Origin of the sequence: Aeromonas sp. 600276, assembly GCF_049175815.1 — a bacterium.
GTDB classification, from domain to species: Bacteria; Pseudomonadota; Gammaproteobacteria; order Enterobacterales; family Aeromonadaceae; genus Aeromonas; species Aeromonas dhakensis.
Map to the genome: position 1 here is coordinate 230,687 of NZ_JAAKVU010000003.1, position 57,671 is coordinate 288,357.

48 protein-coding genes and 1 tRNA gene (2 of these 49 running past the window's edge) are annotated in these 57,671 nt (G+C 62.4%); 24 read left to right on the top strand and 25 right to left on the bottom strand.

The window, feature by feature from the left end; genetic code table 11:
* On the bottom strand, positions 1-848 hold the 5' portion of the coding sequence (locus G5134_RS04610; protein WP_017778815.1) for a methyl-accepting chemotaxis protein. It extends 1,126 nt beyond the left edge of the window; only the first 848 of its 1,974 coding nucleotides appear in the window; it begins with the start codon at positions 846-848; its stop codon lies off the left edge, out of view.
* 148 nt (positions 849-996) lie between these two features.
* On the opposite strand from G5134_RS04610, the gene rnt reads away from it, so the two are divergent.
* Together rnt and G5134_RS04620 are read left to right on the top strand one after the other, a co-directional pair.
* On the top strand, positions 997-1,656 hold the full coding sequence (rnt, locus tag G5134_RS04615) for a ribonuclease T (protein WP_017764203.1): 660 nt from the start codon (positions 997-999) through the stop codon (positions 1,654-1,656).
* A gap of 270 nt (positions 1,657-1,926) precedes the next feature.
* Positions 1,927-3,249: a Na+/H+ antiporter family protein gene (locus G5134_RS04620; protein ID WP_279461634.1), complete on the top strand. Its 1,323-nt coding sequence runs from the start codon at positions 1,927-1,929 to the stop codon at positions 3,247-3,249.
* Positions 3,250-3,628: 379 nt separating this feature from the next.
* On the opposite strand, the gene G5134_RS04625 is transcribed toward G5134_RS04620, so the two are convergent.
* The 4 genes from G5134_RS04625 to G5134_RS04640 form a co-directional block, all read right to left on the bottom strand.
* Positions 3,629-5,524: a DEAD/DEAH box helicase gene (locus G5134_RS04625; RefSeq protein WP_005302298.1), complete on the bottom strand. Its 1,896-nt coding sequence runs from the start codon at positions 5,522-5,524 to the stop codon at positions 3,629-3,631.
* Between the two features lie 180 nt (positions 5,525-5,704).
* Entirely contained in the window at positions 5,705-6,166 is a 462-nt protein-coding gene (locus G5134_RS04630; protein WP_017784872.1) for a hotdog fold thioesterase, read from the bottom strand.
* A gap of 126 nt (positions 6,167-6,292) precedes the next feature.
* Positions 6,293-6,781 (bottom strand): hypothetical protein, encoded by a 489-nt coding sequence (locus tag G5134_RS04635; RefSeq protein ID WP_421231907.1) that lies wholly within the window; start codon positions 6,779-6,781, stop codon positions 6,293-6,295.
* On the bottom strand, positions 6,781-9,837 hold the full coding sequence (locus tag G5134_RS04640) for an FAD-binding and (Fe-S)-binding domain-containing protein (RefSeq protein ID WP_421231908.1): 3,057 nt from the start codon (positions 9,835-9,837) through the stop codon (positions 6,781-6,783). The genes G5134_RS04635 and G5134_RS04640 overlap by 1 nt, the downstream gene beginning before the upstream one ends.
* Before the next feature lie 169 nt (positions 9,838-10,006).
* Here G5134_RS04640 and G5134_RS04645 point away from each other — a divergent pair, with 169 nt between their 5' ends.
* The 3 genes from G5134_RS04645 (at position 10,007) to G5134_RS04655 (ending at position 14,073) form a co-directional block, all read left to right on the top strand.
* Complete coding sequence (locus tag G5134_RS04645) at positions 10,007-10,933, top strand: cation diffusion facilitator family transporter (protein WP_010633622.1); 927 nt, start codon at positions 10,007-10,009, stop codon at positions 10,931-10,933.
* A gap of 297 nt (positions 10,934-11,230) precedes the next feature.
* Complete coding sequence (locus G5134_RS04650; protein WP_042050694.1) at positions 11,231-12,766, top strand: TerC family protein; 1,536 nt, start codon at positions 11,231-11,233, stop codon at positions 12,764-12,766.
* 185 nt (positions 12,767-12,951) lie between these two features.
* Positions 12,952-14,073 (top strand): alkene reductase, encoded by a 1,122-nt coding sequence (locus G5134_RS04655; RefSeq protein ID WP_065017972.1) that lies wholly within the window; start codon positions 12,952-12,954, stop codon positions 14,071-14,073.
* Between the two features lie 81 nt (positions 14,074-14,154).
* Here the strand turns inward: G5134_RS04655 and G5134_RS04660 are convergent, their stop codons facing one another.
* Positions 14,155-15,174, bottom strand: coding sequence for an adenosine deaminase (locus G5134_RS04660; RefSeq protein WP_065017971.1), 1,020 nt, complete (start codon positions 15,172-15,174; stop codon positions 14,155-14,157).
* A gap of 212 nt (positions 15,175-15,386) precedes the next feature.
* On the opposite strand from G5134_RS04660, the gene G5134_RS04665 reads away from it, so the two are divergent.
* The 5 genes from G5134_RS04665 to G5134_RS04685 all read left to right on the top strand — a co-directional run bounded on the left by G5134_RS04665 (position 15,387) and on the right by G5134_RS04685 (position 20,809).
* Positions 15,387-16,136, top strand: coding sequence for an HAD-IIA family hydrolase (locus G5134_RS04665; RefSeq protein WP_005302324.1), 750 nt, complete (start codon positions 15,387-15,389; stop codon positions 16,134-16,136).
* A gap of 56 nt (positions 16,137-16,192) precedes the next feature.
* The gene (locus tag G5134_RS04670) at positions 16,193-17,767 is read left to right on the top strand and encodes a cation:proton antiporter family protein (RefSeq protein ID WP_065017970.1); all 1,575 of its coding nucleotides are present in this window, start codon (positions 16,193-16,195) and stop codon (positions 17,765-17,767) included.
* A 126-nt stretch (positions 17,768-17,893) separates the two neighbouring features.
* Positions 17,894-18,259, top strand: a complete 366-nt coding sequence (locus G5134_RS04675) for a cupin domain-containing protein (protein WP_065017969.1) — start codon at positions 17,894-17,896, stop codon at positions 18,257-18,259.
* A 205-nt stretch (positions 18,260-18,464) separates the two neighbouring features.
* Entirely contained in the window at positions 18,465-20,129 is a 1,665-nt protein-coding gene (asnB, locus tag G5134_RS04680; protein ID WP_017786745.1) for an asparagine synthase B, read from the top strand.
* Between the two features lie 179 nt (positions 20,130-20,308).
* Positions 20,309-20,809 carry a TlpA family protein disulfide reductase gene (locus tag G5134_RS04685; protein WP_065017968.1) on the top strand — a complete coding sequence of 167 codons (501 nt, stop codon included), beginning with the start codon at positions 20,309-20,311 and terminating at the stop codon, positions 20,807-20,809.
* An 81-nt stretch (positions 20,810-20,890) separates the two neighbouring features.
* Here G5134_RS04685 and maiA read toward each other — a convergent pair whose 3' ends face one another.
* From maiA to G5134_RS04715, 6 genes are all read right to left on the bottom strand, one after another.
* The gene (gene maiA / locus G5134_RS04690) at positions 20,891-21,529 is read right to left on the bottom strand and encodes a maleylacetoacetate isomerase (protein ID WP_065017967.1); all 639 of its coding nucleotides are present in this window, start codon (positions 21,527-21,529) and stop codon (positions 20,891-20,893) included.
* A 73-nt stretch (positions 21,530-21,602) separates the two neighbouring features.
* Complete coding sequence (locus G5134_RS04695) at positions 21,603-22,601, bottom strand: fumarylacetoacetate hydrolase family protein (protein WP_065017966.1); 999 nt, start codon at positions 22,599-22,601, stop codon at positions 21,603-21,605.
* An 11-nt stretch (positions 22,602-22,612) separates the two neighbouring features.
* Positions 22,613-23,773: a homogentisate 1,2-dioxygenase gene (locus G5134_RS04700; RefSeq protein WP_065017965.1), complete on the bottom strand. Its 1,161-nt coding sequence runs from the start codon at positions 23,771-23,773 to the stop codon at positions 22,613-22,615.
* Between the two features lie 47 nt (positions 23,774-23,820).
* Positions 23,821-24,918, bottom strand: coding sequence for a 4-hydroxyphenylpyruvate dioxygenase (gene hppD / locus G5134_RS04705; RefSeq protein WP_005302356.1), 1,098 nt, complete (start codon positions 24,916-24,918; stop codon positions 23,821-23,823).
* Positions 24,919-25,155: 237 nt separating this feature from the next.
* Positions 25,156-25,809, bottom strand: a complete 654-nt coding sequence (locus tag G5134_RS04710) for an HAD family hydrolase (RefSeq protein WP_371440832.1) — start codon at positions 25,807-25,809, stop codon at positions 25,156-25,158.
* An 11-nt stretch (positions 25,810-25,820) separates the two neighbouring features.
* Positions 25,821-26,480 carry a TIGR01621 family pseudouridine synthase gene (locus tag G5134_RS04715; RefSeq protein WP_024941094.1) on the bottom strand — a complete coding sequence of 220 codons (660 nt, stop codon included), beginning with the start codon at positions 26,478-26,480 and terminating at the stop codon, positions 25,821-25,823.
* A gap of 86 nt (positions 26,481-26,566) precedes the next feature.
* Here G5134_RS04715 and G5134_RS04720 point away from each other — a divergent pair, with 86 nt between their 5' ends.
* On the top strand, positions 26,567-28,150 hold the full coding sequence (locus G5134_RS04720) for an ABC transporter substrate-binding protein (protein ID WP_411595467.1): 1,584 nt from the start codon (positions 26,567-26,569) through the stop codon (positions 28,148-28,150).
* Positions 28,151-28,217: 67 nt separating this feature from the next.
* Here G5134_RS04720 and G5134_RS04725 read toward each other — a convergent pair whose 3' ends face one another.
* From G5134_RS04725 to G5134_RS04740, 4 genes are all read right to left on the bottom strand, one after another.
* Positions 28,218-29,771 carry a methyl-accepting chemotaxis protein gene (locus tag G5134_RS04725; RefSeq protein WP_065017962.1) on the bottom strand — a complete coding sequence of 518 codons (1,554 nt, stop codon included), beginning with the start codon at positions 29,769-29,771 and terminating at the stop codon, positions 28,218-28,220.
* A 156-nt stretch (positions 29,772-29,927) separates the two neighbouring features.
* Positions 29,928-30,614, bottom strand: a complete 687-nt coding sequence (locus G5134_RS04730) for an AcvB/VirJ family lysyl-phosphatidylglycerol hydrolase (RefSeq protein ID WP_017784889.1) — start codon at positions 30,612-30,614, stop codon at positions 29,928-29,930.
* 9 nt (positions 30,615-30,623) lie between these two features.
* Positions 30,624-33,173 (bottom strand): bifunctional lysylphosphatidylglycerol flippase/synthetase MprF, encoded by a 2,550-nt coding sequence (gene mprF / locus G5134_RS04735; protein ID WP_065017961.1) that lies wholly within the window; start codon positions 33,171-33,173, stop codon positions 30,624-30,626.
* A gap of 454 nt (positions 33,174-33,627) precedes the next feature.
* The gene (locus G5134_RS04740; RefSeq protein WP_065017960.1) at positions 33,628-35,253 is read right to left on the bottom strand and encodes an MCR-3-related phosphoethanolamine--lipid A transferase; all 1,626 of its coding nucleotides are present in this window, start codon (positions 35,251-35,253) and stop codon (positions 33,628-33,630) included.
* Positions 35,254-35,641: 388 nt separating this feature from the next.
* Here G5134_RS04740 and G5134_RS04745 point away from each other — a divergent pair, with 388 nt between their 5' ends.
* Entirely contained in the window at positions 35,642-36,421 is a 780-nt protein-coding gene (locus tag G5134_RS04745; RefSeq protein ID WP_421231909.1) for a hypothetical protein, read from the top strand.
* Positions 36,422-36,542: 121 nt separating this feature from the next.
* Positions 36,543-37,757, top strand: a complete 1,215-nt coding sequence (locus G5134_RS04750) for an MFS transporter (RefSeq protein WP_408773152.1) — start codon at positions 36,543-36,545, stop codon at positions 37,755-37,757.
* A 69-nt stretch (positions 37,758-37,826) separates the two neighbouring features.
* Here the strand turns inward: G5134_RS04750 and G5134_RS04755 are convergent.
* A tRNA-Ser gene (locus G5134_RS04755) sits at positions 37,827-37,914 on the bottom strand.
* A 184-nt stretch (positions 37,915-38,098) separates the two neighbouring features.
* Here G5134_RS04755 and G5134_RS04760 point away from each other — a divergent pair.
* From G5134_RS04760 to G5134_RS04770, 3 genes are all read left to right on the top strand, one after another.
* On the top strand, positions 38,099-38,755 hold the full coding sequence (locus G5134_RS04760; protein WP_010633601.1) for a Bax inhibitor-1/YccA family protein: 657 nt from the start codon (positions 38,099-38,101) through the stop codon (positions 38,753-38,755).
* 163 nt (positions 38,756-38,918) lie between these two features.
* On the top strand, positions 38,919-41,072 hold the full coding sequence (gene yccS / locus G5134_RS04765; protein WP_043169865.1) for a YccS family putative transporter: 2,154 nt from the start codon (positions 38,919-38,921) through the stop codon (positions 41,070-41,072).
* Between the two features lie 20 nt (positions 41,073-41,092).
* Positions 41,093-41,437, top strand: coding sequence for a TusE/DsrC/DsvC family sulfur relay protein (locus G5134_RS04770; protein ID WP_011706490.1), 345 nt, complete (start codon positions 41,093-41,095; stop codon positions 41,435-41,437).
* A gap of 57 nt (positions 41,438-41,494) precedes the next feature.
* Here the strand turns inward: G5134_RS04770 and dedD are convergent, their stop codons facing one another.
* The 7 genes from dedD to G5134_RS04805 form a co-directional block, all read right to left on the bottom strand.
* Positions 41,495-42,295: a cell division protein DedD gene (gene dedD / locus G5134_RS04775; protein WP_065017957.1), complete on the bottom strand. Its 801-nt coding sequence runs from the start codon at positions 42,293-42,295 to the stop codon at positions 41,495-41,497.
* Positions 42,296-42,369: 74 nt separating this feature from the next.
* Positions 42,370-43,629, bottom strand: a complete 1,260-nt coding sequence (gene folC, locus G5134_RS04780; protein ID WP_065017956.1) for a bifunctional tetrahydrofolate synthase/dihydrofolate synthase — start codon at positions 43,627-43,629, stop codon at positions 42,370-42,372.
* Positions 43,630-43,631: 2 nt separating this feature from the next.
* Positions 43,632-44,495 carry an acetyl-CoA carboxylase, carboxyltransferase subunit beta gene (gene accD, locus G5134_RS04785; RefSeq protein ID WP_005302503.1) on the bottom strand — a complete coding sequence of 288 codons (864 nt, stop codon included), beginning with the start codon at positions 44,493-44,495 and terminating at the stop codon, positions 43,632-43,634.
* Positions 44,496-44,614: 119 nt separating this feature from the next.
* Positions 44,615-45,424 carry a tRNA pseudouridine(38-40) synthase TruA gene (truA, locus tag G5134_RS04790; RefSeq protein WP_029305766.1) on the bottom strand — a complete coding sequence of 270 codons (810 nt, stop codon included), beginning with the start codon at positions 45,422-45,424 and terminating at the stop codon, positions 44,615-44,617.
* Between the two features lie 166 nt (positions 45,425-45,590).
* Complete coding sequence (locus G5134_RS04795) at positions 45,591-47,786, bottom strand: FimV/HubP family polar landmark protein (RefSeq protein ID WP_065017955.1); 2,196 nt, start codon at positions 47,784-47,786, stop codon at positions 45,591-45,593.
* 274 nt (positions 47,787-48,060) lie between these two features.
* Positions 48,061-49,077 carry an aspartate-semialdehyde dehydrogenase gene (locus tag G5134_RS04800; protein ID WP_065017954.1) on the bottom strand — a complete coding sequence of 339 codons (1,017 nt, stop codon included), beginning with the start codon at positions 49,075-49,077 and terminating at the stop codon, positions 48,061-48,063.
* A 140-nt stretch (positions 49,078-49,217) separates the two neighbouring features.
* Positions 49,218-50,348: a 4-phosphoerythronate dehydrogenase gene (locus tag G5134_RS04805; RefSeq protein ID WP_065017953.1), complete on the bottom strand. Its 1,131-nt coding sequence runs from the start codon at positions 50,346-50,348 to the stop codon at positions 49,218-49,220.
* A 314-nt stretch (positions 50,349-50,662) separates the two neighbouring features.
* On the opposite strand from G5134_RS04805, the gene G5134_RS04810 reads away from it, so the two are divergent.
* Positions 50,663-51,409 (top strand): phosphatase PAP2 family protein, encoded by a 747-nt coding sequence (locus G5134_RS04810; protein ID WP_081852213.1) that lies wholly within the window; start codon positions 50,663-50,665, stop codon positions 51,407-51,409.
* Between the two features lie 84 nt (positions 51,410-51,493).
* Here the strand turns inward: G5134_RS04810 and G5134_RS04815 are convergent, their stop codons facing one another.
* Complete coding sequence (locus tag G5134_RS04815; protein WP_065017952.1) at positions 51,494-52,324, bottom strand: MetQ/NlpA family ABC transporter substrate-binding protein; 831 nt, start codon at positions 52,322-52,324, stop codon at positions 51,494-51,496.
* A gap of 444 nt (positions 52,325-52,768) precedes the next feature.
* On the opposite strand from G5134_RS04815, the gene G5134_RS04820 reads away from it, so the two are divergent.
* From G5134_RS04820 to G5134_RS04850, 7 genes are all read left to right on the top strand, one after another.
* Complete coding sequence (locus G5134_RS04820; protein WP_065017951.1) at positions 52,769-53,131, top strand: VOC family protein; 363 nt, start codon at positions 52,769-52,771, stop codon at positions 53,129-53,131.
* 75 nt (positions 53,132-53,206) lie between these two features.
* Positions 53,207-53,800: a HEPN domain-containing protein gene (locus tag G5134_RS04825; RefSeq protein WP_065017950.1), complete on the top strand. Its 594-nt coding sequence runs from the start codon at positions 53,207-53,209 to the stop codon at positions 53,798-53,800.
* 11 nt (positions 53,801-53,811) lie between these two features.
* Positions 53,812-54,018, top strand: a complete 207-nt coding sequence (locus G5134_RS04830; RefSeq protein ID WP_156559863.1) for a hypothetical protein — start codon at positions 53,812-53,814, stop codon at positions 54,016-54,018.
* Positions 54,019-54,266: 248 nt separating this feature from the next.
* Positions 54,267-54,641, top strand: coding sequence for a hypothetical protein (locus G5134_RS04835; protein WP_017783045.1), 375 nt, complete (start codon positions 54,267-54,269; stop codon positions 54,639-54,641).
* A gap of 15 nt (positions 54,642-54,656) precedes the next feature.
* Positions 54,657-55,196 carry an isochorismatase family protein gene (locus G5134_RS04840; RefSeq protein WP_065017949.1) on the top strand — a complete coding sequence of 180 codons (540 nt, stop codon included), beginning with the start codon at positions 54,657-54,659 and terminating at the stop codon, positions 55,194-55,196.
* 466 nt (positions 55,197-55,662) lie between these two features.
* The gene (locus tag G5134_RS04845) at positions 55,663-57,537 is read left to right on the top strand and encodes a S8 family serine peptidase (RefSeq protein WP_065017948.1); all 1,875 of its coding nucleotides are present in this window, start codon (positions 55,663-55,665) and stop codon (positions 57,535-57,537) included.
* A 17-nt stretch (positions 57,538-57,554) separates the two neighbouring features.
* A protein-coding gene (locus G5134_RS04850; RefSeq protein WP_017764168.1) for a serine protease chaperone crosses the window boundary here: on the top strand, positions 57,555-57,671 show its 5' end (the start). Its footprint extends 342 nt past the window's final position; only the first 117 of its 459 coding nucleotides appear in the window; the start codon lies at positions 57,555-57,557; the stop codon falls past the right edge of the window.

Consider the following 57,671-nt stretch of genomic DNA (forward strand, 5'->3'; position numbering starts at 1 on the left):
GACAGCTGCTGATAGAGGCGATCCTCGCTCTGTTTGAGCAGGCCTATCTTGTCGGTACTCAAGGCAAACCAGGCTTCGGCATCCACCCCGAAACCACCGCTGGCCGCCTTGTCGAGCGCCAGTTTCTCCATGGCGGCCACCTTGGCTACCACGGGCGAGGCCAGGCTGTCGGCCAGCAGCTGGCGCTGGGAGGGGCTCGCCACCGCCTGGAAGCGTTCAAGATAGGTATTCTGGGCCGCCAGCAGCGAGATGAACTGCTGCAGCAGCGCTGGCGTGAAGCTGTCTCGGCCGAACACGTTGCTCAAGGTCGCCCGCTCCAGCCCCATCCGCTCCTTGCTCTGCAAGAAGGCGGCATAGGCGTTGGTCTGCAGCGCTATGGTGGCATCCCGGCTGTGGATGCTGATCTGATCCACCACCGCCAGCAAGCGGGAGATGATCCGGCTGTAGACGCCGACCTGCTCCGCCACCTCCACCCCCAACGCACTGACCCGCTCGCGCATGGCCGTCAGCCCGGCCAGCTCCTGCTGTACCTCGCTGAGCGCCAGCAGGGCCGGATCCTGTGCAAAACGCTGCAGCAGGCCGTCCACCACCTTGCGCTGGGCCGGCAGGGCATCGCGGAACTTGTTGCCGCCGGAGCCGAGGAAACCGGCCGACATGCCGCGCTCTTTTTGCAGCTCGTGGGCCAGTTGCGCCGCTTCCCGAACCACATCCAGCGCGGCCTGGGCCTGGCTCATCTCCTGTTCGACCCGATAGCGTTCATACACGTACCGGCCGGAGAAAAACAGTAGGGCCAGCAGTGGCAGGCAGACAACCAGCAACATCTTGTGCGCCAATCCCAGCTTCTTCATCCTTGCTCTCCATTCCATTGATTGAGTGGTCAATTATAAGCTCGCGTGTCGATAATAGAATCGGCTAGCGCCTGCGGGGCGGCGGAGATGGGACAAGGGCCCGCTTTTTTGCCATAATGCCGCCTCATTTCACGCCGACCGAGATACCATGACCGACGCAGTTCACACCCTCAAGGGCCGTTTTCGTGGCTTTTACCCCGTCGTCATCGATGTTGAAACCGCCGGGTTCAATGCCAGAACCGACGCTTTGCTGGAGATCGCTGCCCATACCCTCAAGATGGACGAGCAGGGCTGGCTCGTGCCCGATCAGATCTTCCATTTTCATGTCGAACCGTTCGAGGGCGCCAACCTGGAAAAGGCGGCGCTCGACTTCACCGGCATCGACCCCTTCAATCCCCTGCGTGGCGCCGTCAGCGAGAAAGAGGCGCTGACCGAGATCTTCAAGGGCATTCGCAAGGGGATGAAGGAGCAGGATTGCGGCCGCGCCATCATAGTGGCCCACAACGCCACCTTCGATCACGGCTTCGTGATGGCCGCCGCCGAGCGGGCCGGCCTCAAGCGCAATCCGTTCCATCCGTTTGCCACGTTCGATACCGCGGCACTCTCCGGCCTGGCCCTGGGTCAGACGGTGCTGGCCAAGGCGTGCCAGAGCGCCCGCATCCCGTTCGACAACAAAGAGGCACACTCCGCCCTCTATGACACCGAACGCACCACAGAGCTGTTCTGTCACATCGTCAACCGCTGGAAGAGCCTGGGTGGCTGGCCACCCGCTCACCCGGACAACGAGAGTGACGATGCGGGCGAATAAACCCCGATCTCAAGCAGGCTGCCACGGCAGCCGCTTTTCTTTGCACGGTTTGCCTCTGCTGGTTTATTCCTGATCTGGTTTGACCAGAATGGATAATAAAGTGCCATCCAGCGCCTTTTTTCACGCCTCCGACCCGGTTGTCGGCAGCAGAGCGCCGTGAATGCTGCAGATAGGCCATCAGCCTGATTTTTTACTCGACATTTGTCACATTTTTCGCAAACTAACTGCCTTTCACACGACAGACAGCAACACAAACTATAAGGAAATCAAATGAATCCTGTTGTTATCGCAGTGGCGCTGATGCTGGTGCTCAGCCTGCTGCGGATCAATGTGGTGGTCTCCCTCGCCATCGGCGCCATCGCGGGCGGCCTGATCGGGGGGCTCACCCTTGAGCAGACGCTCTCCACCTTCACCGGTGGCCTGGGTGGCGGCGCCGAGATCGCCCTCTCCTACGCCATGCTAGGTGCCTTCGCCGTCGCCATCTCCCGCTCCGGCATCACCGATCTGCTGGCCCGCAAGGTGATCAGCCAGCTCGGCAAGGATGCCAGCAGCACCCGCATTCTCTGGGTCAAGAGCCTGCTGCTCACCTCCGTGCTCGCGGTCTCCATCTCTTCCCAGAACCTGATCCCGGTCCATATCGCCTTCATTCCCATCCTGATCCCGCCGCTGCTGCACGTCATGGCCCAGATGCAGATCGACCGTCGTCAGGTGGCCTGCGTCATCACCTTCGGCCTGACCGCGACCTACATGCTGCTGCCGGTAGGCTTTGGCGGCATCTTCCTCAACAACATCCTGGCCAAGAACCTGATCGACAACGGCGTGCCGGTCGAGCTCAGCCAACTGCCGATGGCGATGGCTATCCCGGTGCTTGGCATGTTCTGCGGCCTGCTCATCGCCGTCTTCTTCAGCTACCGCAAGCCGCGCCAGTACGACCTGGAGAAGATCCTGGCCGCCGAGCCGGAGACGGTCGAACTCAACCTCAGTCACATCTGGGTGGCCCTGCTGGCCATCGCCGTGGCGCTGGGGCTGCAGCTGATGACCAACAGCATAGTGCTGGGGGCTCTGGCGGGTTTCGTCATCTTCACCTGTGGCGGTGTCATCAAGTTTCGCGAGAGTCAGGATGCCTTCACCCAGGGCGTGCGCATGATGTCCCTCATCGGCTTCATCATGATCTCCGCCGCCGGCTTTGCCGCCGTGATGAAGGAGACCCACGGGGTCGACAGCCTGGTGCAGTCCGTCGCCGGCATGATGACCGGCCACAAGGGGCTGGCCGCCCTCCTGATGCTGCTGGTGGGCCTGCTCATCACCATGGGGATCGGCTCCTCCTTCTCCACCGTGCCCATCATCGCCACCATCTATGTGCCGCTGTGCATCCAGCTCGGCTTCTCGCCCATGGCCACCATCGCCCTGGTGGGGGCAGCCGGCGCGCTGGGGGACGCGGGTTCGCCCGCCTCGGATTCGACCCTGGGCCCCACCTCGGGCCTCAACGCCGACGGCCAGCACGACCATATCTGGGACAGCGTGGTGCCGACCTTCATCCACTACAACATCCCGCTCATCCTCTTCGGCTGGATTGCCGCCATGGTGCTCTAAGCCGGGCAGCGAGACACACCAAAACAAAAAGGCGACCTACGGGTCGCCTTTTTGCTGCCTTCATCGTGCCATGTATACGCCGGAATATACGAGCGGACAGGCGAGGCACTTTTCCTTCCTGGCTGCGCTGTCGGCCCTATCTTTCACCTTAGCCCTCCCCCTTCGCGCAGGTTCTGCTCGCAACGGCACAAGGCGGCTCATGGGCTGGCTACCTTAGTTACCATCCTGCACCTGGCAGCCGATACCGGTGGCAGTGCCGGGCAGCCTGTCGGTGATATCAATGGCGCTCAATGGGTGAGCCCCACCAGCACAGCATGGGTAAACCACAGGCAACAAAAAGGCCGCTCGATGAGCGGCCTTTTTAGATAACAATCAGGGCTTAGCTGTCGCGGCGCTTGCCACCGAACTTGCGACCCTTGTCAAAACCGCCTTCACGGCGATCCTTGTTGAAGGGACGGTCACCCTGCGGACGGCGATCCTTGTTGAAAGGACGGTCGCCACGGAACGGACGATCACCGCGCGGCGGACGGCTGCTGGTGTTGCCGCCGGCCGGCACCTCGGTGTAGCGGCTGATCTGCAGCGGACGCTGGCAGACCCGGGCCTTCTTGATCACTTCCAGCACGTCAGGGCTGATGCCCTTCGGCAGATCGACAGTGGAGAAGTCGTCAGCGATGTCGATGTTGCCGATGAAACGGCTCTCGATGTTCGCTTCGTTGGCGATGGCGCCCACAATCTGGCCCGGCTTGACGCCGTGATGGGCACCCACGTCTACGCGGTAACGCTCCATCTCCACGTCCGGGTTGTCTTTGAGCGGACGCGGCTCCAGGGACGGCATGCGACGGGCCGGACGATCGCCACGGTCACCGAAGTCACGACCACCGCGGTCGTTGAACTCACGACGCTCGAAACCACCGCGATCGTTGTTGTTGCTGAACAGCGGATCCGGGATGGAGTCATCCAGCAGCAGCGGCTGATCACCCTGTACCAGCTTGGCCAGGGCGGCAGCCAGCTCCAGCGGATCGGCAGAATCTTCTTCGATCAGCTCGTTCACCAGGTTCACGTAGATCTCGAGCTCTTCGCCCATCATGGTTTCGCGGATGCGCTCCTTGAACTTGGCCAGACGGTGCTGGTTGATGTCCTCGGTGCTCGGCATCTTCATCGGCTCGATGGCCTGACGGGTTGCGTGCTCGATGGCGCGCAGCATGCGGCGCTCGCGCGGTGCCACGAACAGGATGGCCTCGCCCTTGCGACCGGCACGGCCGGTACGGCCGATACGGTGAACGTAGGATTCGGTGTCGTACGGAATGTCGTAGTTCACTACGTGGGTGATGCGCTCAACGTCCAGACCACGAGCAACCACGTCGGTGGCGATCAGGATGTCCAGCTGGCCCTGACGCAGCTTGTCGACGGTACGCTCACGCAGCTTCTGCGGGATGTCACCGTGCAGCGCTTCACAGGCGTGACCACGAGCAGCCAGCTTGCCGGCCAGCTCTTCGGCGGCGTTCTTGGTACGCACGAACACCAGCAGCGCTTCGTAGGGTTCCACTTCCAGCAGACGGGTCATGGCGTCCAGTTTGTGCAGACCGGTCACCTGCCAGTAGCGCTGGCGAATGGTGGTGGCGGTAGCAGTCTTGGAGGCGATCTTGATCTCTTTGGGCTGCTTCAGGTGCTTCTGGGCCACGCGACGGATCTGCTCCGGCATGGTGGCAGAGAACAGGGCAACCTGACGACCGGCCGGGCACTGATCCATGATCCAGTCCACGTCGTCGATGAAGCCCATGCGCAGCATTTCGTCCGCTTCGTCCAGCACCAGGGCTTTCAGACCGGAGAGGTCCAGGTTCTTGCGACGGATCAGATCCATCACACGGCCCGGAGTACCCACGACAACCTGAGCACCGCGACGCAGGGCGCGGGTCTGGGTTTCGTAGGAGGCGCCGCCGTAGATGGGCAGCACGTGGAAATCAGGCATGTGGTGGGCATAGCGTTGGCACGCCTCAGCCACCTGCAGGGCCAGTTCGCGGGTAGGCGCCAGCACCAGGATCTGGGTGTTGCGGTTACCAGCTTCCAGACGAGACAACAGAGGCAAGGCAAAAGCAGCGGTCTTCCCTGTACCGGTTTGCGCCTGCCCCAGCAGATCGTGGCCCGCCATCAGGTGGGGAATTGCTGCGGCCTGGATGGGGGACGGGCGCTCATAGCCCACGTCCTGCAGCGCTTTCAGTACAGGCGCGGCCAGTCCAAGCTCACTAAAAAGGGGCAGTTGTTCGGTATCAGACATAGATTCTTCCAGATTAAGGCAGGCGGCTAACACCGCGGAATAGCAAAAAGGCGGCGATTATAGCGCCACTTTGTTCTGCTGTCTTGAAAAATGTGATAGGCCTCTCAAGACGTTGGCAATTATAGAGGGATCTGACGACTATGGCTTGCTTATTTTTCACTCATGGTGCGTGATTGCGGATCACGCTTCGCCAGAGTCCTTGTCCCGCTTGTGCTTGAGCACCGCCATGGTCAACCGGCTGGTGCACAATAAACGACCACGTTCATCGCGAATTTCTATCTGCCACACCTGAGTGGTCGCCCCCAGATGCAGCGGCGCGCAGCGCCCCGTCACCACCCCTTCCCGCTTGGCCCTCAAGTGGTTGGCATTGACCTCCAGCCCCACGCAGTAACTGTCCGCCCCGACCGCCATGTTGGCCGCCAAGGAACCCAGCGTCTCCGCCAGCACCACGGAGGCGCCGCCGTGCAGCATGCCGAGCGGCTGATGGGTGCGGTGATCCACCGGCATGGTGGCCTCCAGCCAGTCAGGGCCAAAGGCGGTGTAGACGATGTCGAGGTGGGCCATCAGGGTGTTGCGGGAGCTGGCGTTGAGCCCCTCAAGGCTCATGGGCTTGCGCCAGATGGGGGCGTTCTCTTGACTCATGACGAGCTGACTCCTTCTGTGATCAATGGGTTATCGCTGCGCCGTAGCGGCAAACCAGCAGTGTCGGCGAAAAAGGCATAAAAAAAAAGATGCCCACGCTGGGGCATCTTGCATCGAGGTTGATCCTCACCAGGGATAGGTCACCCCGGGCCATTCGGCCCAGGGGACGTCCCGCCCAGGCAGGCTCGGCTCGGGCCATTGCCACACCTTGCCAAGCCAGGCGCGCAGTTCGGCCTCCAGTTCGGCATCGGTGAGCGGCGCCTCGGCCACCTTCCAGAAGAAGAGCTCCACCGCCACCTCCGGCAGCACCGAGGGGTAGAGATAAACCCCGCCCCAAAACTCGGGCTCCCGCGCCGGGCTCCAGAGGCCATAGGCAAAGGAGCGCTTGGCCAGGAACTCGGAGCGCTGCCACTCCAGATCGGCCTCGTGCTGGCTCAGGCTGAAACTGGTGGAGGGCCACACATCGTCCGGGCGAAACAGCTGATGAAGCTGCTCGCGCTCGCGTAGCATGGCGACGAACTCCACCACCGCCTGGGTCGGATTGACCGGCAGCAGCAGGAAGTGCGGGTGCCGATAGGCTTGCGGCACCCGAAACCGCTTGGGCAGGGTCAGCATCAGAGCAGTTCCAGCAGGGCCTGCAACGGGTGTTTGAGTTTCTCCCCTTCCATCCGCTTGACCTGGCTGCGGCACGAATAACCGGTGGCCAGGCAGCGCTCCTTGGGCAGGCGCGCGAGGGGCTCGGCCCAGCTCAGGCCATAGATGCCTTTGGAGTTCTCCACCTGTTTGGCGTCGTGGCCATAGGTACCGGCCATGCCGCAGCAGCCCACCGAGACCGGTTGCAGGGTGGCACCGAAGCGGCGGAACAGGGTGCTCCAGTCACCGTGGGTGGTGGGCTTGGCGGTCTTCTCGGTGCAGTGAGCGAACAGATACCAGGGTTCGCTGCCGGCCTCTTCCCGCACCGGCAGCGCCTCGGCCGGCAGGGAGAGCAACCACTCCTGAGGCAACATCACCTGGAAGTCCCCGCGAGCGAGGCCGAGCGCCTTCACGTATTCATCCCGATAGCAGAGCACCAGAGAGGGATCGACCCCCACCATGGGGATGCCAAGCGCCGCCACCTTGTTGAGGAACTGGGCGCTGCTGGCCGCGGTACGGGCAAAGGCGCGCAGGAAACCCTTCACGTGCTGGGGCTTGCCGTTGGGCTTGAACGGCAGCAGATAGGGCTGCAGGCCGAGCTTGCTGGCCAGCTTCACCAGGTCCCGCACCACGGGGGCGTCGTAGTAGCTGGTGAAGGGATCCTGCACGATGAGCACCACTTTTTGACGCTGCTCTGGGCTCATGGCCTCCAGCCCCGGCAGGTCGAAATAGCGGGCGCGATGGTCGCGCAGCTCCTCGGCCAAGGTCGGCACGCTCAAGAGCGGCACGTCCACCATGCCGATGCTCTTCTCGGTCGCCTTCTGGGCCCACTCTTTCTCGAGGAAGAAGTTGACCAGTTTCGGCGCCTTGGCCAGCAGAGGAGCGTAAGCTTCCACCGTGCCGACGAAGTAATCCTTGGGTCCACGCAGATAGCGGCTGTGGTAGAGCTGCATGAAGCGGGCGCGGAAGGTGGGCACATCCACCTTGATGGGGCACTGGCTGGTGCACGCCTTGCACGCCAGGCACCCCTCCATTGCCTCCATCACCTCGTGGGAGAAGTCATACTGGCCGCGAGCGCGGGCCACCGTATTGCGGAACTTGTCGACAATCTGCTTGAAGCGCAGACCGCCGCTTTGCAGCGCCACCTCCTCGCTCAGCGGATCGAAGCCCTGCTCCGCCAACTGGCGCAGCCACTCGCGCATCAGGCCGGCCCGCCCCTTGGGGGAGTGGCGGCGATCGCGGCTGATCTTGACCGAGGGGCACATGGGGGAGTCGGTCTCGAAGGTAAAGCACAGACCGTTGCCGTTGCAATCGAGGGCCCGGGTATAGCTGGTGCGTACCGCCAGCGGGATCTGGCGGTCAAACTTGCCGCGCTTGGGCCCGTCCACCGACACCAGTTCGGCGCCGCTGCCGTAAGGCATGCAGATCTTGCCCGGGTTGATGCGATTGGCCGGGTCGAACGCCCCCTTGACCCGTTGCAGCTCCTCCCACAGCTCGCCGAAGAAGGCGGGGCTGTATTCGGAGCGAAAGCCCTTGCCGTGCTCCCCCCACATCAGGCCGCCATATTTGGCGGTCAGCGCCACCACCTGATCGGAGATGCGCCGCAGCAACACCTCCTGCTCGGGGTCGCACAAGTCCAGCGCCGGGCGCACGTGCAGCACCCCGGCATCGACGTGGCCGAACATGCCGTAGTCGAGGCCATGGGCGTCCAGCAGGGCACGAAACTCCATGATGAAATCGGCCAAGGATTCCGGCGGCACGGCAGTGTCTTCGGTGAAGGCCACCGGCTTCTTGCGCCCCTCGGCGTTGCCGAGCAGCCCTACCGACTTCTTGCGCATGCCGTAGATGGTCTCGATGCTCGGCAGGTGGTCGCACACCTGATAGCCGATGACCCCGGCTTCACCACGCGCCAGCAGGCCGTCGATGCGCCGGCACAGCTCGGCCACCTTGGCCTTGTGCGCATCCTCGTCGGTGTCGGCAAACTCGACGATGTTGAGCCCCTGCAGATCCTTGCCGGGTACGTCCTGGATGAGATCCTTCACCGAGTGCCAGATGATGTCGGCGCGGGCCAGCCCCAGCACCCGGGAGTCCACCGTCTCCACCGACAGGGCGTGGGCCTCCACCATAAAGGGGGCGTTGCGCAGGGCCGAGGGGAAGCTGTCGTACTTGACGTTGACGAGCGTGCGGTAGCGCGGGATGGGGGTGATATTGAGCTTCGCCTCTGTGATGAAGCCCAAAGAGCCTTCCGAGCCGCACAATACGCGGCTGACGTCCAGGGTGTCGCTCTCTGGAATATAGAGGTGTTTGAGATCGTATCCGGTCAGAAAGCGGTTGAGTTTGGGGAAGGTGGCCTCGATGTCGGCGCGCCGCTCGCGGCCGATGCGATAGAGGGTGCGATAGATCTCCCCTTCACGGCTCTCCAGCGCCAGCTTGTCAGCCAGTCGCTCACCGGTCACCGGCTCGGTGGCCATGAGATCGCCGTTTTCCAGCACGGCTTTGAGGCCAAGCACGTGATCCGAGGTCTTGCCGTACACCAAGGAGCCCTGCCCAGAGGCGTCGGTGTTGACCATGCCGCCCAAGGTGGCTCGGTTGGAAGTGGAGAGATCCGGCGAGAAGAAGTAGCCATGAGGCTTCAAATAGGCGTTGAGTTGATCCTTCACCACCCCGGCCTGGGCTCGCACCCAACCCTCTTCCAGATTAATTTCCATGATCTGGTTCATATGGCGCGAGAGATCGACGATAATGCCGCCGCCCAAGGATTGACCATTGGTGCCGGTACCGCCGCCGCGAGGGAAGAAACTCAAGGCTGCGTACTCGGGCCCCTGGGCCAGCTTGAGCATCACCGCTATATCGTCCGCGCTGCGCGGATAGAGAACCGCCTGAGGTACGACCTGATAGACGCTGTTATCCGTCGCCATCGCCAACCGGCTTGCATAAGACTTTTCGATATCACCACGAAATGCTGATCGCGCCAGCAACTCAAGAAACTGCAGGGTTGTAGGTGACAAACTGTCCTGGTAATCGAGTCTCGGGATCATGAATCCTTGTTCCCATCCTTTGCTTGATGCCGGCATTCCGGCGACAACGACCGTTCGGGCCAGCCTCTTCGCGGGCCCCCGAACCAGTCCGCTCACATGTGAGCGGGCAGTATATCAGCTAGAAAACCGCTTGCGCGCGCAATCTTCACCATTTGAAAGGAGGACTTTTATGGCTCACTACAGCCATGTTATCAGTACGCTTATCCGCACCGAAAAACAGGCGCTGACCCTGTCGCTGTTTGGTTGCATCACCTTTGCCATTTTCGGCATCGGCTATGGCCTCTTCGTCGGATCCAACGCCATCATGCTCGACGGCATCTTCACCCTGTTCAGCATGGGCATGACGGGGCTGGGGCTCATCACCGCCTACCTGGTCACCCGTCCCTCCGACGCCCGTTTTCAATACGGCTACGCCCACTTCGAACCCATCGCCAACGTCATCAACGGCACCATCATTCTGCTGCTCTGTCTGGCGGCGCTCTACAACGGCCTCACCACCCTGCTGGCGGGGGGACGGGAGATCGATCTCGGCCACGCCCTCATCTATGCCGTCGTCTCCACCTTCTTCTGCGGCATCATCTATCTGGTCGAGGCCAACGTGGCCGAGCGGGTCAACTCAGAGCTGGTGCGGGTGGACTCCAAGGAGTGGCTGGTGGACACCCTGCTCAGCACCACCCTGCTCATCGGCTTCGTGGTCGCCATCGGCCTCGATGCCATCGGCTACGGCCACTACAACCGCTACATAGACCCACTGCTGGTCTCTCTCTTGGCCCTGTGCGCCACCCTCATTCCCATCAAGGTGCTCGGTCGCAACCTGCGGGAAGTGCTGAAAATTGCCCCCAAGGGGGACGTCTCCCGGCTGGTGGCAAACGAAGTCGAGGCCCTGCGTCTGCGCCATGGGGTCGAGTGCTACAGCCATCTGGCGAAAAGCGGCCGCCGCTTCGATCTCGAGCTCAACATCCTGGTGGCGCCGGGTCAGGAGTGGCCCATCGAGCGCCAGGATGCCCTGCGCCAGGAGCTCTGGTCCCGCCTCGGCGACACCCTGGGGGACGCCTGGTTGTCGGTCTGCTTCACCCGCGAAAAGCGCTGGCTGTAACCACCGCTTGAACTGCCGCTTGGGGGAGGCCAGCCGCCGCCTCCCCCTGTCATCACATCTTCATGGCTTCCCTCTTGCCAAAACGGCGCCAACCGCTATCATCAGGGCTCACTTTTAACCCGAGGTTTTATTGCCCATCATGGACAATCCCCGAAGTTGCCCTTCGTTTCCTCCCGTCAAAACCTATCTCTATCTGCTTAATCAGCGCCTCTGAATAACGTCATAGCCTTGCTGTCACTACGGCCGTCGTGCGCCGTGATCACTCTTTGCTCTGTCTGTTTTTATTGAGGTCACTACATGGAATTGCTGCTGGATCCCCACATCTGGATCGGTCTGTTTACCCTGATCGTTCTGGAAATCGTGCTCGGGATCGACAACCTGGTCTTCATCGCCATCCTGGTGAAAAAACTGCCCCCCGCCCAGCGGGACAAGGCCCGCATCATCGGCCTGTCGCTGGCCCTGCTGATGCGCCTGGGGCTCCTGAGCGTCATGTCCTGGCTGGTCACCCTGACCACCCCCATCCTGCACATCTGGGATCACCCCTTCTCCGGGCGGGACCTGATCCTGATGGGGGGCGGCCTGTTCCTGCTGTTCAAGGCCACCTCCGAGCTGCACGAGCGGCTGGAGGCCAAGCCGCCCGAAGAGGGGCCGGTCGGCGTCTACGCCAGCTTTGGCGTAGTGATCACCCAGATCCTGGTGCTGGATGCCATCTTCTCGCTGGACTCCATCATCACCGCCGTCGGCATGGTAGAACAGCTCGGCGTCATGATGGCGGCCGTGACCATCGCCATGGTGGTGATGGTGCTCGCCTCCAAGCCGCTGACCCGCTTCGTCAACGCCCATCCCACAGTGGTGGTGCTCTGTCTGAGCTTCCTCTTGATGATCGGCTTCAGCCTGGTGGCGGAAGGGTTCGGCTTCCATATTCCGAAGGGCTACCTCTATGCGGCCATCGGCTTCTCGGTGCTGATCGAATTCTTCAACCAGCTATCCCAGCGCAGTGCCGAGCGCCACGAGGCCAAGCTGCCCCTGCGCGAGCGCACCACAGCCGCCATCTTCAAGCTGATGGGCAGCAAGGCGTATCAGGACAAACCGGACGACGATCTGGATGCCCCCGCCCCCGAGCCGGTGAGCTTTGGCGAGGAGGAGCGCTACATGGTGACCGGGGTGCTGTCGCTGGCCGATCGCTCCATCCGTACCATCATGACCCCGCGCTCCGAAATGGCCTGGATCGACGTCAACGACACCGATGACGAGATCCGCGCCCTGCTGAAGCAGGAGCCCCACAGCCTGTTCCCGGTCTGTGACGGCGATCTGGACGAGGTGATCGGGGTGGTCAAGGCGCGCGACCTGCTGTTTGCCCTCAACGAGGGGCAGTCCCTGAGCGCACTGGCCAAACAGAACGACCCCATTATCGTGCCGCAGACCATCAACGTGATCAGGTTGCTGGCGGAGCTGCGCCAGGCCAAGGGCAGCCTGATCCTGGTGGCCGACGAGTTCGGCATCATCCAGGGGCTGGTGACCACCCACGACCTGCTGGAGGCCATCGTCGGCGAGCTGCCCGATGAAGATGAAACGCCGGACATGATCCGCGACGGGGCTGGCTGGCTCATCAACGGCAGCACCAACATCCACCACGTGGAGCAGGTGCTGGAACACGAAGGGCTGGTGAGCGAGAGCGACGAGTACGTGACTCTGGCCGGCATGCTGCTCTCCCACTTCGGCACCCTGCCCGCCCCGGGCCAGCAGCTGCAACTGCAGCAGCTCTGCTTCGAGGTAGTCGAGGTGAGCGAGCGGCGCATCGAGCGGGTGCGCGTCATGCCGCTGGCGGCCTGACGCCATCTCGTGAAGCCTGCTGTAAAAGGGGACCTTGCCGGTCCCCTTTTCTATTTATCCTCCCCTTTCTCCTCTCTCATGTCGCCATTGCTGTCATCAGCGCAATTCTCATCTGCAATTACCCCTCTTTTTCGCAAGGGATGCCGGCACTAGAGTGAGCCCATCATCACCATGAGGAATTCACCATGCACCACGATCACCTGTTCTGCCCCCTGCGCCTCGGCCAGCTGCACCTCAACAATCGCATCGTCATGCCCCCCATGACCCGCTCCCGCGCCAGCCAGCCCGGTGACGTGGCCAACGCCATGATGGCCACCTACTACGCCCAACGCGCAGAGGCCGGTCTCATCATCAGCGAGGGCACCCAGATTGACCCCATGGGCAAGGGCTACGCCTGGACGCCGGGGATCCACAGCGCCGAACAGGTGGCCGGCTGGAAGCTGGTGACCGACGCCGTGCACGCCAAGGGCGGCACCATGTTCGCCCAGCTCTGGCACGTGGGCCGGGTCACTCACCCTGACAACCTCGGCGGCGCCCAGCCCATCTCCTCCTCCGCCATTCAGGCCAAAGGGGTCAAGGTGTTCGTCGACAACGGCAGCGACGCCCCCGGTTTTGTCGAAACCGTCACCCCGCGTGCCATGACCCAGGCCGATATCGACGCGGTAGTGGGGCAGTTTCGCCAGGCGGCTCGCAACGCCATGCTGGCCGGTTTTGACGGCATCGAGCTACACGCCGCCAACGGCTACCTCATCAACCAGTTCCTCGACTCCGAGTCCAATACCCGCACCGACGGCTACGGCGGTTCGCTTGAGAACCGGCTGCGTTTCCTCAAAGAGGTGACCGAGGCGGTCTGCAGCGAGATCGGGGCCGACCGGGTCGGGGTGCGCCTCGCGCCGCTCACCACCCTCAACGGCACCGTGGATGCCAATCCGCAGGAGACCTATCTGGCCGCCGCCCGCCTGCTGGGCCGGCTCGACGTGGTCTACCTGCACGTTGCCGAGGCGGACTGGGACGACGCCCCGCTGATGGCTGAGAGCTTCAAGCAGGGGCTGCGCGATGCCTTCCCCAACACCCTCATCTACGCAGGCAAATACGACGGCGAGCGCGCCCGGGCGGCGCTCGAGGCGGGCTGGGCCGACATGATAGGCTTCGGTCGCCCCTTCGTGGCCAACCCCGACCTGCCCGAGCGGCTGCGCCACGGCTATCCGCTGGCCCCTCACGATCCGGCCACCCTGTTTGGCGGCGGCGAGAAGGGCCTGACCGACTACCCGACCTATCAGGCAATCGCCCAGCCTCACACGGCTTGAATCAAACCCGCCCAAGCATAAAAAAACGCGCCCACCATCACTGGTGGGCGCACCGTTTTTGCTTTTCACGCCAGCCAACGCTCAGTAGAGGCTGACCCCGTAGCAGGCGGCGTAGCTTCTGATCTCCCGGGTCAGCCGCGCCTTGTCGGCCAGGCTCAGCCAGCTCGCCTCGACGGCATTGAGTGACAAACGGCAGAGCTGGTTCATGCTGGCCCCCAGCTCATGGGCCAGGGCGTGGAAGTTGGCGTTCATGTAGCCGCCGAAATAGGCGGGGTCGTCCGAGTTGATGGTGACGCACAGCCCCTGCTCCAGCAGGGTGAGCACATTGTGATGGGCCATCTGGTCAAACACCTTGAGGCGGGTGTTGGAGAGGGGGCAGACGGTGAGCGGCAGCCGGGTATCGGCGAGATAACGCAGCAGCTCGGGATCGTCGACGCAGCGAACCCCGTGATCGATGCGCCGCACCTCCAGCTCCCGGATGGCCTGCCAGATGTAGTCCGCCGGCCCCTCTTCGCCGGCGTGGGCCACCACCGGCAACCCCAGCTCGCGGCAGCGGGCAAAGACCCGGGCAAACTTGCCGGGCGGGTTGCCCAGCTCTCCCGAGTCGAGGCCGATGCCGTGAATGCGCGACAAGAAGGGAGTGGCCTCTGTCAACGTGGCGAAGGCCTCCTCTTCGCTCAAATGGCGCAAGAAGCTCATGATGAGCCGCCAGCTGATGCCAAATTCCTTCTCCCCGCGCTGCAGCGCCCGCTCGATGCCGCCCAGCACGGTGGCAAAGGGTACGCCGCGAGCGGTGTGGGTCTGGGGGTCGAAGAAGATCTCCACGTGCACCACCTTGTCGGCTGCGCAGCGTTCCAGATAGGCCCAGGTGAGGTCGAAGAAATCCTGCTCAGTGATGAGCACGCTGGCTCCCAGGTAGTAAAGATCGAGGAAGGATTGCAGACAGTCGAACTCGTAGGCGGCGCGCACGCTGGCCACGTCTGGCCAAGGCAGGGCCACGCCGTTGCGCTGGCCCAGGGCAAACATCAGTTCCGGCTCGAGCGAGCCTTCGATATGGAGGTGCAGCTCCAGCTTGGGCAGACCGGCAATAAAGTTATCCATGATGACGGCTCCATCAGTGCACAGACAGCGGGACCCGCCAGTGGCAGAGCGGCTCCCTCCCCTGCAATTGATTGTGCACCTATCTCTGTTTATGGGGGAGACTTGTCATCAAACAGACTTATAATGGCGTCACAAAAACAACATAACTATTTGAAGATCTTGAGAGTTGGCGCAACTTTCCGCCGCCTCTTGCGCCTACACAAGGAGTCCCCATGAAGAAAAGCGTCATCTGCGACATCGACGGCGTCATCCTGCACAACAACGATCTGGTGCCGGGCGCCGACCGCTTCGTCCACCGCCTGCTGGAGCAGGGCAGCAAGCTGCTGTTTCTGACCAACTACCCGGCCCAGACCCAGAAAGATCTGCAAAACCGCTTCCGCTCCGCCGGGATCGAGGTACCGGAGGAGTGCTTCTACACCTCCGCCATGGGCACCGCCGACTTTCTCAAGCGCCAGGATGGCAAGAAGGCCTATGTGATCGGCGAAGGGGCGCTGACCCACGAGCTCTACAAGGCCGGTTTCACCATCACCGACATCGACCCCGACTTCGTGGTGGTGGGCGAGACCCGCAACTACAACTGGACCATGATGCAGCTGGGGGCCAAGTTCGTCGATCAGGGGGCCCGCTTCATCGCCACCAACCCGGATACCCACGGCCCCATGATGCACCCGGCCTGTGGCGCCCTGTGCGCCCCCATCGAGCGGATGACCGGCAAGAAGCCCTTCTACGTCGGCAAACCGAGCGCCTGGATCATCCGCGCGGCGCTCAACCGGATGGAGGCCCACTCCGACGACACCATCATCATCGGCGACAACCTGCGCACCGACATTCTGGCGGGCTTCCAGGCCGGCCTCGAGACGGTACTGGTGCTCTCCGGAGTGAGCAAGGTGGCCGACATCGACCGCATGCCGTTTCGGCCGAACCACATCTTTGACTCAGTAGTGGACATCGACATCGTCTGACCCGCTACCCAGGATAGAGAAGAGGGCAGGCCGGCCCTGCCCTCGCAGGAAACAACATGGAACCCATTCTTATCGCCGTGGCCTTCGGCTGCGGCATGCTGGTCAACCTCATCGGCCTGCCGCCCCTGCTGGGCTTTCTGGCCGCCGGCTTCATCCTCAACGCCATGGGCTATCACAACACCCCGGCCCTCAGCGAAGTGGCCGATCTCGGCGTCACCCTGCTGCTGTTCACCATCGGCCTCAAGCTCAACGTCAAGATCCTGATGCGGCGTGACGTCTGGGGCACCACCAGCCTGCACCTGCTGCTCTCCACCCTGCTGTTTACCGTGGTGCTGCTGGTGTGCAAGGGGCTCGGGCTGGCGCTGGCCATGTCGCTCGACTGGCAGCTGGCGCTGCTGCTGGGCTTCGCCCTCTCCTTCTCCAGCACAGTATTTGCGGTCAAGGTGCTGGAGGAGCGCAGCGACATGAACGCCCTCTATGCCCGTCTCGCCATCGGCGTGCTGGTGATGCAGGATCTGTTCGCGGTGGCCTTCCTGGCGGTCTCCAGCGGCGAGTGGCCCAGCATCTGGGCGCTCTGGATCCTGGGGCTGCCGCTGCTGCGCCCCTTGCTGCTGAAACTGCTGGAGCGGGCCGGTCACGGCGAGCTGCAGGTGCTGTTCGGGATCTTCCTGGCACTGGTGGTGGGGGCCGCCGGCTTCGAGGTGGTGGGGCTCAAACCGGATCTTGGGGCTCTCATCATCGGCATGCTGATCGCCTCCCACCCCGCCTCCGCGGGGCTGGCCAAGTCGCTGTTCAACCTCAAAGACTTGTTTCTTATCTGCTTCTTTCTCACCATCGGCCTCAACGGCCTGCCGACCCACGACACCATGTTGCTGGCGCTGGCACTGGTGCTGGCCCTGCCGCTCAAGAGCGCACTCTACTACCTGGTCTACAGCGGCGCCCACCTGCGGGTACGCACCGCCCTGCTCTCCACCCTGGCGCTCACCAACTTCTCGGAGTTCGGCCTCATCGTCGCGGCCATCGCCGCCAAGGCGGGCTGGATCTCCCACGAGTGGCTGGTTGCGCTCTCTCTGGCGCTGGCGGCCAGCTTCATGATCTCGGCTCCCCTCAACGGCCAGAGCGAGCGAATTTACCATCGGCTCGGCAACTGGCTGCGCGGCATGCAAGCCACCACCCTGCACCCGGAGGACAGGCCCATCGAGCTTGGCGATGCCGAGGTGATCATCCTCGGCATGGGGCGGATCGGTCAGGGTGCCTACTTCGAGCTGGAGAACAAGTACGGCACAGTGATCCTCGGGGTGGAGAACGACAGCGACAAGCTGCCCACCCTGCGCGCCCAGGGCATGAATGTCATCGAGGGTGACGCCACCGATACCGACTTCTGGGACAAGGTACTGCTCTCCAACCAGGTCAACCTGGTGCTGCTGGCCATGCCTCACCACTCAGGGAATCTCTATGCCATCGAGAAGCTGCGCAGCCACGGCTTTGCCGGCAAGATTGCCGCCATCGTCCGCTTCGAGGACGACATCGCCTCCCTCAAGGAGCAAGGGGTGGATGCGGTGTTCAACGTCTACGACGAAGCGGGCAGCGGCTTCGCCCGTCACGTCATCAAGCGGCTGCAGCCACGCTGACGGGCGGGAGCAGCCCCTTGGCAAGGAGGGCACTATCGTTTACGTTATGCGCAACCTCGTTTAATAAAACGAACAATCACGGGGCCTGGATGGCCCCGTTTTTTTATCCCTTGCCAAGGAGGCAGCATGAAGACCCTCAACGACTGGATCCTGCTCGATCGCCACGAGGCGGCTCCCACCCCGCTGATGCCCGCCCCCGAGCGCCTGCGCGCCGGCAACCCGCGCCAGACGGTATGGAACCACTACTCGGATCCGAGCCAGCAGTTCCACGTCGGTTTCTGGAGCTGCGAGCCCGGCCGCTGGGCCGTGCACTACACAGAACACGAGTATTGCCAGCTGCTGGAGGGCGAGGCGGTGATCCACGACGGCCAGGGCGGCAGGCTGCTCCTCAAGCCCGGCGATCAATTCGTCATTCCCGCCGGCTTTGTCGGGGAGTGGGAGACCCTCACCCCCTGCCGCAAGCTCTATGTGATCTTCGAACCCACCAGCTGACGTTCACGTCAACCTCCCCTCTTTTTTCCGGCGACCGGCGGGTCGCCGCACTCCCCTGTCGGCTTGACGCTTACGGCATGATTTTCTGCGGTTTTCCCGCTTGCAAAAGGTTTTTGCACTAGGCATTGTGACTGGCGAGGAATGTAAATGGAATTTCGAGCCCGAACGTGGGGGGCTCATATAAAAATCAAGAGGATTACCGCCAATGTGTTCTATTTTCGGCATTCTGGACATCAAATCCGATGCGGCCGCCCTGCGCAAATCGGCGCTGGAGATGTCCAAGCGATTGCGTCACCGCGGTCCTGACTGGTCCGGCGTCTACAGCTCCGACAAAGCCATTCTGGTGCACGAGCGCCTGGCCATCGTCGATCCGGGCAACGGCGCCCAGCCGCTCTACAACCCCGAGCGCACCCATGTGCTGGCCGTCAACGGCGAGATTTACAACCACAAGGAGCTGGAGAAGAACCTCAAGGTCGACTTCCAGTTCCAGACCCACTCCGACTGCGAGGTGCTGCTGGCCCTCTACAAGGAGAAGGGCCCCGCCTTTTTGGACGACCTCAACGGCATCTTCGCCTTTATCCTCTATGACGCCGAGCAGGATGCCTACCTGATTGGTCGCGACCACATGGGGATCATCCCCCTCTATACCGGCCGCGACGAGCACGGCAACTTCTACGTCGCCTCCGAGATGAAGGCGCTGGTGCCGGTCTGCAAGAGCGTCGAAACCTTCCCGCCGGGACACTACCTGTGGAGCAAGGATGGCGAGCTTAAAACTTGGTACAAACGCGACTGGATGGAGTATGGCGCGGTCGAGCACAACGTCAGCGACAAGGCAGAGCTGAAAGCCGCGCTGGAAGCGGCGGTCAAGCGTCAGCTGATGTGCGACGTGCCCTACGGTGTGCTGCTCTCCGGCGGGCTGGATTCGTCCGTCATCTCCGCCATCACCAAGCTCTATGCCGCCCGTCGGGTGGAAGACGATGGCAAGAGCGAGGCCTGGTGGCCGCAACTGCACTCCTTCGCCGTCGGCCTGGAAGGCTCGCCGGATCTCGCCGCCGCCCGCAAGGTCGCTGATCACCTGGGCACCATCCACCACCAGATCCACTTCACGGTACAGGAAGGTCTGGATGCCCTGCGGGACGTCATCTATCACCTCGAGACCTATGACGTCACCACCATCCGCGCCTCTACGCCGATGTACCTGATGGCCCGCTACATCAAGGCGATGGGGATCAAGATGGTGCTCTCCGGCGAAGGCTCCGACGAGCTGTTCGGCGGCTACCTCTACTTCCACAAGGCGCCCAACGCCCGCGAATTCCACGAAGAGAACGTGCGCAAGCTTGCCTCACTGCACCTCTATGACTGCCTGCGCGCCAACAAGTCGATGGCCGCCTGGGGGGTGGAGGGTCGCGTGCCCTTCCTCGACAAGGAGTTCATGGACGTGGCGATGCGCCTGCAACCTGCCGACAAGATGTGCGGCAAGGGCAAGATCGAGAAGCACATCCTGCGTGAAGCGTTCGAGGATCTGCTGCCCCATGAAGTGGCGTGGCGTCAGAAAGAGCAGTTCTCCGACGGCGTGGGTTATTCGTGGATCGACAGCCTGAAAGCCATGGTCGAGCAGGAAGTGACGGATCAGATGTTCGAGGCGGCAGCCTTCCGCTTCCCCGTCAACACCCCGCTTACCAAGGAGGCCTACTACTACCGCGCCATCTTTGACGAGCACTTCCCGCTGGAGTCCGCCGCCCGCACCGTGCCCTACGGCAAGTCGGTCGCCTGCTCCACCCCGACCGCGCTGGAGTGGGATGCCAAGTTCAAGGAGATGGCCGACCCCTCCGGTCGCGCCGTGATGGACGTGCACCAGCAGGGTTACTGATCTGCCGGCGACCTCCCTTGCCTCAATGCCAAGCCCCTCCTGCGAGGGGCTTTGTTTTTTCCCGCCGACCCATTTCCGCTTTTTGCATAACAAGGGCCCATCTCGCCCTTGGCGGCCGGGCTCGCTCGTGTCACATTGTTGCGGCTTGGAAGCAACCACAACGACACAAGGAGCACGTGATGAACCGACTGCTATTGCCGCTGGTGCTTGGCACCGCCCTCTTTCATGGCGAGGTGTACAGCGCCGACCACCTCTGGAGCCAGACCCTGCCCGATTACAGCCAGGGCTATGACGAGCAGCGGGATCCGGCCCGCGATCTCGCCGCCGCCACCGCCAAGGCCAGTGCCGAGGGCAAGAAAGTCCTGCTGCTGGTGGGCGGCGAGTGGTGCAGCTGGTGCCAGGAGATGAACCACTTTCTGGACCGGGAGCCCAAACTCGCCGGCCAGTTCAACCGCACCTTCGTGGTGGTCAAGGTGAACGTCAGCAAGCAGAACAAGAACGAATCCTTCCTCAAAGGTTATCCCGAGTACCTGGGGGTGCCCCACTTCTACGTGCTGGATGGCAAGGGCAAGCTGCTCGAATCCTTCAACACCGGGCTGCTGGAGAAGGGGGACAGCTACGACGGGGAGAAATTCGGCAAGTTCATCGCCTATTTCCAGCCCAAGCCCACCCGCGGCTAGCGCGCCCCTGATATGAAAGCCCCGCACGGTCGGCTGACGGTGCGGGGCTCGATAATTGGAACCTGGCAGGGAGGCGCAGCCTCAGGGCTGGGCATCCGGCTGATTGGCGGGGGCGGCCTTGATAAAGGCCTGCAACTGCTCGCAGTTGGCGACGATGCGGTTGATGGTGGGATAGTCTTCCAGCGACATGTCGTAGCGGCGGGCGTTGTAGACCTGGGGCACCAGCATGCAGTCCGCCAGGGTCACCTCGTTGCCGACGCAATAGATGCCGGCGGTGGTCATCAACAGTTGCTCCAGCGCGCTGAAGGTTTCGTCAATCCAGTGGCGATACCAGGCCGCTTCCTGCTCCTTGCCCGCCCTGAGATGCTCTCCCAGGTAATTGAGCACCCGCAGGTTGTTGAGGGGATGGATGTCGCAGGCAATCATGTTGACGATCTGGCGTACCTGGGCCCGCTCCTCGGGGGCGGACGGCATCAGCGGGTGGGCGGGGTAAGTTTCGTCGAGGTACTCCATGATGGCCACCGACTGACCCACCTGCACCTCGCCATCCACCAGAAACGGCACCAGCCCCTGGGGATTGAGCCGGCGATAGGCCTTCTCGCGCTGCTCGCCCTGCCGCAGATTGACCGGATGCTGCTCGTAGTCGAGCCCCTTGAGCTGCATCACGATCCGCACCCGATAACTTGCCGATGAACGCCAATATCCAAACAACTGCAACATACTTTGTCCCTGTGTTGACAGGTGCATGGACACCTGCCGCTCACCCGTCGGCCATGTGTCCATGCCGGCCCCTTCACTTCGTCTGACTGGCCTCTGCCGGCGTGACCCGCTGCAAAATGGTGCCAAACAGACTCATCCCGTTGCGATCCTGCATCGCGATGGACACTGTATCACCAAAGCGCAGAAAGGGTGTAGTGGCTTGACCTGACTCGATAATTTCCAGCATTCGCAGCTCGGCGAGGCAGGATGAGCCGCGACTTCTGTCGTAGTTGGAGACGGTCCCCGAGCCGATGATGCAGCCCGCTCCGAGCGGCCGGGTCTTGGCGGCGTGGGCGATCAGCTCATAAAAGTTGAAGGTCATGTCCACCCCGGCATCGGGGGCCCCGAACAGGGCGCCGTTGAGGTGGGTCTCGAGGGGCAGATGCACCTTGCCGTCGCGCCAGTCATCCCCCAGCTCGTCCGGAGTGATGGCCAGCGGCGAGAAGCTGCTGGAGGGCTTGGACTGGAAGAAGCCGAAGCCCTTGGCAAGCTCACCCGGAATGAGGTTGCGCAGGCTCACGTCGTTGACCAGCATCAGCAGCTTGATGTGACCGGCGGCTGCCTGCGGGCTGGTGCCCATCGGCACGTCGTCGGTGATGACGGCGATCTCCGACTCGAAATCGATGCCCCACTCCTCCGACCCCATCGGGATGGCACCCCGCGGCGGCAGGAAGCTGTCCGAGCCCCCCTGATACATCAGGGGATCGTGCCAGAAGCTTTCCGGCATCTCGGCGCCACGGGCCTTGCGCACCAGCTCCACGTGGTTGACGTAGGCGCTGCCGTCGGCCCACTGGTAGGCGCGCGGCAGCGGGGAGAGACAGGCCGTCTCGTCGAACGGGAAGGCGTCAGGGCAGGCGCCATCGTTGAGCTGCTGATAGACGGCGGTCAGCTTGGGCGCAAGCTCGGCCCACTCGTCGAGGGCCGCCTGCAGGGTAGCAGCAAGGTGCGGCACGCGCACCGCGCGGCTCAGATCGCGACTCACCACCACCAGGGCGCCGTCCCGTTTGCCATTGTTCAGGGTTGCCAGTTTCATAGGGATTCCTTTTATTTGCCGTTGGTGGCTGGTGTGAGTTCCGGGCGCAACCAGCTGGTGACGTAACGCGGATTCTCCACCCCGTCACACAGGCTGCCGACGTTGAGTGCATCGCGGGTATCCAGCATCACCGCCACCTCGTCGGTGAACTTCTTGGCGTAGGCCTGACCCGCCGCAAACGCCTTGGGATGGGGACCGTGGGTGAACCCGGCGGGATGGAAGGTGACCATGCCCCGCTCTATGTTGTCCCGACTGAAGAAATCCCCGGCGTGGTAGAAGAGCACCTCGTCGTAGTCATCGTTGCTGTGATAGAAGGGCACCTTGAGGGCGCCGGGATCGCTCTCGATGGGGCGTGGCACGAAGGTGCAGACCACGAACCGGCTCGCCACGAAGGTGGAGTGAGCCGACGGTGGCAGGTGGTAGCGGTGGCTCATCAGCGGGCGGATGTCCCGCCAGTTGAGGCGCACCACGCACAAGTCCCCGTGCCACCCTTGCGCATCCAGCGGATTGAACGGCCAGGTGATGACCGACACCTGGTTGTGACGCTTCACCTGCAGCGACCAGGGATTCTCATCCTGCTGGGCCAGGAAGCGCTCGTTGATGGCGGGCACGTCCAGCGCCGCCGGGTCGAAGATGGCGTGATTGCCCACCAACCCCTTGTCCGGCAGCTGGTAGCTGTCGTTGGTCGCCTCGATCATCAGGATGAAGAGGGGGGCCGTCGGCTCGATGCGCCACATGGTGCCGCGGGGGATCACCAGGTAGTCGCCGTCCCGCAGGGTCAGGTGACCGTAGTCGCAGTAAAACTCGCCGCACCCCTCGTGGATGAACAGGAGCTCGTCGCCATCGGCGTTGCGCACCAGAAACGGCATGGGCTCATGCAGGCGCCAGATGCGGTAACGGCAGTGGGGGTTGCTCAGAATATCCGGCATCACCCAGGGGGAGAGGGAGCTCACCTCCTCGCCCAAGGCGTTGAGATCGAACAGGCGCGGGCGCAGCGGCCCCTCCCAGTTGATCCAGTCGGTGGGGGCATGCTTGTGGTGCATGTGGGTGGCCGGCCCGAAGAAGCCGGAGCGGCCCAGTTCACGCTCATAAATGGCCTGCTCGGGCAGGTCGGCATGAGCCTGGCGGGAGTGGGTCCCCTCCCGGTGGGGAAAGTTAATCCAGTTACGCATTGCCAACCTCCCTTGCCTGACCGACAACCTGCACGTGGCGGCTTTCGTTACGCATCGTTGAGCACCCCGCGGCGGATCTGATCCAGCTCGATGGATTCGAACAGTGCCTGGAAGTTGCCCTCACCAAAGCCTTCATTGCCCTTGCGCTGGATAATCTCGAAGAACACCGGGCCGATGACGGTGTCGGTGAAGATCTGCAGCAGGATGCCGTCCTTGGTGGGGGAGCCGTCGATGAGGATGCGCAGCTCTTTGAGCGCCGCCAGATCCTCCTGGTGCCCCTCGACCCTGCTGTCCACCTTCTCGTAGTAGGTGTCCGGGGTCGGCATGAAGCCGGTGCCACGGCCGCGCAGGGTACGGATGGTGTGGTAGATGTCGCTCGACGCCATGGCGATGTGCTGGATCCCCTCCCCCTTGTACTGACGCAGGTACTCTTCAATCTGGGACTTGTCGTCGGAGGATTCGTTGATGGGAATGCGAATTTTGCCGCAAGGGGCGGTCATGGCGCGGGAATGGAGCCCGGTCAGCTTGCCCTCGATGTCGAAGTAGCGGATTTCGCGAAAGTTGCCGATCCGCTCGTAGAAGTTGGACCAGACATCCATGTTGCCGCGCTGCACGTTGTGGGTCAGGTGGTCAATCTCGTAGAGCCCTGCATCCACCTCGGCCATGCGCGCCTGCCAGTCGGGATAGAAGACGAAGTCCACGTCATAGATGGAGCCCTTGTCGCCGTAGCGGTCGACAAAGGAGAGGGTGCTCTCGCCAATGCCGTAGATGGCGGGGATATTGAGCTCCATGGGGCCAATCTTGCCGACGAACGGCTTGGCACCCTTGGCGATGGCGTACTGCTGGGCCTTGCCAGCATCGCTCACCCGAAACGCCATGCCGCAGACGCTCGGCCCGTGCAGGCTGGCAAACTGCTCGGCCTGGGAGTGGGGCTCGGCATTGACCACGAAGTTGATGTCCCCCTGGCGGTAGAGCCAGCACTGCTTGTGCTTGTGCTTGGCCACCTCGGCAAAGCCCAGCGAGACGAACAGCGCCTTGAGGGCGGCAATGCCCTTGGCATCGGGCGCCGTGTACTCGACGAATTCGAAACCATCGGTACCGAGCGGGTTGATGGTATGAGTACGGGCAGAAGAAGTGGTCGTCATGATGCGCTCCTTGCGATTGACTGATAACGAAACGGGTCACACCGGGGCGCTGCGGGCAGCTGTTACCGGCGTTGTTAACAACTTGTTTCATTAGAGGCAGGGGCGTAGCGGAAGAAAAGAGGCGGCGTTCAGATAGTTTGTCGGGGGGCGGCGCCAAAAGATGTAAATAGATTGTGACATTTAAGCCACAGCCTTGTGGCACGCTCGGTGGCGACCCACAAGGCTGTCAGTTTTGCCTTACAGGGACCAGTATCTGGGCTCGATGCGGGGCAGTGTCTTCCGCGCTCGTTGCAGCCGCGCCGGGGTCGGGTTGATGAGCCAGGCCGCCTGCCCCTCTGCCAGCAGTGGCAAGTCGTGCAGGCTGTCGCTCAGGGCCAGGGTAGCGCCGAGGGCCTGGATCCCGGGCAGGATCTTGTGGCGGCCGTGACAGTAAAAACGTGGCATCAGGCCGCCGAGGCGATAGTGCATCCGCGACCCCAGAATGCGATGGGGCAGCTGGCCGGGCAACTGCTGATGGAGCTGACCCCGCACCAGGGCGCGGGGGCTGGCGGAGAGCACCCAGCAGCGCTGCCCTTCGGCCAGCAGCAGGGCGCGCGCCTCCTGAAACAGCCCAGGTCGGGTGCGGCAATAGGCCCGCACCAGGCGGCGCCACCCTAGCGGCGAGAGCCCCAGGGTGATGGCCCACCAGATCAGTGAAATGCCGCGCCGACGCTGGCTTGGCAGCAGATAGACCAGCCCCCCCAGCGCCATCACAGGCCACAGCAGCAGCGGCCAGATGCGGCGACGCAGGATGAAGCGCAGCAGCCCGGCATGGCTGTCATCCGGCGCCAGGGTGTCGTCAAAATCCGCCAGGATCCAGCCGCTGGCGGGCAGATCCGAGGCCCCTTGCATGGCAGTCCCCTTCATTCGGCCAACCCCGCGATGGCGGCGTGCAACTCGGGCAGCACAAACAACGTGCCTTCGTCGGGTGGGCAGACAAAATCGAACGCCTCCCCCGCCAGGGTGAAGGCGAGGCGCCAGGCGTGCAGATAGCCGCGATCAGCCGCCGTGCCGCCGTAGCGCTCATCCCCGAGGATCGGCGCCCCCACGCTCTTCAAGGCAACCCGGATCTGGTGGGTCTTGCCGGTCTGAGGCTTGATGCGATAAAGGCGCAACCCCTCGCGCACCGACACGGAGTCGAACCAGCTGATGGCGGGGTTGTCGAGTGTACGGGTCAGCATCCAGCTGCCCCCCCGCCCCTTTTGCATGTCCCCCTTCACCCAGCCCTGCTTCTTCTTGGGCTTGCGATCGGAGAGGGCCAGATACTGCTTGCTCACCTCCCGCGCGGCAAAGGCCATGCTGAGGGCCCGGTTGGCCTCGGTGGTGCGCGCCAGCAGCACCAGCCCGGAGGTCATCTTGTCGAGCCGATGCACCGGATAGAGCAGCAGACCCGTGTCCGCCTTGACCCGGCTGACCAGGCCAGGATGGAGCAGACCGGACTCGTCGGTCTCGTCGTGCATGCCGAGCCCGGGCCCCTTGTTGATAACCATGAAATCTTTGTGCTGCGCTAGTATCCGGTACATCAATAACCCTTTAGAATGTTTTTAATTACAAGAAGATGACCCTGCGGGGTCGCACCCCATGAACACTCAGAACAAGACTCGCACGGATGAAGAGATGCTTGCTTTGGCTGCTGCTGATCGGTATCAGCCATGCTGTTCCCCTGCGGGCCAGCGAATCCCCCCTTGAAGCCCCGGAGCGGGTGGTGCTCCAGTTGCGCTGGCTGCACCAGCCCCAGTTCGTTGGCTATCACATGGCCAAGGCCAAGGGCTTCTATGCCAGTGCCGGGCTGGACGTCGAGATACGGCCCGGCGGCAAGGGCATCAGCCCGGTAGAAGAGGTGCTGAGCGGGCGGGCCGACTTCGGGGTCGGCAACACCGAGGTACTGACCAGCTATGCCAACGGCAAGCCGCTGCTGGCGCTCGCCAGCGTCTATCAACACTCGCCGTCCATCTTTCTGGCCCGCCGTGACAGCGGCATTCTCACCGTTGACGACATGCGTGGCAAACGGATCATGATGTTTTCGGCCCATCAGGACGCCGAACTGCTGGCCACCCTCTTCTATCAGGGGCTGAGCGAGCGTCAGCTCATCCCGCTGCCCACCTCGGTCAACATCGAGGATCTCATCGAGGGGCGGGTCGACATCTTCAACGCCTACCTCAGCAACGAGCCCTTCTATCTGGAGGAGCGCGGCATTCCCGTCTCCGTCATCAATCCGCGCAACTACGGCATCGATTTCTACAGCGACATCCTGTTCACCACCCAGGCCCAGGAGCACGCCCATCCGGATCGGGTGGCCCGCTTTCGGGCCGCCAGCCTGGCCGGCTGGCGCTACGCCCTGGCCCACCCGCAGGAGGCCATCGCCCTGCTGCGCAAGGAGTATGGCGTCAACCGCAGTCAGGCCCACATGGAGTACGAGCTGCAGGTGAGCAAGGAGATGATCCAGCCGCTCTATGTGGAGATCGGGTATATGAATTCTGACCGCATGGCCCACATCATGCAGCAGCTGGTGGAGATCGGGCTGGTGCCAAAGCCGGTCTCCTTGAGCGACTTTCTCTATCAGGCCCCCTCCGAGCAGTGGATCTTCTGGCGCCCCTGGTTCCTGCTGAGCCTGGCGGCCAGCGTGCTGATCCTGCTGCTGGCCCTCTATCTATTGATGTGCAACCAGCGGCTCAACCGCGAAATTGCCCTGCGCCGTCAGCGGGAGGAGGAGATCTGGCAGCTGGCCCGCCGCGACCCCCTCACCAACCTGCCCAACCGGCTGAGCCTGATGGAGCGGCTCGATGCCCAGGTCAAGGGGCCGGCGCCAGGCTGCCTGCTGTTTTGCGATCTCAACGACTTCAAGCAGGTCAACGACAACTTCGGCCACAGCCACGGCGATGCCCTCCTCTGCCAGCTGGCGGAGCGGATCAGCCGCAGCCTCGGGCCGCAGCACTTCTTCGCCAGGTTGGCCGGCGACGAGTTCGTGTTGCTGTTGCCGGACCATGATCAGGCGCAGGCCGACGCCATTGCCGAGCAGATCAGGGCCACCATGCAACCGCCATTCGAGGTAGAAGGGATCCCGCTGTCGGTCGGCATCAGCGTTGGCATCAGCCAGTACCAGCCGGGCTGGCGCCCAGAGCAGTGGTTGATCCAGGCCGACCGCGCCATGTACCACGACAAGGGGAACCCGCTGGGCCAGGCCACTGCCTGATCGATACGCCTGACAGCACAAGGCCACCCGTGGGTGGCCTTGTTCTCTTGTTGATGGCAGGCGCCGGCTAGCCGAAGGTCTGCCCCAGGGATTTGAGCTGTCTGGCCTTGGTCAGCAGGATCTCGCTCGACTCGTCCACGTCCTGCATCTTGTTGCTGTTGGCGTGGGAGTGCTGGGAGATGAGGTTGACGTTCTGGCTGATGTCTTCCACCACCGCCTGCTGCTGCTCCGCCGCCGCCGAGATCTGGGCCGAGAAGTCCATCACCAGCTCGATCTCCGCCAGCACCTGATGCAGGCTGTCCGACCCCATCCGGGTCATCTCCACGCAGGCCTGGGTCTGTTGCAGGTTGTTCTGCATCATTCCCTTCCAGCCGTTCAGGGTGCGCTGGATCTGGCCGATGCTGCCCTGGATCTGTTCGGTGGCCTTGTGGGTGCGGGTAGACAAGGTGCGCACCTCGTCCGCCACCACCGCAAAGCCGCGCCCCTGCTCGCCAGCTCGGGCCGCCTCGATGGCGGCGTTGAGCGCCAGCAGGTTGGTCTGATCGGCAATGCCCTGGATCTCCCCCATCAGCACCCCGATGCGATCCGACTCGCTGGCCAGCGCCACCGCCGAGGCAAAGGCGTGTTCCGCCTCCTTCGCCAGATCGGTGATCTTGCGCTCGGTCTCGATCAACTGCTGATCCGTGTGCTGGCAGTGAGCCTTGGCCTCGGCAATCTGGCTGTTGGTATCCTGGATGTTGCGGGCGATCTCCTGCGCCGTGCTCGCCATCTCGGTGATGGCGGTCGCCATCTGCTGGGTCTGGGCATCCTGCTCGGCAATGTCCGAGCTCGCCTCGCTGGAGGCGCTCTTCAGATGCACCGCCAGATCCTGCAACGAGTGCGTGGCGTCGTCCACCCGGCCGAGCACGGTGCGGATGCGGGCCTGCAGCAGCTTGATGTGAAAGTCGGCGATGGCGCTCGGCTCCTGCCCCGAGTAGATGAGGCGGGTCAGGCTGTCATACTCGCCGGCCAGTTGCTGCAAGTAACGGGGGGTGGTGATGAGCTCGTGGCGATAGAGGATCCCCAGCAAGATCAGCGGCAGCGCCATGTAAAGAGCGGCCCAGCCACCCAGTTCTACTGTGCCGAGCCAACCCAGTGCCAGCAGCCCGGCCACCGCCACCCCGTGACGCAGCCGCGCCAGCGAAATTCTGGGCCTGCCGCCTCCCTGCTCCGCCGCCCGCAGCCGCGCATAGGTGCGAGCGGCGATCTGCTTCATCTGCGGATCGGCGCGGCAGCGCACCGACTGGTAGCCGCTGATCTTGCCCTGCTCGAAGATAGGGGTGACATAGGCATCCACCCAGTAGTAGCGACCATCCTGGCAGCGATTCTTCACCATGCCGCGCCATGGCTGGCCCTGCTTGAGCTTGCCCCACAGGTCGGCAAATGCCGCCTTGGGCATGTCGGGGTGGCGCACCATGTTGTGGTGCTGCCCCACCAGCTCGGCCCGGCTGTAACCGGCAACCCGGCAGAAATTGTCATTGGCGTAGGTGATCACGCCCCGCAGATCCGTGGTGGACACCAGCTGTTCATCGGCGGCGAAATCCACTTCCTGATCAACTAGATGAGCTCTTTGTTCGCGCATGCAGCCCCCTCTACTGTTTTATTGCTCAGTAGAGTGTTGGGAAGCAATCCACGCCTGTAAAGGCGAAATCAAAAAGAAACAGGCCGGCTGCGCACAATCCGGCCTGATAGGGCATGAACTTTGATTTACATCAAGTTTTTCTGCCCGCGTTCACACTTACTGCAGGCTGAGATGGCTGGCGATGGCCTTGAACAGCACAGGGTAGTCATCCTCGAAATGGTGCGAACCGGGCAGGGTCACAGTGGTCACGTTGGGCTGCTGCAAGTGGGGACAGAGCCGCACCGGCGAGTCGTCTGCCGCCCCCTGCAGGCAGAGCATCGGCAGGGTGTGAATGGCGTTGACCTCGGGCTGGGTGGGATAACTGCCTGCCTTGTCGCGGGTCACCATGTCGCTGACGTGGATCTCGAAGTCGGAGGCGGTCGAGGGGGAGAGCATCACGGCCCCGATCAGGCTCTTGCGGTAGGGTTCGGGTAGCCGGTTGATGACGAAGGGCACGATCTCCGCCCCGAAGGAGAAGCCCACCAGCAGCCAGCGCTGGCGCCCCCAGCGGGACTGGTAATCGTCCAGGATCCGCACCAGATCGGCGGTGACCTGCTCTGGATCCTTCTTCTTCCAGTAGTAGGTGAGCGAGCTCCAACCCACCACCGGCATGCCGTGCTGCTGCAACTGGGCGCTGAGCCCCTTGTCCAGCGCGGCCCAGCCGCCATCACCGCTCAGAAACACCACCATGGGGGCACTCGAGGCTTGCGCCACCGGCAGCTCCACCAGCCCGAGATCTTCTTTCACCGGCGCGGCCGAGAGCGAGAAGGCGCAGCACGCCAGCAGCAATAACAGGATCCTCATGAACGACTCCTACTTTTTGATGAGCCCGAACGGGCCTCGGCTGATCAGGGAGATCAGGTTGGTCAGCACCCGCGGCAACACCAGCTTGCTGGCGCAGAGCAGGTAGCGCGGCTCCCAGTCCGGCGAGAACTTCTCCTTGTAGCGCCTGAGCCCCTGAAAATTGTAGAAACGGCTGCCCCGGGTGAAGATGGTGTTGCCAAGCTTGGTCCAGTAGCCGCTCAGGGGGTGATCGTTGAAGCCGGACATGGGGGCCATGCCGAGGTTGAAGCTGGCGTAGCCCTCGCCCTTGCCCCACAGCAGCAACTCGACGAACAGGAAATCCATGATGGGGGCCGTGCCCGTGTCCAGGCTGTAGCGCATCAGGTCGATGGAGAGGCTCGCCTTGTTGTCGCTGACCCAGAGGTTGGCAAAGCCGACGATCTGCCCCTCGTGCCGCACCAGGGCGGCCGGGCTCAGACTGAGATAGGCCGGCTCGAAACTGCCCACCGAGAAGCCCTTCTCCTTGCCCTGTTTGCTCTGCAGCCAGGTGTCCGACACCTCCTTGAGGCGGGGCAGCAGCGCAGGCACGCACTCCGGCGCCACCACCTCGAACGACAACCCCTCCCGCTTGCCCTTGGCATGGCTCTGGCGCAGGTTGCGCAGCCGGCTGCCGGCCAGCTCGAAGGCCTTCAGATCGACGATGGCCTCCTCCCCCAGCTTGAACGGGATCAGGCCCAGCTCCAGATAGAGCGGCAGGTAGCGGGCCGACACCTGGTAGAACACCGGGCTGGCATCGTGCTGATCACACAGCTCGCGAAACTGCCAGAGCAGCTCCTCGATAAGCTCAGGCTGGCCGATGGGATCCCCCATCACGATCCAGCCGTTGCCCTCGACGCCGTACATCAGAAACGCCTCGCCGCCGGGGTGAAACAGCAGCGACTTGTCGCCAAGCTGGGCCAGGTAACCGTGTCCGCCCCCCTCGCGCAGCACCAGGGCATGGGCACGGGCCAGCTCGTCCGGCTCCGGCTTGCGCCCGGAGACCCGCAGCGGCGCCAGCAGCTGGGCCACCCCCACCACCGCCAGTACCGCCACCACGCTGCCCATGGCCCGCAGCCCGCGGGAGGCGGCGCCATGGGGCGAGAAGTGGAACCAGAGGGCGTGGTCATACTCCACCTGGCGATAGGAGAAGAGCAGCAGCCAGAGCGCCCCCAGCAGCACGGCCCCTACCGAGATGAGCCAGCCCGGGGTGAACTGGGCGTGCAGCAGGGAGCCCTTGCGATAAAACAGCGAGCGGCAGGGGGTGATGATGAGCAGGAACAGCCCGAGCAGCAGGGCCGACTCCCAGTCAAACCCCTTGAGCAGGGAGAAGATCATCCCCAGCCCCAACAGCAGCTGGGTGATGCGAAACGCCGCATCGTGGCGCCGGTAGAGGCTGCGGGCCAGCAGGATCAGCAGCACGCCGCTGACGCTGCCCAGCACATGGGAGAGCTCCAGCAGGTGCAACGGCAATACCTGCAGGAACATCTCGATGCGCCCGCGCATGGTAGGGATCATCCCGGAGCAGAGCAGCAAGCTGCCCGCCGCGAACGCCCCCAGGCTGATGAGGGCCGGCAGGAACTCGCGCACCGCGCTCATGATGCCCTGCAACCGGCTCCAGCGCGCCTTCTGCTGCAACAGCTCCTGGCTGGTGAACAGCAGCAGGGCGCACAAAAAGGGCAGCACATAGTAGATGCAGCGATAGAGCAGCAGGGAGGCCAAGAGCTTGTCCACCGGCAGGTACTTGGCCAGCAGCAGGCTCATGCTCGCCTCGAACACCCCGATCCCGCCTGGCACATGGGCCAACACCCCGAGGAAGCTGGCCAGCACGAAGGCACTGAGCAGCACCGGATAGGAGACGCTGTCTGCCGGCAGCAGCACATAGAGCACGGCGGCAGCGGCCATCCAGTCCAGCAGCGCCACCAGCAGTTGCAGCAACCGGGTTCTGAATATCGGCAACACCAGCTCATGGCCACGCCAGACCAGCACGGGCTTTGGCCAGAACAGGTAACCAAGCACCGCCAAGAGCGCCAGCGCCCCCGCCAGATTAAGCAGCTGATCGGCCCACAGCGGCCAGTCCGGCAGCAAGGTGGTGGCCTGCCCCACCAGCAGGGCCGTGCCCCCCCAGGCCAGCAGGCCGAGGAAGAAGGTCACCGAACAGAAGACGATGATCCTGGCCACCTCCCCGGTGCCGAGCCCCAGCGACGAGTAGATGCGATAGCGCACCGACGAGCCGGTCAGCAGGGCGAAACCCAGAGTATTGGAGAAGGTGTAGGCGATGAACGAGGTGACCCCCACCTGCTGCCAGGGCAGCCGCTTGCCGAGGGCGTGCACCGCCAGCATGTCGTAGCAGCAGAGGCAGGCATAGCTGAGCAGGGTCAGCAACAGGGCACCGCCCAGCAGCGGCAGCGGCAAAGACCAGATGGCCAGCCGGATGTCGTGCCAGTGCCAGAGGTGGGTCAAACGATAGAGGACGACCAGCGCCGCCCCCAACAACAGCAAGCTACATAACGGGCCTAACCAGATAAACAGATGACGCCGCATTGCCAATCCCTACCGACGCGGCTGATGGCTGCCTGCGTCATGTTGCTGAACATTGCACCGATGGCGGGCAGTGCCCCTGGCACGTACTCGCCCCTTGCTCTTTGATTGCTGTGTGATGCGCCATGACGGACGAGCCGGGAAGGTGAGCGTGACGGCCTGTTCCTCCGGCAAACCAGCGCGCCCTAGCATGGCATCCCACTTTATATCGACTCTTTTGTAAAAGACGAGTCTCGCCGCGAAAATAAATTACTCAGCCCTGGTCGGATTAATTCCCCGGCGACGCAGACCCACATCCCGCCATCGCTCTGAACAATTAACAAGCAGAAATATCATACACCAGATAAAGGGATCCGCCCGCCCCATCTGGTCGGTGCGGCAAGTCGCTCAAAGGATAATCATACTGGCGCACCAAAATAAAAAGGGGAGCCTGGCTCCCCTTTCTCTCGCTATGGCGTTATTGCACGCTGCGACACTGGCTGAAGATATCCAGCGGCTGTTCATACACGGCCGTATTCACATCCCAGATCCCCAGCATGGAGGAGAACAGGTTGTCGTGAGAATAACGGGTATTGGCCGCCTTCTGCTGCAAACAGTCGAGGTTCATCCCCTTCTCTTTGGCAAAACCCGATGACATCCACACCTGCATGGGGACCCGGGTCTGATCATCCGGCGCAAATTTATAAGGGGTGCCATGCAGATAAAGTCCCAATGCCCCAAGTGACTCACCGTGGTCGGAAATATAGATCAGCGCCGTATTGTATTTGTCCTCGTACTTTTTCAAGCGCTCGATCATGCTGGCAATCACATAATCGGTGTAGCGAATGGTGTTGTCGTAGGTATTCTCCAGCTCCTGATCGGTGCAGTTCTCGATGTCGCTGCGCTGGCAATCCGGCAGGAAGTGGCGGTGCGAGCCCGGATAACGCTTGTAATAGGTCGGCCCATGGCTGCCGATGAGGTGGAAACCCACCAGCTTGTCACCCTTCATGCCCGCCAGTTCGTCATCCAGCCCCTCCAGCACCACCTCGTCATAACAGGTGTTCTTGTCGCAGAACTTGGGGTGATCCTTGGGGTTGACCACCATGTTGGGCACCCGATCGCAGACCCCTTTGCAGCCACCGTCGTTCTCCTTCCAGAAGATGGAGACGCCGCTCTTTTGCAGCACGTCCAGCAGCCCTTCGCTGTTGCGGGCCTGGTTGCCGTCGAACTGGTTGCGCCCCATGTTGGAGAACATGCAGGGCACCGAGACCGCGGTCGCCGTGCCGCAGGAGCGCACGTCGTTGAAGGAGATGATCCCCGCCTGCTTGCTGGTGAAGGGGTTGGTCTCCTTGTGATAGCCGTTCATGGAGAAGTTCTTGCCGCGCGCCGTCTCCCCCACTACCAGGAACATCATGGTCGGCTTGTCCGCACCGGCCACCCGTCTGGCGTCGTCGCCCAGGCGCTGGAACGGCACCGGCTCTGTCAGATAGCGTTTTTGCAGATACCTGGCGGTACTGTACATGTAGTTGGCCGGCACTATCTCCCGGTTCAGGGTCTGGTTGTTGCGCCCGACCGAGGCGTAGTCCTGGTAGTAGGCCGCGGCGATGAGCCCCAGTACCACGAGGGAGGCCAGCATGGAGAGCCCGCGCTGCAGCAGCCCCTGATACCATCTGGCCGGATACTCTATCTTGACGAAGAACAGCAGCACCGCCGGCAGCACCCCGGCCAGCAATACCCAGATCACGATGGGTACGCTCAGATAGGAGTGCGCCTCGCTCTGGTTGGTCTCAAAGATGTTCTGGATCATGTCGCCATCAAACAGCACCTTGTATTTCATCATGGTGTAGCTGGCAATGGCACCCGTAATAAACAGAAAGGCAAAGAAAGGCTTGATGAAATAACGCGCAGAAAATGGCATGAAGACAAAGTTCAATGCCGCAACCAGCACGATGGGAATAGAGATGGCGAACCCGATTTTAAAATGTTCAAGCTGCGTCAATATTTCATAAAAATGCAGCAATACTGGCCAGTTGAGCAAGAAGGCAAAGATGAATGCCAGCAAAAACACAAATGGAACAATTCTTATTCTAAGAAAAGAAGGCATGTATATCTCCCTGTTACACTTCTTTATTACACCTTGAAATACCCGTTCCGGAGTCGACACGCCGATATTTGGCGCCGGATAGTAACAGTGTGTTGAAAACGCCAAATACGATATTTTCAGACACTTTCAATAATGTGATGCATATCAACAATCACAACAAACCGACAGCCTAACCGGCAAAACTTAAGAAAGAATTAAGCAATCCGTGTTATGTGGTTGCTCAAAAAACCGGCTCGCTGTCATATTGAATGACAACGCCCTCCCATCGGCACGTTGTTACCACCATTTTTCAGGTCCCTCTCCCGCTCTTAAGTTTCGCTTAAGACTGCTCGGCGACGCTGTTTCCTGACGAGTCCTCGTCATACGACAGATACGAGAGAGGGTTAACATGCACGACAACAGCAAGGCAGCGATCAGCAAGGTGCCAGAGATCACCCTGGCATTCTGGATCATCAAGATCCTGGCGACCACCCTGGGGGAGACAGGGGGGGACGCCGTTTCCATGTCGATGGAGCTCGGTTATCTGGTAAGCACAGGCATCTTTGCCGTGATCTTCTTCGTCTCGGTCAGTGCGCAGATCGCAACGACCTCCTACAACCCCCTCCTTTACTGGACCACCATCATCGCCACCACCACGGTCGGCACCACCCTGGCGGATTTTGCCGATCGCTCGCTCGGGCTGGGCTATGCCGGCGGCTCCACCCTGCTGCTGGCCTTGCTGATGGGCTCCTTCCTGCTCTGGTATCGGCTGCAGGGCAGCATCTCCACCGGCAGCATCACCACGCCGCGCACCGAGCTGTTCTACTGGGTGACCATCATGTTCTCCCAGACCCTGGGCACCGCACTGGGCGACTGGACCGCAGACGAGGCCGGCTTTGGCTATGCGGGCAGCACCCTGCTGTTTGGCGGCATGCTGGCCGCCATCATTGCCGCCTACTACCTGACCCGGGTATCGCGCACCCTGCTGTTCTGGGCCGCCTTCATCCTGACCAGGCCCCTTGGCGCCGTGGTGGGGGATTTTCTGGACAAGCCGCTCAGCAAGGGCGGGCTTGAACTGAGCCGTTACTCCGCCTCCTTTGCCCTGCTGGCCGCCATCGCCACCCTGGTGCTCATCTCGACCCTGCGCAACCGGCAACCGGTTCGGGCCGAGCTCGACATCGAGCAATGATGCCGTGACTGCAGGCAACCGTCTGCGGTCACGCTGGCAGACATGATCAGCCAGCCCGGCAGCCTTGTGGCGGCCGGGCTGGCTATGCTCTGGGTGAATCGATGCAAGGCAGGAGAACCCCATGACCACGACAAGCCGCCCCCCCGCTCCCCAACCCGCCGGCCGGATCCCGGGTGGCGTCTGGGTGCTGGGGTTTGTCAGCCTGCTGATGGATATCTCTTCTGAAATGATCCACAGCCTGCTCCCCCTCTTCATGGTGACCGTGCTTGGCAGCAGCGCCCTCACCATCGGGCTCATCGAAGGGATGGCAGAGGCGACGGCCCTGATGGTCAAGGTCTTCTCCGGCACCCTGAGCGACTATCTGGGACGCCGCAAGGGGTTGGCCCTGCTGGGCTACGGGTTGGGAGCCCTGACCAAGCCGCTGTTTGCCATCGCTACCGGCAGTGGGTTGATACTGACCGCCCGCCTGCTGGACAGAGTTGGCAAGGGCATCCGTGGCGCCCCCCGCGATGCACTGGTGGCCGACCTCACTCCCCTTAAGCTGCGCGGCGCTGCCTTCGGCCTGCGCCAGTCCCTCGACACGGTCGGCGCCCTGCTGGGGCCGCTGCTGGCCGTCGGATTGATGCTGCTCTGGCACGATGATTTTCGCGCCATCTTCTGGCTGGCGGTGGTGCCTGGGCTGGCCTCGGTCACCCTGCTCGCCATCGGCCTGCGTGAACCCAAAGCGGCTGGCCACCACGCCCGCTGCAACCCCCTGCGGCGCGACAATTTGCAGCGCCTTGGCCGCCCCTATCGCTGGGTGGTGCTCATCGGTGCCCTGTTTACCCTGGCCCGTTTCAGCGAAGCCTTTCTGGTGCTGCGTGCCCAGCAAAGCGGCGTGGCGCTCGCGCTGGTGCCGCTGGTCATGGTGGCGATGAACCTGGTTTATGCCCTCAGCGCCTATCCGTTCGGGCGCCTCTCGGATCAGATGAGTCACCGAATCCTGCTGGTCTGGGGGTTGCTGGTGCTGGTGGCCGCCGATCTGGTGCTGGCGGCCAGCACCCACTGGGGGGCCTTGCTATTGGGGGTGATGTTGTGGGGCATTCATCTGGGATTGACCCAGGGGCTGCTGGCCGCCATGGTGGCCGCCAGCGCGCCCGCGGAACTGCGCGGCAGCGCGTTCGGCTTCTTCAATCTGGTCTGCGGCCTCGCCATGTTGCTGGCCAGCCTGCTGGCCGGGCTGCTGTGGGACACTCTGGGCGCCGCCTGCACCTTCTACGCCGGCGCCGCCTGCTGCCTGCTCACCCTGCTGGTGCTCGGCAGATACCCGCAGCCCTACGCCGGCAGCCAGCCATGAGCAGCGCATCCCGCTTGCTGCAGACAGCAAAAAGCCCCGGCAACCAGGTTGCCGGGGCTTTTCTGAAGATGGCGGAGGAGGTGGGATTTGAACCCACGGATGGTCGCCCATCGCCGGTTTTCAAGACCGGTGCATTCAGCCGCTCTGCCACCCCTCCGAACGGCGTGCATACTACGTCAGCCCCTTGTTCATATGCAATACATATTTGATTTGGGATAGTAGTGGGCAACAGGCTGGGGTGGGGCTTGAAATCAGCGCTCGTCATCCCGACATTCAGTGCATACAATGCGTTAACGAGTCGGCGTTGCCGCCTCACCCCGGAAATCAAGAGGACACCCAAGATGGATACCCGTTCTATCTATACCGGCACCCAGAGTGCCGCGCGCGATACCAACAAGGTACTGCGCAACACCTACATGCTGCTCTCCCTCACTCTTGGCTTCTCTGCCGTGGTGGCCGGGGTCGCCACCGTGATGAACATGCCGCCCCTGCACTGGGCCATCTTCCTCATCGGCGTCTACGGTCTGATGTTCCTGACCGAGAAGAATCGTGACAACGGCATGGGGCTGGTGTTCACCTTCGCCCTGACCGGTCTGCTGGGCTATAGCCTGGGCCCCATCATCAACATGTACATGAACAACGGCGGCGGCGAGATCGTGATGACCGCGCTCGGCGGCACCGCGCTCACCTTCTTCGGTCTGTCGGCCTATGCCCTGACCACCAAGCGTGATCTTTCTTTCATCGGCGGCATGCTGTTCGTCGGTTTCTGGGTGCTGCTGGTGGCCATGATCGCCAACATCTTCCTGCAGATGAGCGCCCTGAGCCTGGCCCTCTCCGCCATGTTCATGCTGTTCTCCTCCGGTGCCATCCTGCTGACTACCCAGCAGATCGTGCGCGGCGGCGAGACCAACTACATCTCCGCCACCGTCACCCTGTATGTCTCCATCTACAACATCTTCCTGAGTCTGCTGAGCCTGCTCGGCGGCAACCGCAACTAATCAAACACCCCGCTTCGGCGGGGTTTTTATTGGCGCCTGTTTCTGTCAGGATAAGTTGCAAATCAAGGATATGAAGCGAAGTGGCCCTGATCCAAATCAGGGCCGTTTCGTTGTTGACCGGTTATGCTCTCGCTTTCGTTTCGCTCAAGGGTTGCGCTCTCCCATGCCCACGGATTTCTCTGGCCTGCTGCGCCGGCTGCTGACTGACAGTCATATCTATTTCGCCCTCAAGGTGCTGCTGGCCATCATGGGGCTGCTCGCCTTCACCCTGGCGACCGGCGACATCCAGCTCACCGTGCTGCTCTCCCTCGGGGTGGTGGCCGGCGCCATCGCCGAGACCGACGACAGCCTGTGGGGGCGGGTCAAGAACCTCGCCATGACCCTGCTCTGCTTCCTGTTCGCCTCCCTCTGCGTGCAGTATCTCTTCCCCACCCCCTGGCTGTTCGCCATCGGGCTGGCGAGCTCCACCTTCATCTTCGTGATGGTGGGGGCGCTCGGTCAGCGTTACGCCACCATCAGCTTTGGCTCCCTGCTGATCGCCATCTACACCATGCTGGGGGCCGCCAAGGCGCCGGATCTCTTCTATCAGCCGTTGGCCCTCGGCGCCGGGGCGCTCTGGTATGGCCTGGTGTCGCTGATCTGGCTCTGGCTGCTGCCCTACAAGACCCTACACGAGCAGCTGGCCCAGAGTTACTTTGCCCTCTCCCGCTATCTGCTGGAGAAATCCCGCTTCTTTCCGGCCGACGAGCACGGCGCCCAGGCCATTCGTCATAACCTGGCCCAGCTCAACATCAACCTGGTCAACGCCCTGACGCTCACCAAGTCGGCCCTCAACGCCCGTCTCAGCACCCGCCACCGAGCCTCCCCCGAGCTGGCCAGCCTGCTGCGCCTCTACCTGCTGGCGCTGGAGATCCACGAGCGGGCCACCTCCAGCCACTACCCCTACAGCAAGCTGGAAGCCGAGCTCAAGCAGGGCATCGTCCTTGACGGCTTCCAGGAGGTGTTCCTGCAACTCTCCGAGGCGTGCCAGCGGCTCGGCTACGCCATCCTGGTGCACAAACCCTATGCCCACAACAAGCGCATCCACTGGACGCTGGAGGCCCTCGGCGATCAGCTGGAGTTCACTCACCTCAAGCAGCACTACCCGAAAACCCTGCTGACGCCGATGAAGTTTCTGCGCCGCAACCTGGCCAGCATCAACCAGCTGCTGCAAAGCGCCGAGGAGCTGCAAAACCCCGAGCAGGCCCCGCAGAGCCTGCCGCCCCTGGCCCGGCCCGCCCGCCTGCCACTGCTGACCCAGCTCAAGCAGCACCTGACCCCCAACTCCATGGTGTTTCGCCATGCTCTGCGGCTGTCCCTCGGGTTGGTGGTGGGCTACGGCATTCTGCAGGCCTTCCAGCTGGACAAGGGTTACTGGATCCTGCTGACCGTATTGTTCGTCTGCCAGCCCAGCTACAGCGCCACCCGCCGCCGGCTGGTGCAGCGCATGCTCGGCACCTTCGCCGGCCTGCTGGTGGGGATCCCGGTGCTCTGGCTCTTCCCCGAACTGCACGTACAGCTGGTGGTGATGGGGCTGGCCGCTTTCCTCTTCTTCACCCAGGTGCGCAGCAACTACAGCGCCGCGGTCTGCTTCATCACCCTCTACGTGTTGATGGCGTTCAACCTGCTGGACGGCATCGGCTTCGCCATCCTAGGGCCGCGCATGCTCGATACCCTGCTCGGCTGCCTGCTCTCCTACGCCCTGGTGGCCTGGCTCTGGCCGGACTGGCAGTACAAGCGGCTGCCGACCCTGATCGCCAATTCGCTGTCGGCCAACGCCCGCTACCTCTCGGCAGTGCTGGCCAGCCTGCAGCAGCAGCGGGATGAGTCACTCGACTACCGGGTAGCGCGCAAGAGCGCCCATCTGGCGGACAGCGAACTGGCCATGGCCTGGCAGAGCATGCTGGTGGAGCCACAAAAGCGCCGCCGTTTCCTCGACCTCTGCTTCACCCTCACCTGGCGCAACCATGCCCTGCTCTCCTACATCTCGGCGCTGGGCGCCCATCGCGACAAGCTGGAGGCCATCGGCGAGCTGGATGAGATCAGCCGCCACCTGAGCCACACCCTGGAGCGGGCCGCCGGCCATCTGGCGGGAGAGATGCCGGAGCAGATCGAGGGGCAGTGCCCGGTCATCACCCCGGACAGCAGCGAGGAGCAGCTGATGCTGACCCAGCAGCTCAATCTCATCAGCCAGCTGGCAGACGAATTGCTCGCCCTGGCCAACGAGAGCCGGTTGCTCACCCGGGAACAAGGCGCTACCATGCCCGCCCAATCCTGACAGGCCACAAGGAGCCCACCATGTCCGAGCACCACCAGCTGGAATTCAACGGCCAACTCATCGAAACCGATGCCAAGGGTTATCTGCTCAACAGCAACGACTGGAGCGAGGCGCTGGCACTGGTACTGGCCGAGCAGGAAGGTATCGTACTGGAGGAGCCGCACTGGGAAGTGGTGCGCTTCGTACGCGCCTTCTATCTGGAGTTCAACACCTCCCCCGCCATTCGCGCCCTGGTCAAGGCGATGGAGAAGCAGTACGGCCCCGAGAAGGGCAACAGCCGCTACCTCTACAAGCTGTTCCCGGAAGGCCCCGCCAAGCAGGCCACCAAGATTGGCGGCCTGCCCAAACCGGTAAAATGCATCTAAAAAAATACCGCGCCCATCCAGAATGAAGCGCGGTATTTTTTTATCTTGTGGTCCCTCTTAGGGGTTGTAAGCCACCACGGAACCACTCAGGCCGGTCATCTGGCCGATGCGGCTCTGCATGCCCTGCAGCTTGGTCTTGGAGACATCCGGTCCGATGAAGACCCGGTTGAGCTGACCCTGCACCGGCGTGCGCGGCGAGGTGTGAGCCGAGTAACCCGCCGCCCGCAGCTTGCCCACCAGCGCGTTGACGCTGTCGACGTTCTTGAAGGCGCCTAGCTGCAGGATCCAGCTGCCCTGGGCCGGGGGCGTCGCGGCAGGCGCCGGGGCTGCGGTCGTGGTCGCTTGCCCCATCTTGCTGGCGATGAGATCGTCCATCGACCTGATCTGGCCCGCCTGCGGCTTGCTCTCCACCGGTTTTTGCACCTCTACCGGCTTGGGCGGCACCACCTTGGGCTTGGGTTGCTCCACCGGTTTCTTGGCGATCACTTCAGGCTTGGGCTGGGGCTTGACTACCGGTGGTGTAACGGGCTGGGTCACCGGCTTGGCGGCCGGCTGCTGCACCTGCGGCTGGCCCTGCTTGGCCCCCAGGGTGACCGGCTCGGGCACCTCTTCCACCTGCCACTGCTCGGCAGCCGACGCCTGCTGCTGGCTGGCCAGATGCTCCGCCGGCAGTGTGCTGGCGGCCGATACCTGCAAGGCGGGTTTGGCGGGTTCCAGCTCGGGGCGCAGCGGGATCTTGGCAAACGCCTCTTCCTTCTGCTCCAGCTTGTGGCCGTCCATCAGATCCGGCAGAAAAATGACTACCAGGGCCACCAGGATGACGGTCCCCACCAGACGGTTTTGAAACTTAGAGGCCAAGTTGAATCCTACCTTTACGTAACTCAATATGCGATCTGGCTCCCCGCCAAAGGGCTGGGGAGCCGGGGTGTGGCCTAGACGGCGACACCCGCCAGAATGTCGGCGACAGTGTAAAACGAACCAAACACAATGACCATATCATCAGGACTCGATGCGGCCAACGCGGCAGCATAGGCCTGCCCCACGCTGTCAAAGGTGGTCGCCGGCCCTCGCTCGCTGCCAAGGGCCGCCGCCAGCTGGGCCGCGCTCGCCGCCCGCGGACCGCTCAGGCTCGCCAGATACCACTCGCCGATGAGGCCATCGAGCTCGGCAAGCGACCCCGCCATGTCCTTGTCCTTGAGCATGCCGACCACGGCGCGGCGCACGCCGCGGCAGGGTTGCTTGCGCAGCTGGGCGGCCAGATAGGCGGCCGAATGGGGGTTGTGGGCCACATCGACGATGACCAGCGGCGCGCTTTGCAGTTGCTGCATCCGGCCGGCCAGCCGGGCATTGGTCAGTCCTTGTCGAATAGCCTCTTCCGGCAGCGGCAGGCCGAGGGACTCCAGCGCCGCCAGCACGGTGACCGCGTTCATCAGCGGCAGGGCCGGCTTGGGCAGCCCCAGCCAGTGGTGCAGGCCGTGGTAGTCCCAACTGTCGTCGTGCTCATCCCCGTGGAAGTCACGGCCGACCTGGCGCAAGGAGGCGCCGAGGCGGGCCGCCTCGTTGGCGATGGTGACGGGCGGGTTGGGCTCACCGCTGATGGCGGGTTTGCCGGCGCGATATACGCCCGCCTTCTCCACCGCCACCGCCTCACGGGTATCCCCCAGCCAATCGCAGTGATCGAGCGCAATGGAGGTGATCATGGCGACATCGGATTCCACCACATTGGTGGCATCGAGCCGGCCGCCCAACCCCACTTCCAGCAAGAGCACATCCGGCGCGGCGCGGCGAAACAGCCACAAACCAGCAAGGGTGGCGAACTCGAAGAAGGTAAGGGCTATCTCGCCGCGGGCCGCTTCCACCTCAGCAAAGGCGGTGCAGTGATCGCGGTCGGCCAGCTCGGCCCCGTTGATCCGCACCCGTTCGGTGAAGCGCAGCAGATGGGGAGAGGAGTAGACGCCGACCTGGTAACCGGCTTCCATCAGGATGCTGGCCGCCATGGCACAGCTGGAGCCCTTGCCGTTGGTGCCCGCCACCGTGATCACCTTGAACGGCAGTTGGGTAAGACCCATGCGGCGGGCGACGGCACCGACCCGATCCAGCCCCATGTCGATGTTGACCGGGTGGATCTGCTCCAAATAAGAAAGCCAGTCGACCAGCGACCGGCTTTGGGATTGTTGCATGTTGGAACTCATCTTCACTCTTCGATGACGTGAGTATTCAGCATTTTGGCGAGCAGGCTGGCCAGACGGTTGCGCATGTCGCGGCGGTCGATGATGAGATCGATGGCGCCCTTCTCCAGCAGGAACTCGGAGCGCTGGAAGCCTTCCGGCAGCTTCTCGCGCACGGTCTGCTCGATGACGCGGGGACCGGCAAAGCCGATCAGCGCCTTGGGCTCGCCCACGTTGATGTCACCCAGCATGGCCAGACTGGCGGAGACGCCACCCATGGTGGGGTCGGTCAGCACCGAGATATAGGGCAGGCCGGCTTTGGAGAGTCGGTCCAGCGCCGCACTGGTCTTGGCCATCTGCATCAGGGAGAACAGCGCCTCCTGCATGCGGGCACCACCCGAGGTGGAGAAACAGACCAGACCGCGCCCTTCCTTGATGCTCTCCTCGACGGCGCGCACGAAGCGGGCGCCCACCACGGAGGACATGGAGCCACCGATGAAGGAGAACTCGAACGAACAAGCGACGACCGGCACCCCCTTGAGGGTCCCCTTCATCACCACCAGCGCATCTTTCTCACCCGTATCCTTCTGGGCGGCTGACAAACGATCCTTGTAGCGCTTGGAATCCTTGAATTTCAGTACATCCTGCGGCTCCAGCTCGGCACCGACTTCGGTGCGGCCCTGCTCGTCGAGAAAGCTCTCGAGGCGGGCACGGGCGCTGATGCGCATATGATGATCACACTTGGGGCACACTTCGAGATTGCGCTCCAACTCTGCCCGGTAGAGCACCTGTTCACAAGCACTGCACTTGGTCCACACCCCTTCCGGAATGTTGTGGCGACGCGGGGCAGTGATCTTGCTCTTGGGAAGGATCTTCTCAAGCCAGCTCATGGAATTCCTTAATGCTTTTGTGCCTGACAAAACGCATCGAGCCTAGATTGTTCAATGACTTAATAGCTCGATGGCAATAAATGACGGATCATTAAACCACAAATTTTCGGGCCCAGTTACTAAAAACTGGTCGTACCCGGTGCCGAGTCCGGCAGCCACAACGGGCCGAGCGGCACCCGCGGCAAGCCCAGTTCCAGCGGGTAATCCACGTCCACCAGATAGAGCCCCCCCGCCTTGGCGGTGGGGCCCGCCAGGTTGCGATCCCGGGCCGCCAGCACCTCGGCCACCCACTCCACCGGTTTGAGGCCCTGCCCCACCAGCAGCAGGGAGCCGGTGATGTTGCGCACCATATGGTGCAAGAAGGCGTTGGCCCGGATATCCAGCACGATATAGGGGCCCTGGCGGCTGACGCACAGGTGGGTCACATTGCGCCACGGGGTCTTGGACTGGCAGCCGACGGCCCGAAACGAGCTGAAGTCCTGCTCACCCAGAAGGCACTGGCCCGCCTGGTGCATCAGCGTCGCGTCGATCGCTTCGTGGTAGTGGCTGACGCCGCTGCCGAGGATGGCTGGCCGGTAGTTGTGGTTGTAGATGACGTAGCGGTAGCGACGGGCGGTGGCGCTGAAGCGGGCATGGAACCCCTCGTCCACCTCCTTGACCCAGCGCACCGCGATGTCGGGCGGCAGGTTGGAGTTGAGCCCCAGGGTCCAGGCCCCTTCGGCACGGTTCGCATCGGTATCGAAGTGGATGACCTGGCCGGTGGCGTGGACGCCGGCATCGGTGCGTCCTGCACACTGGATGGAGACGGGGTGATTGGCGATCCGGCTGAGGGCCTTCTCCAGCTCCTCCTGTACGCTGATCACTTCGCGCTGACGCTGCCAGCCGAAATACCGGCTGCCGTCGTATTCAATACCTAGGGCAATTCGCATGGATAAACTTGTCTTCTGATGAAAGGATGCGGTGAAAGAAACGGGGCGGATTATACCCATCTCGCCTCAAAAATCCCAAATCGCAGCGCCCAGGCCAGACCAAAAACGCCAAGAAGAAGGGGCAGCCCGTCGGCTGCCCCTGCTGTCATCATGGTACTGTGGCTAACTAGCCAAGGCGCTTGAGCAGCTTCTCGGCCTCGGCCCGCTGATGCTCGGTGCCCTGCTCCGCCGCCTCCTGCAGCAGCTCGCGGGCGCTGTCCTTGTCGTCGATCTCGAGGTAGGCGCGCGCCAGGTCCAGCTTGGCCCCCACTCCGCCATCGTCGGCATCCACGTCAAATCCGGTGGACTCCGGCAGCACCTCGGGGAAGCCATCCAGCCCCACATCCAGCGAGAAGCCCTGATAGGGTTCCTGCTCCGTGGTGGTGGCATCTGCCTCGGCCAGCAGCTTGTCGATCTCGACATAACCGCTCTCCTGGGCCTGCTCGCGCGGCTTGACCTCGCCCTGATGGGGCTCCACTTCGGCGAAGGCATCCTCAAAATCGGAGAGGGCCATCTCGTTGGGATCCCAATCCGGTTCTGCCTCTTTCTTACCTTTGACCGGCTCGGGCTCCAGCCCCAGCTCAGCCAGCATCTCGTCGGCGCCGGCAGCGGCAGCCTGGTCGGCCCCCGGCTCGGCAAAGGCGGTCTCGAAGTCGCTCAGATCGAAGGAGGCGAGATCCTCATCGCTCACCACCGCCTCGGCGTCCGGCTGGCCGTCATCGGCGCCATCCAGCGTCAGGTCGGCCTCCAGATCCGCATCCAGCTCGGCGAACAGGGCAGCCTGCAGCTCCTCTTCGCTCATGATCTCGTTGCCAGCCTTGGGCTTGGGATTGAATTCGCTGGCGAGATCGAGATCTGGCTCGGTGTCGAGGGTGATGGGATCGTCATGGGCCAGATCCAGATCGGGCACCAGATCCGGATCCCGGATGGCGGCCTTGGCAGCCGGTGCCGGCTCGGCATCGAAGCTGGCCAGATCCATCTCGCCATCGTCGCTAAACACCAGATCGGCCGGCGCGGCGGGCTCTTCCACCGCCATGTAGCCATCGGGCGTGTTGAGATCCGGTGTCGGCCGCATCGGTTCGTCATCAGTGATGCCGACCGTCATCAGCTCGTCAAACTCGCTGCTCTCCTGATCCATCACCATGGCGGTGGATTCGGACAGGCTCTTCTCCTGCTCTTCCAGCTCGCGGCGAGCCCGAGCCCGCAGCCACAGAGTCACCAGCGCCAGCACCAGCAGCACCGGCAACAGGATGATCATGGCGAGGTTGAGCGGTGAGGAGAGCAGGTCCATCAGCCAGTTCTGCTTGGGCTCGGGGGCCGGCGCCGCCGGCGGAACCGGCTTGGCCTTGAGCTCGGCAATCTCTTTTTGCAGGGCGGTCTGATCCTGCAGCTGGGCCTTGAGGGTCTCCACCTCTTCGGTCAGCGACTGCAGTCGCAGCTTGAGCCTGTGGTTCATCTCGGTGACCTGACCGAGCTGGGCATTGGCATCTTCCAGCGCCAACGCCATCTCGGTGGAGGGCTTGCCGACCGGCTTGTCGAGGTTGGCCGGCAGCGGGGCCGGTGCACTGGCGGTGGCGGCACTGGTTGCCGCGGCCTGGCTCGCGACCGGCTCGGGGGCCTTGGCGACCTCCTTGACCTCGGTGGCCGGCTGGGGCGCCTCCACCTTGGGTGCCGGAGCCGGGATGGGCGCCGCCTTGGCGAGCGCTACCTTGGCAACCTCGGGCTTGGCAGGCTCGGCTGCCTTGGTGGGGGTCGCCTTGGGCTGGGCCGGCTTGGTGGCCACCGGTTTGGCAGGTTGAACATGCTTGTTGGCCAGGTATTTCGGGCTCAGCCCTTTCCAGCTGGCGTTGTCACTGCGGAATTTGGCGCGGGCCTCGGCATCCGTGATGACGCTGGCCTCGGCGGCGGTGGGCAGCAGGATGCGCGAACCCACCAGAATGTGGTTGATGTTGCCGTCGGCGAAACTGCGGGGGTTTTTCTCGTAGATCGCCACCATGGTCTGGTAGACGCTGACACTGTTGGAGGGACGGTACTTGCTCGCCAGGCTCCAGAGGGTGTCGGTGGGACGAATGGGGCCATAACTGCCGGCATTGCTCGCAACCTGCCGCACGATGGGCTGGGCCGTCGCTCGGCTGGGCTGGGGCGTGGCGCTGGGAGTGGCGACGGGTTGTGCCAGCGGCTGGGAATTGACGGCGGGCGGAGCCGGCTCGTCCGGGCCTTTGAGCTCAACAAAAAAGGGCTCCCGCGTCGAGTCTTCGGCCCGGGCCATGCCCAGCAGACCCAATGCGAGTAGCGTTGCCAATGTTATGCGGGAATGTCCCATATTCGTTCCTTCGTATGACGGCCCTATCACATTGAAAAATCTGGATAGTTACCCCAAAACAGTCGGTTCAATATAAATCAGGCTCAGGTTGCAAGCCAGCAGTCCGACACATTTAGCACCCAACTTGCCCCTGAGTGTAGGAAAAAACTTAATCAGTTGATATCGCGAAACATTCCAGAATGTCGCACTGTGCGCCCCCGGTCACATCTGCCTCGCGCTCGGCGGGGCCATCTCTGGCGGGCATCCCTCCCCGCCAGACCCATGGACTCGCCGATCAGAGGTAATCGCGCACCAGCAGTTCGGCAATCTGCACGCTGTTGGTCGCGGCGCCCTTACGAACGTTATCGGCCACGATCCACATATTTATACCGCAGGGGTGAGAAATATCCTGGCGAACCCGGCCCACCTGTACCTCGTCCTTGCCGGTTGCGTCGCGCACCGGGGTCGGATAGTCATGCTCGTCGTCAAACAGGGTGACGCCCGGCGCCTGGCGCAGCAGCTCCTTCACCTGCTCGGCGTCGAGCGGCTGATGCAGCTCGACGTGGACCGCCTCGGCATGGCCGTAGAACACCGGCACCCGCACGCAGGTGGGGTTCACGGCGATGTTGGCATCCCCCAGGATCTTCTGGGTCTCCCACACCATCTTCATCTCTTCACGGGTGTAGCCGTTGTCGGTGAAGCTGTCGATCTGCGGAATGAGGTTGAAGGCGATCTGCTGCGGATAGAGGCTGGGCTCCACCGGACGACCGTTGAGCAGGTGGGCGGTCTGGCCGGCCAGCTCGCTCACCCCCTCCTTGCCGGAACCGGAGACGGACTGATAGGTCGCCACGTTGATGCGAGCGATACCCACCTCATCGTGCAAAGGCTTCAGTGCCACCAGCATCTGGATGGTGGAGCAGTTGGGGTTGGCGATAATGTTGCGGTTGCGAAAATCGGCCAGGGCGTCCGGGTTCACTTCTGGAATGACCAGGGGGATCTCTTCGTCGTAACGGAAGCAGGAGGTGTTGTCGATGACGATGCAGCCGTGCTCGGCGGCAATCGGCGCCCACTTGGCAGAGACCTCGGCCCCGGCGGAGAAGAGGGCGATCTGCACCTGGCTCCAGTCAAACTCCTCCACGTCCAGGATCTCGACGTTCTTGCCGGCAAAACGCACCGTGTCGCCGGCGCTGCGGCTGGAGGCCAGCGGATAGAGGGTGGCGACCGGGAAGGCACGCTCTTCCAGGATCTCGATCATCGCCTCGCCCACGGCGCCGCTGGCGCCCAATACCGCTACGTTGAATTGCTGACTCACTGCTGTTCTCTCCTATGATGGTGCCGGTGACGCGCGCTGGCATCACCGCTGGCAGGCGGACCTGCCTGATAGCGGGTCTGGCGTCAGCCAGACCGGGTATGGGCGGGATAAGGCTCCCCCCCTTCAAGTATGTAGAGCGCTCAGCCGGGCTGGCAGACAAACCCGAGCCGGGCCAGGGCATCGCTCGCAAACGGCCCCTTTAGCTGCAGGGCCGAGAGCTCGCGCCGCTCCGGATAATCTTTGCGCTGCTCATCGAAGCTGCCCGCCACACCGAGCCGGTTGCGAAAACGGGCGTCATCACGGCGCACGTCATAAATAAGGTGGACCAGTTGCTTGATCAATGCCTGATCCGCCGGCTGGCCCGGCGTCACCTCGCGCACCTCGGGGATGGGCAGCAGACTCTGCAGATCCTGGCGCGGCGTGCGCCCCAGTTGGCGGCAGAGCGCCTCATAGAGCATCCAGGTGCCACGGGCCTTGCCCTCCAGGCTGTAACCTGCAATGTGCGGTGTCGCGAGCTCAGTGTGGGGCACCAAGGCCTGCAGCGGCTCTGGCTCCCCTTCCCACACGTCCATCACCAGCCGCAGCGGCGTCTGGCTCTGCTGGCGCGCCAGCAAGGCCTGGTTGTCCCACACCTCGCCGCGGGAGGCGTTGATAAGGATCTGCCCGGCCGGGCGGGCGGCAATCTGCGCTGCATCCAGCAGATGGAAGGTGGCATCCGGCCCCTGACGGGTAATGGGAACGTGGAAGCTGACGATGTCGGCCTCAAGGGCCTGCAGGTAATCGACAAACTGCACCGCCTCGTTGGCCTCGGCGGCGCGGGCCCGGGGCGGATCGCAGCGCAGCACCCGCATGCCGAGGGCCTCGGCCTTGCCTGCCACGCACTCGCCGGTATTGCCGGAGCCGATGACCGCGAGGCTCATCTCGCTCAAGTTGAGCTCATGGCGCTCGGCCAGCACCAGCAGGGCGGAGAGCACATAGTCGCCGACCGAATATTTGTTGCAGCCGGGGGCGCTGAAGAAGGGAATGCCCCGCTCGGCCAGCAGCGCCTTGTCCACGTGATCGGTGCCTATGGTGGCGGTGCCGACGAAGCTCAGCCGCGGGCAGCTGGCCAAGAGGGCGGCGTCCACCCGCGTGACGGAGCGCACCAGCAGCACGTCGGCCTCTTGCAGATCCGCCGCCTGCATCTGCCTGCCGGGCAGCGGGATGACCTCGCCAAACTCGGCAAACAACTCACGGGCGTGGGGCATATTCTCATCAACAACGATCTTCATCGGGCTCTCTCACTTCGCTAGCGGCCACAAGCGCGCCATTCTAGCCCAAACAGACCGAAGTTTCAGATGCTTATTCATCCATACGCGGCCGTCGCCGCGACTTTCTGCCGGGGTGGGTGCGCTGTTGCCTCATCTGCGCCCGATGAAGCGCCCTGCCCGGGCAATATCTGCTGACCGCCCCGCCATCAGCGGGCCTTGGTCAACAATCAGACCATCACCACACTCATTTGTAACCCTGTGTTACAGGGAGCGGGGCGCGACTTGACCGACCGGGTTGGGCTGGCACAATGACGCCTCTTTTTTTCTGCCCAGGAATGGGCACCTTGCCGAGCCCCGTTATGCCGACTCACGCCTCTTCCCTGCCGCGCCGCCAGGTGCTTTGTTTCAGTGCCGCCTTGATCCTGCCGCTGCTCCTGCTGGTCTGCCTGCCCTGGCAACCGTTCATGAGCCAGGCCCTGCACTCGGACTGGCTCTGGTGGCCCTACGCCCTCACCCGCATGGTGGATGTGCCTGGCATCGGCGTCAGCATCCTGGCCCTGCTGCTGCTGACCCGACACAAGCTGACGCTCAGCCTGCCGGCACTGCTGGCCCTCGGCGCCGCCCTGTTTGCCGTGCTGGCCGGCGACTGGCTCATCAAGAGCCTGATCAAGCACCTGACCGAGGAGCCCCGCCCCTACCTGCTCTGGCTGGAGAGCCAGAACCTGATCCCCGCCATCCAGCAGTTCTACGCCGGCAAGGTGGAGGTGCGCAGCGAGCAGGTCCATGCGGCCAGCCAGCTGCTGGCGCTGCCCGAGTGGCTCGCCAACCACTGGCAGGCGGAGGTGAACTACGCCTTCCCCTCCGGCCACAGCATCGCCGCCATGAGCCTGGCCCAGTTCTTCGGCCTGATCTGGCTGGCGCGCGCCCCAGCCGGCGCCTGGTTGCTGCCGCTGTGGGCCATCGGTGTCGGCCTGTCGCGCATGCTGATCGGCATGCACTGGCCGCTGGATGTGCTGGCAAGTGCCCTGCTCGGCAGCCTCACCTCGCTGTTCGCGGTGCGCTGGTGGCTACGCCGTTACTAACAATGCGTGCGACAAAAAAACGGGCACCTGCGGGTGCCCGTTGTTGTTCTCTGCTCTCTGCTCTCTGCTCTCTGCCATGGTGGCTCAGTTGCTGGCGCTCGCGCCCTGCCACCCCTGCGGGTACTTGTAGCCGACGAAGCGCTTGGCGGCATAGGCCTTGAAGGCGGCCGAGTTGTAGGCCTCCACCACATCTTTGGCGAAGGGCTTGTCCGCATCGGCACTTTTTACCACCACCCAGTTGATGAAGTCGTAGCTGCGCTCAAGGAACAGGCCTGAGCTGAAGGGAATGCCGCTTGAGGCGGCAAAGTTGCCGTTGATGACCGAGAAGTCCACGTCTTCGCGCGAGCGGGGCAGCTGGGCCGCCTCCAGCAGCACCAGCTTGAGGTTGTGCGGGTTTTGCGCCACGTCGAACTCGCTCGCCTTGAGCGGGTTGATCCCCTCCTTGAGGGTCAGCCAGCCCAGATCCTGCAGCATCAGCAGCGCCCGCGCCTGATTGGTGGGGTCGTTCGGAATGGCCACCGTGCTCCCCTCCTGCACCGCCTTCAGATCTCCCAGCTTGCCGGCATAGAGCCCCATGGGGCCGGTCGGTACCTGGGTAATGGGGGCGAGCGACAGCCCCCGATCCTTGGCAAAGCTCTCCAGATAGGGCTTGTGCTGGAAGCAGTTCACATCGAGCGAGCCGTCGGCCAGCGCGATATTGGGGGTCACATAGTCGGTGAACTCCACCAGTTTGACCTGATAGCCCTTGGCTTCGAGCTGGGGCTTGATGGAGTCGGTCACCATGTCGGCAAAATCCCCCACCGTGGTACCGATGACGATCGCCTGTTTGGCCGGATCGGCGGCCAGCGTGGCCAATGGCAGGGTTCCGGCCAGCAGGGCCAGGGCGGAAAGAGCAAAGAAGGAACGACGCTGCATAAAAACTCCCTGTAAAGATCTCAACGGCTGGCTCGATGGCAGAGTCGTGCTTGAATCACCACAACCATCCAGCCATCTAAACGGCTAATTAAGTACACCATAACAGAGCCGTTTCTCTTCGCCAAGCAACAAAACCGGGCAAGCTTTACCGGATGGCAGTGAAGCCCGGCTCTCAGCCCTGCCAGGTCCCCAGGACAAGAAATCTTTGATAAACCACACAGTTATTGCTTGACCCCCTCCCCAAGCCAGCCTCAAGTGACTTATTGTGGTCATTCGGTACCATTTTGCGTCAGGGTGCCAGGTTCGCTTTGTCAGGCTCACCCTGTGGAAGAAGGCGCGTGCTGACAGCGTCATTCAGGCACGGTAGCGGCGATGTGAACACCAGACCCTCATGCTCGCAGTTAACAGAGGAGATAGTTTTATTCAGCCAGCCAAGGAGTTGCCGTGATCGATCACGTTGAAATCAAGACAATGCATTTTGACGACTGCAAGCGCTTCTACCAAACCGTGCTCCGCCCACTGCACATGGAACTCAAGTGGGCAGATGACGCCGCTGCCGGTTTTGGTCTGATCGGTCGTGACAAGGTGAGCTTTTTGATCGAGAAATTCGACCGACATACCCCCTGCCATCTTGCCTTCAGCGCCACGACATCAGCACAAGTCGATGCTTTTCACTTGGCAGGCATTCAAGCGGGCTTTCGCTGTAACGGACAACCGGGACCTCGCGTTCACTATTCCCCTGATTATTACGCTGCATTTTTGCTTGACCCGGATGGGAATAATATAGAGGCGGTGGCACATATTTAATTATCATAAATGTCGATATTGAGCAGACCTAAATAGCTTAACCAGAAGATAAGGTTATAAATAGGGACAAGGAATATGTCAAAAGCGATTCAAGGATTTGAGTATTCAATTAAAGATGCCGAAGAGCTGCTAGCTCATTTCGACGGCATCAATGCCAATCCGCCACCACCCAGCAGTGAAGTGTTAAAACGCGCGGGACTGGTAATGGCGCTTACTGCTTGGGAAACCTATGTGGAAGATCGGTTGATTGAGGAAATGCATAAAAAGCTAGCCATAGTACAGGGCAGTTACTTGGGTGATTTTATCCTGAAGAAACTGCATACAGATTTAAAGTCATTTCATAATCCAACCTCAGATAAAACGAAAAAAATATTTATGGATTATCTTGGGTTTGATGTCACAGAGGGGTGGCGCTGGTCGAACTATGAGCCAGATAAAGCGCGCTCAACACTCAATCAATGGATTAAAAAACGTGGTGAAGCTGCGCATCGTTCAAAGCCTATCAGCACGGGTGTACCGGTTCCCCATCTTATAAAACGGGACGAGCTGGAAAAAGTAATCAGATTTATCAGAGACCTGGTCAAGTCTACCGACTGTTATATAAATGAGAAGATTGATCTGCACCACGCTGCAATTTTGAACGCCAAAACCAGCTTTCAAGCTGATTGAGGAGCCAATAAATGGAGTGGTTAGTTGCATTAATTATTTTTATCGTAATAGCTGCCATTTTTGGAAAGCCATCATCTTGCTGTATCTGTGGCCCGTCTATAAAAAATACATATTATAAATGGACCATCAGTGGAAAGAAGCAGGCTCTTTGCCCTAAATGCAATTCACAGATGGAAAGAAAAATTAGCAGAGAAGCGTTTAATCGCCGCTTTGGTTAATGAACAGCCTCTTGTTAGCGGGCCGATATTGAGTGCTTCAATTGGCGGCCCATCGTTTAACTGTCACAACATTTACAATTTGAATTACTTTATTTTTGACCTGCTCCGGCCCTGCCGGTAGGTTTATGCCTTATCGACACAGTGCCGTGACTCATATTTTATACGTCACCTTGTCAGTCGCGAACGACATGGAGAGTTCGCTAACCCACCAGCAGGGAGCACGACCACACCCTATTCAAGGAGCATTCATGACCCCCAAACAACATCTGCTCGCCAAGGCCATCTTTATCCTTGCCACTCTGTTCTCCCTGGCCATGATCGCCTTCGTTGCCTGGGCCGTCGTCACGGTCAGCCCGCTCCACCCGGCTGACATGGCACCGTCGCAGAGTCTCAGCCTTGGCCTGGCAACCGCCATCGCCCTGTTTGTGCTCGCCTTCAACTATGTGGCTTATCGCGGGCTCACCGAACAGGTGACGGCCTTCAAGGTGGTCTTCTGGTGCTTCGTCGCCCTGCAGTTGTTCGCCTTTCCGATCGGTACCGTCATCGCGCTGACCCTCATCTATCTGTGGAACCAGTCGCGCGTCTCCCTCGCCCGCCCACTCGGTGCCACTGTCTCACTCTGATCCGGGAGAGTATCCATGCTGACTACCACGAACACCGGCCTGCTGGTCGTCGATATTCAGGGCAAACTGGCCCGTCTGGTCGAGGGGAGCGATGCCCTCATCGCCAACACCGCCAGGCTGGTGGCGGGGGCCCGTCTATTGGGCCTGCCGGTTGTCTGGCTGGAGCAGAACCCGGACAAGCTCGGAGCCACCGTGCCCGAGCTGCAGTTGATGCAGGCAGGCGATCTGGTGCTGCCCAAGCACTGCTTCGGCGCCCTGGGGGAACCGGCGCTGGCCGACGCCCTCGCCCGCCAGGGCGTCAGCCACTGGCTGGTGTGCGGCATCGAGGCCCATATCTGCGTCTACCAGACGGTGTTGGGATTGCTGGACGCGGGCAGCCAGGTGTCGCTGGTGGTGGATGCGGTGTCATCGCGCAGCGCCGCCAACCGGGAGCTCGCCATCCACAAGCTGGCGGCGCACGGGGCCGAGCTCACCTCGGTGGAGATGTGCCTCTACGAACTGCTGGGCGATTGCCGCCATCCGGCGTTTCGATCCATTCTGGCGTTGATCAAATAGCCCCCTGCCGTCCGGCGTTTCGTACCATATTGCTGGCGCTGATCAAATAGCCTCCCCTATCGGCCAGTCCCTCCAGACCACCCGGCGCCATTGGCACCGGGTGGCTTGCCTGCACTGCCCTCCCCTGTTTTAGATCTCGGCGGCCCCCCGCCAGCGCGAAGATTCCCCCAACCTGCGCAGATCCGCCCCGCCTCTCTCACACCGGTAACGGCCCGTTAAACGTTAACAAATGGTTACTAATTGATTGATATAAAAAGATAAATATCAATAGCACCAAACTGAGAAAAGTTCTCAATACAGCACAGAAAAGGATTCACAGGAACCCCCACATGGTCTGTCGATTATTTGTTGTGAGATTTCTTTGAGCCTTATCTCAGAATGAAAATGAGTGCTTTTTGACTCTGTTCTTCCCATGTATAGATGCCAGTCGCACCCAGGACGGTGCGATATAAGATGGAGTTTATTAATGAGAAAAACATCGTTAGCGTTGGCAATCTCGGCCCTGCTCTCGGCCCTGCCCATCGCTTCAGTTCAGGCGAGTGAGAGTTGCACCCCATTGACTGGCAAGGAAGCCGGCCTCGATACCGGCCGCAGCAGTGCCGAGCGCTGCCTGCCCGGCATTAACCCGCTGCAGGATCAGCAGTGGCACCTGCTCAACAGCGGCCAGAATGCCTTCAGCCCCCGTGGCGGCGTGGCAGGCAACGACCTCAACCTCTGGTGGGCACACCGTACCGGCGTGCAGGGTCAGGGCATCAACGTGGCCGTGGTGGATGACGGCCTGGCCATCGCCCATCCGGACCTGGCCGACAACGTTCGCCCCGGCTCGAAAAACGTGGTGACCGGCAGCAGCGACCCCACCCCGACCGATCCGGACAGTGCCCACGGTACCTCGGTCTCCGGCCTTATCGGGGCGGTCGACAACCGCATCGGCACCCTGGGGGTGGCCCCTCGCGTCCAGCTGCAGGGGTTCAACCTGCTGGATGAGCGCAGCAAGCAGCTGCAGAAAGACTGGCTCTATGCGCTGGGCGGCAGCCCCGCCACCGCCGACAACCGGGTCTTCAACCAGAGCTACGGCATGAGTCTGGTGGATCCGCAAAGCGCCAGCGGGCTGGATCAGGTACAGCTCGATCGCCTGTTCGAGCAGCAGACCCAGCAGGCGCAGGGCGCGGCCTATATCAAGGCGGCAGGCAACGGCTTCAACCGCATCGCCGCGGGTGACTACATGTTCAGCCGCACTGGCGTCCTGCCCAAGCTGCCGTTCGAGAACAGCAACATAGACCCCTCCAACAGCAACTTCTGGAACCTGGTGGTGAGCGCCATCAATGCCGACGGAGTGCGTTCCTCCTACTCCAGCGTCGGCAGCAACGTCTTCCTGAGCGCCCCCGGCGGGGAGTACGGTACCGATGCGCCGGCCATGGTGACCACGGATCTGCCCGGCTGCGACATGGGCTACAACCGCACCGACGATCCCAGCACCAACCGGCTGCACAACAACCCGCAGCTGGATGCCACCTGCGACTACAACGGCGTGATGAACGGCACCTCGTCGGCCACCCCCAACACCTCGGGCGCCATGGCGCTGCTGATGTCCGCCTATCCGGATCTGTCGGTGCGGGATCTGCGCGATCTGCTGGCCCGCAACGCCACCCGCATCGATGCCGGCCAGCAGCCGGTCCGGGTCAGCTATACCGCCGCCAATGGTCAACCCCGCCAGGTCACCGGCCTGGAAGGGTGGGAGCGCAACGCCGCCGGCCTCTGGTACAGCCCCACCTATGGCTTTGGTCTCATCGACGTGAACAAGACCCTGACCGCCGCCGCCAGCCACACCCCGCTGCCGCCGCTGGTGCAGTTGCCGGCTCAGAAGGTCACGGTGCCGCGCAGTGAAGGGAGCATCGCGGATGTGGGCAGCAGTGCCACCCGCTCCAGCACCCAGGTGGCGCAGGCCTTGACCGTGGAAGCGGTCCAGGTCACGGTGAGCCTGGATCATCAGCGCCTGCCCGACCTGCTGATCGAGCTGGTCTCCCCGTCCGGTACCCGCAGCGTGCTGCTCAACCCCAACAACAGCCTGGTGGGGCAATCCCTCGACCGGCAGCAGCTGGGTTATGTGCGCACCAAGGGGCTGCGCGACATGCGCATGCTCTCCCACAAGTTCTATGGCGAAGCGGCCCAGGGCGAGTGGCGACTGGAGGTGACCGACGTCTCCAACAGCAGCCGCCAGCTGACCCTGGTTGACCTCAACACCAACCGCCGCAGCACCCTGACCGAGCGCAACAACAGCCAACCGGGTCAACTGCTCAACTGGTCCCTGCGGGTGATCGGCCACGATGCCGCCCGCTCATGATCACAAGGAGTCACAAGATGAAACACAGCTTACTCGGCCTGGCCCTGGCCGGCCTCCTGGCTTCGGCCGGCGTGCACGCCGCCGATGAATCGGTGGTGATCGACGGCAAGCAGTACCGCACCATAGAGGTGAAC

What these genes read in the sequence shown, in the direction of transcription:
- rnt (WP_017764203.1), top strand. Translation starts at nt 997, where the DNA reads ATGACCGACGCAGTTCACACCCTCAAGGGCCGTTTTCGTGGCTTTTAC.
- G5134_RS04620 (WP_279461634.1), top strand. Translation starts at nt 1,927, where the DNA reads ATGAATCCTGTTGTTATCGCAGTGGCGCTGATGCTGGTGCTCAGCCTG.
- G5134_RS04625 (WP_005302298.1), bottom strand. Translation starts at nt 5,524, where the DNA reads ATGTCTGATACCGAACAACTGCCCCTTTTTAGTGAGCTTGGACTGGCC.
- G5134_RS04630 (WP_017784872.1), bottom strand. Translation starts at nt 6,166, where the DNA reads ATGAGTCAAGAGAACGCCCCCATCTGGCGCAAGCCCATGAGCCTTGAG.
- G5134_RS04635 (WP_421231907.1), bottom strand. Translation starts at nt 6,781, where the DNA reads ATGCTGACCCTGCCCAAGCGGTTTCGGGTGCCGCAAGCCTATCGGCAC.
- G5134_RS04640 (WP_421231908.1), bottom strand. Translation starts at nt 9,837, where the DNA reads ATGATCCCGAGACTCGATTACCAGGACAGTTTGTCACCTACAACCCTG.
- G5134_RS04645 (WP_010633622.1), top strand. Translation starts at nt 10,007, where the DNA reads ATGGCTCACTACAGCCATGTTATCAGTACGCTTATCCGCACCGAAAAA.
- G5134_RS04650 (WP_042050694.1), top strand. Translation starts at nt 11,231, where the DNA reads ATGGAATTGCTGCTGGATCCCCACATCTGGATCGGTCTGTTTACCCTG.
- G5134_RS04655 (WP_065017972.1), top strand. Translation starts at nt 12,952, where the DNA reads ATGCACCACGATCACCTGTTCTGCCCCCTGCGCCTCGGCCAGCTGCAC.
- G5134_RS04660 (WP_065017971.1), bottom strand. Translation starts at nt 15,174, where the DNA reads ATGGATAACTTTATTGCCGGTCTGCCCAAGCTGGAGCTGCACCTCCAT.
- G5134_RS04665 (WP_005302324.1), top strand. Translation starts at nt 15,387, where the DNA reads ATGAAGAAAAGCGTCATCTGCGACATCGACGGCGTCATCCTGCACAAC.
- G5134_RS04670 (WP_065017970.1), top strand. Translation starts at nt 16,193, where the DNA reads ATGGAACCCATTCTTATCGCCGTGGCCTTCGGCTGCGGCATGCTGGTC.
- G5134_RS04675 (WP_065017969.1), top strand. Translation starts at nt 17,894, where the DNA reads ATGAAGACCCTCAACGACTGGATCCTGCTCGATCGCCACGAGGCGGCT.
- asnB (WP_017786745.1), top strand. Translation starts at nt 18,465, where the DNA reads ATGTGTTCTATTTTCGGCATTCTGGACATCAAATCCGATGCGGCCGCC.
- G5134_RS04685 (WP_065017968.1), top strand. Translation starts at nt 20,309, where the DNA reads ATGAACCGACTGCTATTGCCGCTGGTGCTTGGCACCGCCCTCTTTCAT.
- maiA (WP_065017967.1), bottom strand. Translation starts at nt 21,529, where the DNA reads ATGTTGCAGTTGTTTGGATATTGGCGTTCATCGGCAAGTTATCGGGTG.
- G5134_RS04695 (WP_065017966.1), bottom strand. Translation starts at nt 22,601, where the DNA reads ATGAAACTGGCAACCCTGAACAATGGCAAACGGGACGGCGCCCTGGTG.
- G5134_RS04700 (WP_065017965.1), bottom strand. Translation starts at nt 23,773, where the DNA reads ATGCGTAACTGGATTAACTTTCCCCACCGGGAGGGGACCCACTCCCGC.
- hppD (WP_005302356.1), bottom strand. Translation starts at nt 24,918, where the DNA reads ATGACGACCACTTCTTCTGCCCGTACTCATACCATCAACCCGCTCGGT.
- G5134_RS04710 (WP_371440832.1), bottom strand. Translation starts at nt 25,809, where the DNA reads ATGCAAGGGGCCTCGGATCTGCCCGCCAGCGGCTGGATCCTGGCGGAT.
- G5134_RS04715 (WP_024941094.1), bottom strand. Translation starts at nt 26,480, where the DNA reads ATGTACCGGATACTAGCGCAGCACAAAGATTTCATGGTTATCAACAAG.
- G5134_RS04720 (WP_411595467.1), top strand. Translation starts at nt 26,567, where the DNA reads ATGAAGAGATGCTTGCTTTGGCTGCTGCTGATCGGTATCAGCCATGCT.
- G5134_RS04725 (WP_065017962.1), bottom strand. Translation starts at nt 29,771, where the DNA reads ATGCGCGAACAAAGAGCTCATCTAGTTGATCAGGAAGTGGATTTCGCC.
- G5134_RS04730 (WP_017784889.1), bottom strand. Translation starts at nt 30,614, where the DNA reads ATGAGGATCCTGTTATTGCTGCTGGCGTGCTGCGCCTTCTCGCTCTCG.
- mprF (WP_065017961.1), bottom strand. Translation starts at nt 33,173, where the DNA reads ATGCGGCGTCATCTGTTTATCTGGTTAGGCCCGTTATGTAGCTTGCTG.
- G5134_RS04740 (WP_065017960.1), bottom strand. Translation starts at nt 35,253, where the DNA reads ATGCCTTCTTTTCTTAGAATAAGAATTGTTCCATTTGTGTTTTTGCTG.
- G5134_RS04745 (WP_421231909.1), top strand. Translation starts at nt 35,642, where the DNA reads ATGCACGACAACAGCAAGGCAGCGATCAGCAAGGTGCCAGAGATCACC.
- G5134_RS04750 (WP_408773152.1), top strand. Translation starts at nt 36,543, where the DNA reads ATGACCACGACAAGCCGCCCCCCCGCTCCCCAACCCGCCGGCCGGATC.
- G5134_RS04760 (WP_010633601.1), top strand. Translation starts at nt 38,099, where the DNA reads ATGGATACCCGTTCTATCTATACCGGCACCCAGAGTGCCGCGCGCGAT.
- yccS (WP_043169865.1), top strand. Translation starts at nt 38,919, where the DNA reads ATGCCCACGGATTTCTCTGGCCTGCTGCGCCGGCTGCTGACTGACAGT.
- G5134_RS04770 (WP_011706490.1), top strand. Translation starts at nt 41,093, where the DNA reads ATGTCCGAGCACCACCAGCTGGAATTCAACGGCCAACTCATCGAAACC.
- folC (WP_065017956.1), bottom strand. Translation starts at nt 43,629, where the DNA reads ATGAGTTCCAACATGCAACAATCCCAAAGCCGGTCGCTGGTCGACTGG.
- accD (WP_005302503.1), bottom strand. Translation starts at nt 44,495, where the DNA reads ATGAGCTGGCTTGAGAAGATCCTTCCCAAGAGCAAGATCACTGCCCCG.
- truA (WP_029305766.1), bottom strand. Translation starts at nt 45,424, where the DNA reads ATGCGAATTGCCCTAGGTATTGAATACGACGGCAGCCGGTATTTCGGC.
- G5134_RS04795 (WP_065017955.1), bottom strand. Translation starts at nt 47,786, where the DNA reads ATGGGACATTCCCGCATAACATTGGCAACGCTACTCGCATTGGGTCTG.
- G5134_RS04805 (WP_065017953.1), bottom strand. Translation starts at nt 50,348, where the DNA reads ATGAAGATCGTTGTTGATGAGAATATGCCCCACGCCCGTGAGTTGTTT.
- G5134_RS04810 (WP_081852213.1), top strand. Translation starts at nt 50,663, where the DNA reads ATGGGCACCTTGCCGAGCCCCGTTATGCCGACTCACGCCTCTTCCCTG.
- G5134_RS04815 (WP_065017952.1), bottom strand. Translation starts at nt 52,324, where the DNA reads ATGCAGCGTCGTTCCTTCTTTGCTCTTTCCGCCCTGGCCCTGCTGGCC.
- G5134_RS04825 (WP_065017950.1), top strand. Translation starts at nt 53,207, where the DNA reads ATGTCAAAAGCGATTCAAGGATTTGAGTATTCAATTAAAGATGCCGAA.
- G5134_RS04830 (WP_156559863.1), top strand. Translation starts at nt 53,812, where the DNA reads ATGGAGTGGTTAGTTGCATTAATTATTTTTATCGTAATAGCTGCCATT.
- G5134_RS04835 (WP_017783045.1), top strand. Translation starts at nt 54,267, where the DNA reads ATGACCCCCAAACAACATCTGCTCGCCAAGGCCATCTTTATCCTTGCC.
- G5134_RS04840 (WP_065017949.1), top strand. Translation starts at nt 54,657, where the DNA reads ATGCTGACTACCACGAACACCGGCCTGCTGGTCGTCGATATTCAGGGC.
- G5134_RS04845 (WP_065017948.1), top strand. Translation starts at nt 55,663, where the DNA reads ATGAGAAAAACATCGTTAGCGTTGGCAATCTCGGCCCTGCTCTCGGCC.